General features: G+C 68.0%; 51 protein-coding genes and 1 tRNA gene (1 of these 52 running past the window's edge). 31 read left to right on the top strand and 21 right to left on the bottom strand.

The features are described 5' to 3' along the window. The 4 genes in view from RCH12_RS03335 to RCH12_RS03320 are tightly spaced (at most 46 nt apart) and all read right to left on the bottom strand, a layout consistent with a single transcriptional unit that may run on beyond the window. Positions 1 to 605: the 5' portion of a response regulator gene (locus tag RCH12_RS03335; protein WP_103432697.1), read on the bottom strand. It extends 19 nt beyond the left edge of the window; the window shows 605 of its 624 coding nt (coding positions 1-605); its start codon is at positions 603 to 605; its stop codon lies beyond the left edge, outside the window. Further along, a complete protein-coding gene (locus tag RCH12_RS03330; protein ID WP_327016039.1) occupies positions 602 to 1,846 on the bottom strand; it encodes a sensor histidine kinase in 1,245 nt (414 codons plus the stop codon). Before RCH12_RS03330 ends, RCH12_RS03335 begins: the two co-directional genes overlap by 4 nt. 46 nt (positions 1,847 to 1,892) lie before the next feature. Next, the gene (locus RCH12_RS03325) at positions 1,893 to 2,774 is read right to left on the bottom strand and encodes an ABC transporter permease (protein ID WP_327016038.1); all 882 of its coding nucleotides are present in this window, start codon (positions 2,772 to 2,774) and stop codon (positions 1,893 to 1,895) included. Beyond that, the gene (locus tag RCH12_RS03320) at positions 2,771 to 3,667 is read right to left on the bottom strand and encodes an ABC transporter ATP-binding protein (RefSeq protein ID WP_103432694.1); all 897 of its coding nucleotides are present in this window, start codon (positions 3,665 to 3,667) and stop codon (positions 2,771 to 2,773) included. Before RCH12_RS03320 ends, RCH12_RS03325 begins: the two co-directional genes overlap by 4 nt. Before the next feature lie 121 nt (positions 3,668 to 3,788). Between RCH12_RS03320 and RCH12_RS03315 the strand changes: the two genes are divergently transcribed. Then, positions 3,789 to 4,640 (top strand): hypothetical protein, encoded by an 852-nt coding sequence (locus tag RCH12_RS03315; protein ID WP_103432693.1) that lies wholly within the window; start codon positions 3,789 to 3,791, stop codon positions 4,638 to 4,640. Position 4,641: 1 nt separating this feature from the next. Here the strand turns inward: RCH12_RS03315 and RCH12_RS03310 are convergent, their stop codons facing one another. Beyond that, complete coding sequence (locus RCH12_RS03310) at positions 4,642 to 5,844, bottom strand: pyridoxal phosphate-dependent aminotransferase (RefSeq protein WP_327016037.1); 1,203 nt, start codon at positions 5,842 to 5,844, stop codon at positions 4,642 to 4,644. Positions 5,845 to 5,995: 151 nt separating this feature from the next. Between RCH12_RS03310 and RCH12_RS03305 the strand changes: the two genes are divergently transcribed. The 6 genes from RCH12_RS03305 (at position 5,996) to RCH12_RS03280 (ending at position 9,627) form a co-directional block, all read left to right on the top strand. Beyond that, positions 5,996 to 6,068 (top strand) — tRNA-Trp (locus tag RCH12_RS03305). A gap of 42 nt (positions 6,069 to 6,110) precedes the next feature. Then, positions 6,111 to 6,383, top strand: a complete 273-nt coding sequence (gene secE, locus RCH12_RS03300) for a preprotein translocase subunit SecE (RefSeq protein ID WP_088455015.1) — start codon at positions 6,111 to 6,113, stop codon at positions 6,381 to 6,383. A gap of 120 nt (positions 6,384 to 6,503) precedes the next feature. Then, the gene (gene nusG, locus RCH12_RS03295) at positions 6,504 to 7,436 is read left to right on the top strand and encodes a transcription termination/antitermination protein NusG (RefSeq protein ID WP_103432690.1); all 933 of its coding nucleotides are present in this window, start codon (positions 6,504 to 6,506) and stop codon (positions 7,434 to 7,436) included. A gap of 107 nt (positions 7,437 to 7,543) precedes the next feature. After that, a complete protein-coding gene (rplK, locus tag RCH12_RS03290; protein ID WP_066592266.1) occupies positions 7,544 to 7,975 on the top strand; it encodes a 50S ribosomal protein L11 in 432 nt (143 codons plus the stop codon). 135 nt (positions 7,976 to 8,110) lie between these two features. Next, the gene (rplA, locus tag RCH12_RS03285) at positions 8,111 to 8,800 is read left to right on the top strand and encodes a 50S ribosomal protein L1 (RefSeq protein WP_088455017.1); all 690 of its coding nucleotides are present in this window, start codon (positions 8,111 to 8,113) and stop codon (positions 8,798 to 8,800) included. A 182-nt stretch (positions 8,801 to 8,982) separates the two neighbouring features. After that, complete coding sequence (locus RCH12_RS03280; protein WP_165789151.1) at positions 8,983 to 9,627, top strand: GntR family transcriptional regulator; 645 nt, start codon at positions 8,983 to 8,985, stop codon at positions 9,625 to 9,627. Between the two features lie 33 nt (positions 9,628 to 9,660). On the opposite strand, the gene RCH12_RS03275 is transcribed toward RCH12_RS03280, so the two are convergent. Next, positions 9,661 to 11,331: an ATP-binding cassette domain-containing protein gene (locus RCH12_RS03275; RefSeq protein ID WP_327016036.1), complete on the bottom strand. Its 1,671-nt coding sequence runs from the start codon at positions 11,329 to 11,331 to the stop codon at positions 9,661 to 9,663. Between the two features lie 222 nt (positions 11,332 to 11,553). On the opposite strand from RCH12_RS03275, the gene RCH12_RS03270 reads away from it, so the two are divergent. The 4 genes from RCH12_RS03270 (at position 11,554) to RCH12_RS03255 (ending at position 15,566) form a co-directional block, all read left to right on the top strand. After that, positions 11,554 to 13,245, top strand: coding sequence for a circularly permuted type 2 ATP-grasp protein (locus RCH12_RS03270; RefSeq protein ID WP_327016035.1), 1,692 nt, complete (start codon positions 11,554 to 11,556; stop codon positions 13,243 to 13,245). Beyond that, on the top strand, positions 13,239 to 14,168 hold the full coding sequence (locus RCH12_RS03265; protein WP_103432686.1) for an alpha-E domain-containing protein: 930 nt from the start codon (positions 13,239 to 13,241) through the stop codon (positions 14,166 to 14,168). Before RCH12_RS03270 ends, RCH12_RS03265 begins: the two co-directional genes overlap by 7 nt. Continuing rightward, a complete protein-coding gene (locus tag RCH12_RS03260) occupies positions 14,165 to 15,007 on the top strand; it encodes a transglutaminase family protein (protein ID WP_103432685.1) in 843 nt (280 codons plus the stop codon). The genes RCH12_RS03265 and RCH12_RS03260 overlap by 4 nt, the downstream gene beginning before the upstream one ends. Positions 15,008 to 15,104: 97 nt before the next feature. Next, positions 15,105 to 15,566, top strand: coding sequence for a MarR family winged helix-turn-helix transcriptional regulator (locus tag RCH12_RS03255; protein WP_327016034.1), 462 nt, complete (start codon positions 15,105 to 15,107; stop codon positions 15,564 to 15,566). Positions 15,567 to 15,689: 123 nt separating this feature from the next. Here the strand turns inward: RCH12_RS03255 and RCH12_RS03250 are convergent, their stop codons facing one another. Then, the gene (locus tag RCH12_RS03250; RefSeq protein ID WP_103432683.1) at positions 15,690 to 17,216 is read right to left on the bottom strand and encodes a helix-turn-helix transcriptional regulator; all 1,527 of its coding nucleotides are present in this window, start codon (positions 17,214 to 17,216) and stop codon (positions 15,690 to 15,692) included. 145 nt (positions 17,217 to 17,361) lie between these two features. Here RCH12_RS03250 and aceA point away from each other — a divergent pair, with 145 nt between their 5' ends. From aceA to RCH12_RS03235, 3 genes are all read left to right on the top strand, one after another. Continuing rightward, positions 17,362 to 18,738, top strand: a complete 1,377-nt coding sequence (gene aceA, locus RCH12_RS03245; RefSeq protein WP_327016033.1) for an isocitrate lyase — start codon at positions 17,362 to 17,364, stop codon at positions 18,736 to 18,738. Between the two features lie 46 nt (positions 18,739 to 18,784). Beyond that, positions 18,785 to 20,506 (top strand): malate synthase A, encoded by a 1,722-nt coding sequence (aceB, locus tag RCH12_RS03240; RefSeq protein ID WP_327016032.1) that lies wholly within the window; start codon positions 18,785 to 18,787, stop codon positions 20,504 to 20,506. Between the two features lie 82 nt (positions 20,507 to 20,588). Beyond that, entirely contained in the window at positions 20,589 to 21,182 is a 594-nt protein-coding gene (locus RCH12_RS03235) for a GNAT family N-acetyltransferase (protein ID WP_327016031.1), read from the top strand. A 120-nt stretch (positions 21,183 to 21,302) separates the two neighbouring features. Here the strand turns inward: RCH12_RS03235 and RCH12_RS03230 are convergent, their stop codons facing one another. From RCH12_RS03230 to RCH12_RS03215, 4 genes are all read right to left on the bottom strand, one after another. Next, positions 21,303 to 23,027: an HNH endonuclease signature motif containing protein gene (locus tag RCH12_RS03230; RefSeq protein ID WP_327016030.1), complete on the bottom strand. Its 1,725-nt coding sequence runs from the start codon at positions 23,025 to 23,027 to the stop codon at positions 21,303 to 21,305. Positions 23,028 to 23,111: 84 nt separating this feature from the next. Then, positions 23,112 to 24,554: a cryptochrome/photolyase family protein gene (locus RCH12_RS03225; RefSeq protein ID WP_327016029.1), complete on the bottom strand. Its 1,443-nt coding sequence runs from the start codon at positions 24,552 to 24,554 to the stop codon at positions 23,112 to 23,114. Beyond that, a complete protein-coding gene (locus RCH12_RS03220; protein ID WP_327016028.1) occupies positions 24,551 to 25,549 on the bottom strand; it encodes an NADP-dependent oxidoreductase in 999 nt (332 codons plus the stop codon). Before RCH12_RS03220 ends, RCH12_RS03225 begins: the two co-directional genes overlap by 4 nt. A 42-nt stretch (positions 25,550 to 25,591) precedes the next feature. Beyond that, a complete protein-coding gene (locus RCH12_RS03215) occupies positions 25,592 to 26,254 on the bottom strand; it encodes a YqaJ viral recombinase family protein (protein ID WP_327016094.1) in 663 nt (220 codons plus the stop codon). Positions 26,255 to 26,748: 494 nt separating this feature from the next. On the opposite strand from RCH12_RS03215, the gene RCH12_RS03210 reads away from it, so the two are divergent. Then, positions 26,749 to 27,510 carry an LPXTG cell wall anchor domain-containing protein gene (locus RCH12_RS03210; RefSeq protein ID WP_327016027.1) on the top strand — a complete coding sequence of 254 codons (762 nt, stop codon included), beginning with the start codon at positions 26,749 to 26,751 and terminating at the stop codon, positions 27,508 to 27,510. A gap of 87 nt (positions 27,511 to 27,597) precedes the next feature. Here RCH12_RS03210 and RCH12_RS03205 read toward each other — a convergent pair whose 3' ends face one another. Both RCH12_RS03205 and RCH12_RS03200 read right to left on the bottom strand, forming a co-directional pair. Next, complete coding sequence (locus RCH12_RS03205; RefSeq protein WP_327016026.1) at positions 27,598 to 29,469, bottom strand: glycoside hydrolase family 2 protein; 1,872 nt, start codon at positions 29,467 to 29,469, stop codon at positions 27,598 to 27,600. 78 nt (positions 29,470 to 29,547) lie between these two features. Next, positions 29,548 to 30,573 carry a LacI family DNA-binding transcriptional regulator gene (locus RCH12_RS03200; RefSeq protein ID WP_327016025.1) on the bottom strand — a complete coding sequence of 342 codons (1,026 nt, stop codon included), beginning with the start codon at positions 30,571 to 30,573 and terminating at the stop codon, positions 29,548 to 29,550. 249 nt (positions 30,574 to 30,822) lie between these two features. Here RCH12_RS03200 and RCH12_RS03195 point away from each other — a divergent pair, with 249 nt between their 5' ends. Genes RCH12_RS03195 through RCH12_RS03180 form a run of 4 tightly spaced genes read left to right on the top strand, consistent with a single transcriptional unit; the run spans position 30,823 to position 34,950 of the window. After that, a complete protein-coding gene (locus RCH12_RS03195) occupies positions 30,823 to 32,139 on the top strand; it encodes an ABC transporter substrate-binding protein (RefSeq protein ID WP_327016024.1) in 1,317 nt (438 codons plus the stop codon). Positions 32,140 to 32,164: 25 nt separating this feature from the next. Continuing rightward, on the top strand, positions 32,165 to 33,100 hold the full coding sequence (locus RCH12_RS03190) for a carbohydrate ABC transporter permease (RefSeq protein ID WP_442784554.1): 936 nt from the start codon (positions 32,165 to 32,167) through the stop codon (positions 33,098 to 33,100). A 9-nt stretch (positions 33,101 to 33,109) separates the two neighbouring features. Next, positions 33,110 to 33,964: a carbohydrate ABC transporter permease gene (locus RCH12_RS03185; protein WP_327016022.1), complete on the top strand. Its 855-nt coding sequence runs from the start codon at positions 33,110 to 33,112 to the stop codon at positions 33,962 to 33,964. Next, on the top strand, positions 33,961 to 34,950 hold the full coding sequence (locus RCH12_RS03180; RefSeq protein WP_327016021.1) for a glycoside hydrolase family 43 protein: 990 nt from the start codon (positions 33,961 to 33,963) through the stop codon (positions 34,948 to 34,950). Before RCH12_RS03185 ends, RCH12_RS03180 begins: the two co-directional genes overlap by 4 nt. Before the next feature lie 61 nt (positions 34,951 to 35,011). On the opposite strand, the gene RCH12_RS03175 is transcribed toward RCH12_RS03180, so the two are convergent. Together RCH12_RS03175 and RCH12_RS03170 are read right to left on the bottom strand one after the other, a co-directional pair. Continuing rightward, complete coding sequence (locus RCH12_RS03175; RefSeq protein ID WP_327016020.1) at positions 35,012 to 35,683, bottom strand: ABC transporter ATP-binding protein; 672 nt, start codon at positions 35,681 to 35,683, stop codon at positions 35,012 to 35,014. Positions 35,684 to 35,720: 37 nt separating this feature from the next. Continuing rightward, entirely contained in the window at positions 35,721 to 37,208 is a 1,488-nt protein-coding gene (locus tag RCH12_RS03170) for an ABC transporter permease (protein WP_103432678.1), read from the bottom strand. A gap of 180 nt (positions 37,209 to 37,388) precedes the next feature. Here RCH12_RS03170 and RCH12_RS03165 point away from each other — a divergent pair, with 180 nt between their 5' ends. Both RCH12_RS03165 and RCH12_RS03160 read left to right on the top strand, forming a co-directional pair. Continuing rightward, complete coding sequence (locus tag RCH12_RS03165) at positions 37,389 to 38,135, top strand: response regulator transcription factor (protein ID WP_103432677.1); 747 nt, start codon at positions 37,389 to 37,391, stop codon at positions 38,133 to 38,135. Continuing rightward, entirely contained in the window at positions 38,135 to 39,661 is a 1,527-nt protein-coding gene (locus RCH12_RS03160) for a sensor histidine kinase (protein WP_327016019.1), read from the top strand. Before RCH12_RS03165 ends, RCH12_RS03160 begins: the two co-directional genes overlap by 1 nt. A 1-nt stretch (position 39,662) precedes the next feature. On the opposite strand, the gene RCH12_RS03155 is transcribed toward RCH12_RS03160, so the two are convergent. After that, the gene (locus tag RCH12_RS03155; RefSeq protein ID WP_327016018.1) at positions 39,663 to 40,175 is read right to left on the bottom strand and encodes a MarR family winged helix-turn-helix transcriptional regulator; all 513 of its coding nucleotides are present in this window, start codon (positions 40,173 to 40,175) and stop codon (positions 39,663 to 39,665) included. 10 nt (positions 40,176 to 40,185) lie between these two features. Next, complete coding sequence (locus RCH12_RS03150; protein WP_442784552.1) at positions 40,186 to 41,955, bottom strand: MDR family MFS transporter; 1,770 nt, start codon at positions 41,953 to 41,955, stop codon at positions 40,186 to 40,188. 316 nt (positions 41,956 to 42,271) lie between these two features. Here RCH12_RS03150 and rplJ point away from each other — a divergent pair, with 316 nt between their 5' ends. From rplJ to RCH12_RS03135, 3 genes are all read left to right on the top strand, one after another. Beyond that, positions 42,272 to 42,787 (top strand): 50S ribosomal protein L10, encoded by a 516-nt coding sequence (gene rplJ, locus RCH12_RS03145; protein WP_088455040.1) that lies wholly within the window; start codon positions 42,272 to 42,274, stop codon positions 42,785 to 42,787. A gap of 51 nt (positions 42,788 to 42,838) precedes the next feature. Beyond that, entirely contained in the window at positions 42,839 to 43,222 is a 384-nt protein-coding gene (rplL, locus tag RCH12_RS03140; RefSeq protein ID WP_066592329.1) for a 50S ribosomal protein L7/L12, read from the top strand. Positions 43,223 to 43,384: 162 nt separating this feature from the next. Then, a complete protein-coding gene (locus tag RCH12_RS03135; RefSeq protein WP_327016017.1) occupies positions 43,385 to 43,885 on the top strand; it encodes a MarR family winged helix-turn-helix transcriptional regulator in 501 nt (166 codons plus the stop codon). Between the two features lie 30 nt (positions 43,886 to 43,915). Here the strand turns inward: RCH12_RS03135 and RCH12_RS03130 are convergent, their stop codons facing one another. Further along, positions 43,916 to 44,872 (bottom strand): DNA-3-methyladenine glycosylase family protein, encoded by a 957-nt coding sequence (locus RCH12_RS03130; protein ID WP_327016016.1) that lies wholly within the window; start codon positions 44,870 to 44,872, stop codon positions 43,916 to 43,918. Between the two features lie 124 nt (positions 44,873 to 44,996). After that, a complete protein-coding gene (locus RCH12_RS03125; RefSeq protein ID WP_327016015.1) occupies positions 44,997 to 46,007 on the bottom strand; it encodes a LacI family DNA-binding transcriptional regulator in 1,011 nt (336 codons plus the stop codon). Between the two features lie 300 nt (positions 46,008 to 46,307). Here RCH12_RS03125 and RCH12_RS03120 point away from each other — a divergent pair, with 300 nt between their 5' ends. From RCH12_RS03120 to RCH12_RS03105, 4 genes are all read left to right on the top strand, one after another. Beyond that, positions 46,308 to 47,624 carry an ABC transporter substrate-binding protein gene (locus RCH12_RS03120; RefSeq protein ID WP_327016014.1) on the top strand — a complete coding sequence of 439 codons (1,317 nt, stop codon included), beginning with the start codon at positions 46,308 to 46,310 and terminating at the stop codon, positions 47,622 to 47,624. A gap of 153 nt (positions 47,625 to 47,777) precedes the next feature. Then, positions 47,778 to 48,911, top strand: coding sequence for a carbohydrate ABC transporter permease (locus RCH12_RS03115; protein ID WP_103432669.1), 1,134 nt, complete (start codon positions 47,778 to 47,780; stop codon positions 48,909 to 48,911). After that, complete coding sequence (locus tag RCH12_RS03110) at positions 48,908 to 49,882, top strand: carbohydrate ABC transporter permease (protein WP_103432668.1); 975 nt, start codon at positions 48,908 to 48,910, stop codon at positions 49,880 to 49,882. The genes RCH12_RS03115 and RCH12_RS03110 overlap by 4 nt, the downstream gene beginning before the upstream one ends. 90 nt (positions 49,883 to 49,972) lie before the next feature. Beyond that, positions 49,973 to 51,865, top strand: a complete 1,893-nt coding sequence (locus RCH12_RS03105) for an ABC transporter ATP-binding protein (protein ID WP_103432667.1) — start codon at positions 49,973 to 49,975, stop codon at positions 51,863 to 51,865. A 37-nt stretch (positions 51,866 to 51,902) separates the two neighbouring features. Here the strand turns inward: RCH12_RS03105 and RCH12_RS03100 are convergent, their stop codons facing one another. After that, complete coding sequence (locus tag RCH12_RS03100; protein WP_327016013.1) at positions 51,903 to 52,562, bottom strand: DUF305 domain-containing protein; 660 nt, start codon at positions 52,560 to 52,562, stop codon at positions 51,903 to 51,905. Next, entirely contained in the window at positions 52,543 to 53,229 is a 687-nt protein-coding gene (locus RCH12_RS03095) for a DUF3105 domain-containing protein (RefSeq protein ID WP_103460509.1), read from the bottom strand. Before RCH12_RS03095 ends, RCH12_RS03100 begins: the two co-directional genes overlap by 20 nt. A gap of 274 nt (positions 53,230 to 53,503) precedes the next feature. On the opposite strand from RCH12_RS03095, the gene RCH12_RS03090 reads away from it, so the two are divergent. From RCH12_RS03090 to RCH12_RS03080, 3 genes are all read left to right on the top strand, one after another. Then, positions 53,504 to 54,868, top strand: a complete 1,365-nt coding sequence (locus RCH12_RS03090) for a cystathionine beta-synthase (RefSeq protein WP_327016012.1) — start codon at positions 53,504 to 53,506, stop codon at positions 54,866 to 54,868. Positions 54,869 to 54,881: 13 nt separating this feature from the next. Then, positions 54,882 to 56,042, top strand: a complete 1,161-nt coding sequence (locus RCH12_RS03085) for a cystathionine gamma-synthase (protein ID WP_103432663.1) — start codon at positions 54,882 to 54,884, stop codon at positions 56,040 to 56,042. Positions 56,043 to 56,100: 58 nt separating this feature from the next. Further along, the coding region (locus tag RCH12_RS03080) for a hypothetical protein (protein ID WP_327016011.1) at positions 56,101 to 56,291 on the top strand (191 nt) is incomplete at its 3' end.

Here is a 56,291-nt window from a genome sequence, read left to right as displayed (position 1 = left end):
ATCGCGAGCGTGACCGCCCGGGTGCGGTCGCCCACGCCGAGCTTCTCGAACACGTGCAGCAGGTGCGTCTTCACCGTGGCCTCGCCGATGAACAGCGACCGGGCGATCTGCGGGTTGCTCTCGCCGGCCGCCACCAGGCGGAGCACCTGCAGTTCGCGGGCCGACAGCCGGGGTGCCGGCGCGGCATCCGCCCGCACCCGCTGCACCAGCCTGGCGGCGATCACGGGCGCCAGCACGGTCTGGCCGCCGTATACCGAGCGCACACCCTCGATGATCTCCGCCTGCGGGGCCGCCTTGAGCAGGTAGCCGCTGGCGCCGGCGGCGATCGCGCCGAGGATCTGGTCGTCGGACTCGTACGTGGTGAGGATCAGAACCCGGGTGGCCGGGTTCTGCGCCAGAATCTGCGCGGTGGCGGCGGCGCCGTCCAGGTGCGGCATCCGCAGGTCCATCAGCACCAGGTCGGGCCGCAACTCCCCGGCCAGTCGCACCGCCACGGCTCCGTCGGCGGCCTCGCCGACCACCTCGATGTCGTCGGCGCCGCCGAGCAGGCCCACAATGCCGCCGCGCACGATCGGATGGTCGTCGGCGACCAGCACCCGGATCATCCGCGCCCGCCGGTGCTGGGCGCCGTCGCCAACAGGGGCAGGGTCACCCGCAGCACCGTGCCCGAGCCGTTCGCCGCATCGGTCACCTCGAGCCGGCCGCCCACCAGGCCGACCCTGTCGCGCATACCCGTCAGCCCGAAGCCGTGCTCGGACTCCGGGCGGTAGGCGCCCAGGCCCCGGCCGTTGTCGGTGACGGTGAGGGCGACCTCGTGGGGTGTGCGAGCGATGGTGACGCGTGCGGCGCCGGCGCCGGAGTGCTTGCGCACATTGGCGAGGCCCTCCTGGCCGCAGCGCAGCAGGACCACCTCGAGGGAGCGGTCCAACCCCGCAGACCCGGCCGTGCCCGCCGGGTCGAGGCCGGTGAGGTCGACGGTCACCTGGATCCCGGTCTCCCTCTCGAAGCGTTCCGCGAGCCGGGTCACGGTGTGAGCGAGGTCGCCGTCGGCGGCGCGCACCGGCGACATCGACGCCACCAGGGCACGGGCCTCGGTGAGGGCGTCGCGCCCGGTCGACTCGATCAGGTCGAGACTGTCGGCAACGGCCGACGTGTCGCCGGGAACGGCGGCGAGTTCGGAGCGGGTGCGCTGGGTGAGCATCACCAGGCTGGTGAGGCTCTGCGCGATGGTGTCGTGGATCTCGCGGGCCAACCGCTCACGCTCGGCCGCGCTGCCGGCATCCCGCTGCGCCGCCGCCAGCTCGTCCTGGGCCAGGGTGAGTTCCTCCACCAGCCGGCGCTGGTAGGCGCCGGCCTCGACGATGCGGGAGATCCAGGTGCCCATCGCCAGCGCGAACGCCAGTGAGATTCCTTCGATGGCGGCCGCCTGCACGGCGGCGTCCGCCGTGCGCCCGCCGCTGATCCACAGGCCCAGCCCGGTCACGGTGGCCAGCGTGATGTTGAGCAGCACCGCGCCCCGGTATGTTCTGGCGAGCACCCAGAGAAACGGGAACACCAACGTCTGCAGCGTGGCCATGCTCGGGTCGAACGCCGTCGCGACGCCGCAAGACACGATCACGACCACCCGGAAACCGGTGTCGGCGACCGAGGGCGGGACCTCCGGCCGGTCGGTTGCCCTGGCGATGGCCAAACGGCCCCAGCCGAGGTACGCCACGCCGACGGCCGCGAGGCTGAGGAGCGCCCCGATCCGTGCCGGTGCGCCCCCGCCGGAGCCCTCGATCGCCATGACGGCGAGGACGGCCAGCGCCCCGGCGACCGCCACATCCCACCAGCGCCGTGTGCTCATGCGACAAGCATCCCATGTGCCGCACACCCCGGGCACGGGCGGTGCATCAGGAGTCCTTGCGGATCCAACGGAAGGTGAGCCGACTGCCGACGAGCCCCACCACCAGCCAGATCAGCAGCGCGATCGCCACCAGGCCCAACTCCCAAGCGCCGTTCTGCTCCTGGGCGGCGAAGCTGTCCGGCAGGAACACCGCACGCATGCCCTGCGCCATCCACTTGAGCGGGAACAGGCTGGCGACGTTCTGCATCCAGTCCGGCAGGGCGTTGAACTGCAGGTAGACGCCGGAGATGAACTGCAGCACCAGCACGATCGGGATCACCACTGCCGACGCGCTGCGGCCGGACCTCGGCAGGGCCGAGAGGGCGATGCCCAGGAATGCGCAGGTGATCACGCCGAGCAGGAACACCCAGATGAAGGTGAGCCACTTCTCCGGCTCGGTGGGCAGGGCGATATCGAAGGCGAACCGGGCCACGATCAGCAGCAGTACCGCCTGCAGGATGCCCGTGACGAGCACCTGGCCGATCTTGCCGATGAAGTAGCTCAGCGGCGACAGCGGGGTGCCGCCGAGCCGTTTGAGGGTGCCGTCGCCCTTCTCGCCGGCGATGTCGATCGCGAGGTTCTGCAGGCCGGAGAGCAGCATGCCCGCGGCCAGCATGCCGGGCAGGTAATACGCGCCGACGCTGATGCCTCCGGAGCCGTCCGGGTTGGTGCCGATGTTGCCCTGAGCGCTGAACGCCGCGGTGAAGATGCCCAGCATGATGAACGGGAACAGGAACGTGAAGAAGACGGTGTCGGTGGAGCGGAAATACAGCTTGATCTCGAAGCCGATGCGGGCCAGGCCCAGGCTGAAAAACCCGTGCCGAGTGGTGCGGTGACCGGCCGGTTGGGGCAACTGCGGGGTCGGTTGCGGGGTCAGGGTCGCGCTCATGCGAGTACCTCCGTGCTTGCGGTGTCGCTGGTGCTACCGGCCGCGTGACCGCGCACCAGGCCCAGGTAGATGTCTTCGAGGCTGGGTCGGATGACCTGCAGTTCGGCGGGTTCGCCGCCGAGGTCCCTGGCCAGCTGGGCGACCAGGCCCGCGGGGGTATCGGTGCGCGCTTCCCGCTGCACCCCGTCGGCGTCCCGCCAGCGCACCATCGGGATACGGGCGGCCGGGCCGCCGAGTTCGCCGATCGTGCCGATGTCGATGAGCCGGCCGCCCACGATGATGCCGGCGCGGTCGCTGAGCTCCGCCGCCTCGTCGAGGTTGTGGGTGGTCAGCAGAATGGTGGTGCCCTCACCCTTGAGGGTGCGGATGAGATCCCAGAACTGGTGCCGGGCCTCGGGGTCGAATCCGGTGGTCGGCTCGTCCAGGAAAAGCAGTTCCGGCCGGCCGATGATGCCGAGCGCAACATCCACCCGTCGTTGCTGACCGCCGGAGAGCCGGTGGATGCGGGTCTTCGCCTTCTCCTGGAGCCCGACCGCGGCGAGGACCTCCTCCACCGGTCGGGGGTTGGGGTACAGGCTCGCGAAGTGCCGCAGCTGCTCGAGCACTGTGGCGTTGCCGCTCTCACCGCTGGATTGCAGGACGATGCCGATGCGGGCCTTCCAGTCCAGGCCGGCGTGCTGCGGGTCAACGCCCAGAACCGTGACGTCGCCCTCAGACCGGTCGCGGTAACCCTCAAGGATTTCGATGGTGCTGCTCTTCCCGGCCCCGTTGGGTCCGAGCAGCGCAAAGGTCTCGCCGGGACGGATGTCGAAGCTGATGTCGTTGACGGCATCGAACGCGCCGTACGACTTACTCAGCCGCGAGACGCGCACTGCCGGAGGTGAAGTAGTCATGTACCCACAATCGTCCCAGTGCCGATTCTGGGCAACACCCTCCCGACCGACCTGCCCATCCACCACCCGGTGGATGCCAAAGGTCGATAGGGTTCGGGGAACAAACCGGGGGAGAAATACCATGAACGACGCCAATGAAGCCAACACACACCAGGAGCCCGCGGGAGCGGCGGGGGAGCCGGCAGTGGTCGACGCCCCGGTGAGCGGCGCCCCCGAGAAACGTCGCAGCGCGCTGCGGCCGTGGCTGTGGCTGCCGGTCGCCGGCTTCGCGGTGCTGTCCGTCACGGGCGCGGTGGTCGGCGGTTTCCTGGTCGGCGGCAGCGTGGTCGACGGCGTGAACGCGGGCCGGGCCGGAGTGCTCGCGGTGCCGACGGAGGTCGCCACCGACGTCGCGGAGCCGACGCCGACGTCCTCAGCGGAGTCCACGGAGATCGCGGCGGGCGCCCTGATCCCGCTCGACGAGCACGTCGACGTCGGCTCGACGTTCCCGATCTGGGGCTACCCGATGCAGACCGGCTGGGAGATCCTCACCTTCGACCAGGCCGGCATCAACCAGTCCGAGAACGTCGAACTCGGCTGCCTGTTCACCTCATCGCAGAACAAACAGCCCGCATACGACCTCGACGCGACGGATGACCTCAGCGACACCGTCGCGACCATGGCCACTTTCGAGCAGCAGCAGTTGGACGCCGGCAACCAGGCCACGCTGGTCGGCGACCGCAGCAGCACTGACTTCGGCATCAACCTCCCGGGCGCCGACGAACGCATCGAATTCCTCACCACCCGCATCGACTACCTGGAGCCGGAGATGGGGGTGAGTTACACGAACGAGATCGCCGTCCGGGCCATGCCGTTGGCCGAATCGGCCATGTACATCGTGGTGACGTGCCCGACGGCGCTGGTCGATGCCGGTCAGAGCCCCTTCGAGGAGCTGCGCGCCGGTCTCGCTGTCATCGTCGAACCGGCTTCCTGAGCTAGGAGAACAGCTTCTGCAGGCGCTGGACACCCTCCAGGAGCGCGTCGTCGCCCAGCGCGTAGGACAGCCGCAGGAAGCAGCTGGGACCGAAGGCCTCACCGGGAACCGCGGCCACCTCGGCCTGATCCAGAATCAGGTCGGCCAACTCGAGCGAGGAGGTGGGGGTGACCCCGCCCCAGCTGCGACCGAGCAGCCCGGTCACGTCGGGGTAGACGTAGAACGCGCCCTGCGGGGTGGGTGTGCGGATGCCCGGAATCTTGTTGAGCTCGGCGACGATGAGCTTGCGCCGACGGTCGAACGCGACCCGCATGGCCTCGGCGTCGTCCTGCGGGCCGTTCAGCGCGGCGATACCGGCGCGCTGGGAGATGTTCGACACGTTCGAGGAGAGGTGTGACTGCAGGTTGGCCGCGGCGGTGATCGCATCCTGCGGTCCGACCATCCAGCCCAACCGCCAGCCGGTCATGGCATAGGTCTTGGCGACGCCGTTGACCAGGATGGTGCGGTCGGCCAGCTCCGGGACGACCTCGACGATCGACACCGCTTTGACACCGTCATAGGTGAGGTTCTGGTAGATCTCATCGCTGATGACCCAGAGCCCGTGCTCCTGGGCCCATTCGCCGATGGCGCGGGTCTGCTCCTCGGAGTAGACGGCGCCGGTGGGGTTGGACGGCGAGACGAACAGAAGCACCTTGGTCTTGTCGGTGCGGGCGGCCTCGAGCTGCTCGACGGTGACCAGGTAGCCCTGGTCGCTGCCGGCGAACACGTCGACGGGCACGCCGCCGGCCAGTCGGATCGCCTCGGGGTAGGTGGTCCAGTACGGCGTGGGCAGAAGCACCTCGTCGCCCGGATCGAGCAGGGTGGCGAAGGCCTGGTAGACGGCCTGCTTGCCGCCGTTGGTCACGAGCACCCGGGACGGGGGCACCGCCAGGCCGCTGTCCCGCAGGGTCTTCGCGGCGATGGCCTCGCGCAGGTCCGGCAGCCCGGCCGCCGGGGTGTACCGGTGGTTGCGCGGGTCGGACACGGCGGCCAGAGCGGCCTCGACGATGTGCGGCGGGGTGGGGAAATCGGGCTCGCCCGCGGCGAAGCTGATCACCGGCCGGCCGGCCGCCTGCAGCGCCTTGGCCTTGCCGTCGACCTTGAGGGTCGCGGACTCCGCGATGGAGCCGATTCTGGTGGAAATCCGTTTGATGTCGTGTGCCACGGTACGAGCATACGGGGCGGTCGTGTTCGGGGAACAGGGGGGCTGGCTTTACAGGGCTCTCGCCGTGACCTAGACTTGGTCCGGTAGTTGAAATCTGCCAAGCTTTTTTGCGCCTATTTTGGTCGTTTGAAGCTGGACGGTTTCGCTTCATAGGGTGGTGGCTCAATTGGTAGAGCAGCGGTCTCCAAAACCGCAGGTTGCAGGTTCGAGTCCTGTCCGCCCTGCAAGTCGGTGGTCTTTCCGCCGGCCCACGAAAGGTGTAACAGGTGGCCCGAAAAGTTATCGACGAACCCAGCGAGGAAATCGTCGCCAACGCCAAAGTGGCCCGCGAAACCAAACGCGGACCATTCGCTCGGGTGTCCCTGTTTATCAAGCAGGTCCTGGCCGAACTTCGCAAGGTCGTCACCCCGACCCGCAAGGAACTGCTCAGCTACACCGGAGTGGTTCTGATTTTCGTCGTGATCATGATGGCGCTGGTATCGGCACTCGACTGGGTGTTCGCGCTCGTCGTCACGTACGTATTCGGCACTCCCAGTTGACCGGTGCCGCGAGAGCGGCATCCTGACTGATCATGCACGTGGACCGGTGAGCCAGCACCACAACAGTGAACAGCACTGTGCGGCCTCACGCCCACGCAATAGAAGAAGGATTGATATTTAGTGACTGAGACCAATCGCGACGACGTCGACTGGGCCACCGCCGCCGAGCAGTCCTCCAACGACGATGAGGCGCAGGAGGGCAACACCCTCGCCGCCGACGAGACGTCCGTCGAAGCCGCCGAGCAGGTCGCCCTGCACGTCGAAGACGAAAACGCCGACATCGAAGTCGATCTCGACGCCGCCCTGGACGCTCTCACCGAGTCGACCGACCCGGAAGCCGACGCCATCGTCGAGGACGCCCTCGACATCGACAACGCCGACGAGGCCGAGGCCGCCGTCGAAGCCGTCGAAGACGAAGAAGAGGTCGACGCCGAAGACGAAGACCCCTACGAGGCTTTCCGCAAGGAACTGCGGTTCCAGCCCGGCAAGTGGTTCGTCATCCACTCCTACGCCGGCTTCGAACGCCGCGTGAAGTCGAACATCGAGAACCGCAAGCAGTCGATGGCCATGGAAGATTACATCTACCAGGTCGAGGTTCCGATGGAAGACGTCGTCGAGATCAAGAACGGCCAGCGCAAGATGGTCACCCGTGTTCGCATCCCCGGCTACGTGCTGGTGCGCATGGATCTCAACGAAGACAGCTGGTCCGTCGTGCGTCACACCCCCGGCGTCACCGGCTTCGTGGGCAACGCGCACAACCCCACCCCGCTGCGTTTCGAAGAGGCCTTCGGCATGCTCAAGGGCCTCGTGGAGATCAAGGATGTTCCGGCCACCAAGTCCGGCGCTCCCGGCAAGGCCGCGCAGCGCGTTCTGCCCGCCGAGATCGACTACGAAATCGGCGAGACCATCACGATCAAGGAAGGCTCGTTCGCGGGCCTGCCCGGTTCGATCAGCGAGATCAAGCCCGAGAGCGGCAAGCTCATCGTGCTCGTATCGCTCTTCGAGCGTGAGACCCCGGTCGAGCTCAGCTTCGACCAGGTCACCAAGCTTTAGGCTCCGCCGGCTTTCAGCCAGCAGAGCCCTGAACCACCGGGGCCCATCCGGGCCACCGGGAGAGCGACCTTCGCGGCCGCTCGAACATCAATAACGAAGGAAGAACAATGGCACCGAAGAAGAAGGTTACTGGTCTGATCAAGCTTCAGATCAAGGCCGGCGCCGCCAACCCCGCACCGCCCATCGGGCCGGCGCTGGGACAGCACGGCGTCAACATCATGGAATTCTGCAAGGCATACAACGCCCAGACGGAATCCCAGCGCGGCAACGTCATCCCGGTTGAGATCACCGTTTACGATGACCGTTCGTTCACGTTCATCCTGAAGACCCCGCCGGCAGCGGAGCTCATCAAGAAGGCCGCCGGAGTTGCCAAGGGCAGCGGAACGCCGCACACCGTCAAGGTTGCCAAGCTCACCAAGGCGCAGGTTCGCGAAATCGCCGAGGCCAAGATGGTTGACCTCAACGCCAACGACCTCGACGCTGCGTCGAAGATCATCGCCGGAACCGCTCGCTCCATGGGCATCACGGTCGAGGGCTAATACCCCTTCGTTCGATTCGTCGAACACCAGCCGACGGGCATGATCGATCTCGATCTGCCGACAGGCACCAAGTGGAAGAGCCAGCCAGGCTCACGAAAACCACGCTCTCAGCACATGCATCTACAGGAGATTCAAATGGCACAGAAGTCAAAGGCCTACCGCGCTGCGGTCGAGAAGATCGAAGCCGATAAGTTCTACACCCCCACCGAAGCCGTCACCCTCGCCCGCGAGACCGGTTCCGTCAAGTTCAACTCCACCGTTGAGGTCGCGCTCAAGCTCGGCGTCGACCCCCGCAAGGCAGACCAGATGGTCCGCGGCACCGTGATTCTTCCTCACGGCACCGGCAAGACCGCCCGCGTCATCGTCTTCGCAACGGGCCCCGCGGCCGACGCAGCCATCGCTGCCGGCGCCGACGAGGTCGGTGGCGACGAGCTCATCGAGAAGGTGGCCGCCGGCTACACCTCGTTCGACTCTGCGGTCTCGACCCCCGAGCTCATGGGCAAGGTCGGTCGTCTCGGAAAGGTCCTGGGCCCGCGCGGCCTCATGCCCAACCCGAAGACCGGAACCGTGACGCCCGACGTGGCCAAGGCCGTGAACGACATCAAGGGTGGAAAGATCGCCTTCCGCGTCGACAAGCACTCCAACGTGCACTTCGTCGTGGGCAAGGCCTCCTTCTCCGCCGACCAGCTCAACGAGAACATCGGTGCCGCACTCGAGGAGATCGTCCGCCTCAAGCCGAGCTCTTCCAAGGGCCGCTACATCATGAAGGGCGCCGTGTCGACCACGTTCGGCCCCGGCATCCCGCTCGATGTGAACAGCATCTAAGGATTCCGTCTCGAAAGAAGGGCCCGTCGAAAGACGGGCCCTTTTTTTGCGCCCGGATGACCCCGCTACCCCCAGTACGAGGCGCTCGATCCTGATTTTCCGCCGTATCCCTCTTTTAGGGGCCGCAGTGTGTAAAGCTCGACATGCGGCAGGGGTGTGCCTTTGCCCAGGGGGAGGAACCCGTGGCGTCAACAGGCGGTGAAACGGTGTACCTGACCCTGCGCGCCCGCATCCTGTCAGGCCAGTTGAGCGCCAACACCATGCTGAGAGAACAGGCTCTGGCCGCGGAACTCGGAGTGAGCCGGACCCCGGTGCGGGAAGCTCTGCGCCGACTGGACGAGGCCGGGCTGGTGACCTTCGTGCCCAACCGCGGAGCCACGGTCGTGGCCTGGAGCGTCGAAGAGGTCCGTGAGACGTACATGGTGCGGGCCGGACTCGAGAGCCGCGCCGCCGGGCTCGCGGCCAGCCGCATCACGGCGGAGGAACTGGACAGGCTCGCCGCGCTGATCGACGCCATGGAACCCGTGTTGACAGCGGACGACGACGCCGGCCTCGCCGCGCTGAGCAGCCTCAACGCGGAATTCCACCACATCGTGGTGGCGGCCTCTCGCAGCCCCCAGCTGATGACCCTCACCTCGTCGGTCGCCAGGGTGCCGCTGATGGCGGCCGCCTTCCGCCGGCGCGGTGCCGAGTACCGCGCGCGCAGCAACCACCAGCACCGCGACATCCTCACCGCGCTCCGCACCGGAGACGCGATCTGGGCCGAGGTGGCGATGCGGGGGCACATCCTCGGCGCCCGCAACGCCGTCTCTGGCACCGAGGGCTGATCGGGTCGGCGCCGCGCTGCCGGCACCGTCCGGTCAGCGGCCGATCGGCCGTGGCCCTGATGAGCGGTCGGCGAGAAGCCGCCGACTGTGCGGGTGACGGGGGTCGATGAGCAACTCGGGGACCGAAGCGTGCTCGACGATGGTGTCGTCGCTCATGACCGCGACCCGGTCGCACCTGGCGATGATCTCAGCCCTGGGCGATGCCACGATGAGGGTGAAACCAAGCTGCTTCTGAAGCGCGTGCAGAGAGTCGAGGAAGCTCTCCTCATCGGCCGTGTCGAGGCCCTCGGTCGGATTGTCCGCGACGAGAAGCTGCGGCTCGCGAACGAGGGCACCGGCGAGTAGAACCCGCTGGCTGATCAGCGCCGAGACCTGATGCGGAAACGCCCACAACACGGCCTCGACATTGTCGACGCCGACGGCGGTGAGCAGCGCTGCGGCGCCGGAGCGGGCGTCGGATCGGGAGTGTCCCGGCCGTCCGGCGAGGATCCCGGCGAGTTGATGGCCGATGCGGACGTCGGGGTCGAGGCGATCCGCTGCCGGTGCCGGGAGGAACCCGATCTGCTGCCCGCGCAGGTGCCGGAACTCCGCTTCGGCGAGGCCGACGAGTTCGGTGCCGTCGAAGAGGATCGACCCGGACCGGATCGGACTGTCCAGCGGGAGCAGGCCCGCGATGGCGTGGCAGAGCGACGAGGTGGCGTCACTGCCGCCGCCGACGACCGCCAGCGCCTGACCGCGCGTTGCCGTGAGGCTGATTCCGTGCAGCGTGTCTCGAGGCTCCTGCGCAGCACGGTCGTGCAGGCAGAGGTCCCTGATATCGAGGAGGTCGGTCGAGCGAAACATCGTGGACGGCAGGGCCGGTCTGGCCTGACGGGAGTCCGCCAGAAGCGCGGCGGCGAGTCCGCCGGGCGTGGGCCCGGTCTGCGGCGGACGCGGCGCCGCGGGGCCGAGTGCGGCCGAAGCGACCGTGACGCCGGTCATGATCACTCCGACGACGCACGATAAGCAGGCGCCGAGCACGAACGGAAGGCTATCGGCGGGCAGCAACGGCAGCATCGTCGCGAGGGCCGGAGTGGTGAACACGGCCTGGACCGTCAGGGCGCTGGCGTAGAGCACCAGGAACTCGACGAGCAGGATGGCCAGGATGGTGGGCATCGTACGACGGAACACCCGGAGAATGACCGGCGCGGTGGTGGGAAGGCCGCGGCTGCGGGCGGTCTGCACGTGTCCCTCGATCGCGGCCACCCGAGTCGCAGCGCGAACAGACACCGTGATGGCTGTGGCGGCCCCCAACACGATCACGGTGGCGGGCAACAGCACTGAGCTCAGGGCGCTCGCGCCGGCACGGGCCGTCGGACCGTCCTCCAGTACCGGCATGAGTTCGGCCTGGACGGCGAACCAGAAGACCAGAACGAGCGCCAGCCAGGCCAGGCAGACACCGATGCCGGCCCCCACCAGCGACCGCAACCTCGGGTCGACCCAGCCGCTGCGACGGGCGGCCAACAGGCCCCCGCCCAGGCCCAGCAGACCGGAGAGGATCGGTGCGGCCAGCGTGCCGGCGGTCGCGAGGGGGAGCCGGTCCGACAGTGGATGCAGCAGCGCACCCTCGGCGCCACCGAGCCGCGTCGCCACCAGCACGCCGGCGCCGGCCAGGCAGGCCAGGATCAGCAACCCCCACCGTCTGGGCCCTGCAACTGTGCGCATGAGTGCTCGGATCTGCTTGGTGCGGCCACATCACCGCCTGGCGGAGTGTCAGAATCGGACTTGAGCTAGCTGTATGCAAAAAAGGCGTCGGTGGGCACCATCTGTGCCCATTTCGTCTCGTTTAGCTGGCTGTTCGATGCAAAATGTATGCAACCTCCGTAGTGCGCGGCGGCGTCACGGTCAGGAAACAAACCGGCAACACCGGACGGTTAGCATCCAGACATGGTTGACCTCTTCAGTGGTTATGGCGCTACCTCCGCACCGCCCCGCGAGCGAGGGCAGACGTCGGCCTGGGACGAAATGTTCCCTGACCCGTCGTCGCTCGCCCCCTCGGAGGCGCGGGCCGCCTACAAGGACGTGTACAGCGCTCTGGCCCGGATGACCCAGGAGGAGTTGCGGGGCCGTACGGACGCGCTGGCCAGCTCCTACCTGGCGCAGGGCGTGACCTTCGACTTCGCCGGCGAGGAGCGGCCCTTCCCGCTCGACGCTGTGCCCCGGGTGATCGAGCAGCCGGAGTGGGTGACCGTCGAGGCCGGCATCAAACAGCGGGTCCTCGCACTGGAGGCCTTCCTCGCCGACATCTACGGCCCCCAGGCCGCCGTGCGCGACGGTGTCATCCCGGCCGGCCTGATCACCTCGTCCACACACTTCCACCGCCAGGCGGCCGGAATCGTCTCGGCGAACAACGTGCGCATCCAGGTGTCCGGGATCGACCTCATCCGCGACGAGATGGGGGCCTGGCGGGTGCTCGAAGACAACGTGCGGGTGCCCAGCGGGGTCAGCTACGTCATCTCCAACCGACGTGTCATGGCCCAGACCCTGCCGGAGCTGTTCGTCTCGATGCGGGTGCGCCCGGTGGGCGACTACCCCAACAAGCTGCTGCAGGCCCTGCGTGCCTCGGCCCCGGCCGGCGTCGACGACCCGAACATCGTGGTGCTCACCCCCGGCGTCTTCAATTCGGCCTACTTCGAGCACACTCTGCTCGCCCGGCTGATGGGCGTGGAGCTGGTGGAGGGCCGCGACCTGTTCTGCTCGGGCGGGCGGGTGTGGATGCGCACCACGGCCGGTCCCACCCGGGTCGACGTGATCTACCGCCGGGTCGACGACGAGTTCCTGGACCCGCTGCAGTTCCGCGCCGACTCGCAACTGGGATCACCGGGCATCCTGATGGCCGCGCGGCTGGGCAATGTGACCATCGCCAACGCCGTGGGCAACGGGGTCGCCGACGACAAGCTCGTCTACACCTACCTGCCCGAGCTGATCAAGTACTACCTCGGCGAAGACGCGATCATCCCCAACGTCGACACCTGGCGGCTCGAAGACCCCCTCGCTCTCGAGGAGGTGCTCGACAGGCTCGATGAGGTGGTCGTCAAGCCCGTCGACGGTTCCGGCGGCAAGGGCCTCGTGGTCGGCCCAGCCGCGTCGAAGACCGAGTTGGAGACCCTGCGGAAGCAGTTGCTCCTGGACCCGCGCGGCTGGATCGCCCAACCCGTGGTGCAGTTGTCCACCATCCCGACCCTCGTCGACGACGGCATGCGGCCCCGGCACGCGGACCTGCGCCCGTTCGCGGTGAACGACGGGACGGACGTCTGGGTGCTGCCCGGCGGCCTCACCAGGGTGGCTTTGCCCGAGGGTGAGCTCGTCGTGAACTCCAGCCAGGGCGGCGGTTCCAAGGACACCTGGGTGATCGGTCTCGAGCCCGACTTCCACAGCAGGGGGTCGGCCCGGAACATCCAGGGCCTCGTCAACGACCAGGCCGCGAATACCCAGTCGATCTCCATCATCCCGCCCAGGGTCGCCGACCACTCCCCGCAGGACACCCCGCCGGGCGGCGATCAGGACCAGGAACAACAGGAACAGCAACAGCGCACAGTGGCCGCGGTCACGACCGCAGACGGGACCCTCAAATGCTGAGCCGCATCGCCGAGAGCCTGTTCTGGATCGGCCGTTACATCGAACGCAGCGACGGCACCGCGCGCATCCTGGATGTGCACCTGCAGCTGCTGCTGGAAGACCCGTGGATCGAGGAGAACCTGGCCTGCCGGTCACTGCTGCACCTGATGGGCAGCCCGGTGCCCCCGGACCGCGACCTCACCCGCAAGGATGTACTGGCGACCCTGGCGGCCGACCGCACCAATCCGGCGTCGATCGCGTATTCGCTCGGTGCCGCCAGGGAGAACGCCCGCCGGGCCAGGGAGATCGTCTCCACCGAGCTCTGGGAATGCCTGAACACCACCTACACGAAGATGCCGAAGAACATCGCCAGCGCCAAGACGCACGACTTCTTCGGCTGGGTGCGCGAACGCGCGGCCCTGGCCGTCGGCATCGTCGAGTCCAGCGCCAGCCGGGACGACGCCTGGCACTTCTTCACCCTGGGCCGCAGCCTCGAGCAGGCCGACATGACCGCGCGGCTGCTGGCCACCCGGTCACTGACCGAGAACAGCGGACCGTCCTGGACCACCATCCTGCGCTCCTGCGGGGCATACGAGTCGTATCTGCGCACCTATCGTGGGGTGCCGTCGGCACGGAACGCCGCCGAGTTCCTGCTGCTGGACCGGCTCTTCCCCCGGTCGATCGTGTTCTCGATTTCCCGGGCCGAGCAGTGCCTGCAGGAACTCGAACCCCGCACGGACCGGCTGGGCGTCTCCGAATCGTCGCAGCGGGTGCTCGGCCAGATCCGCAGCCAGCTGGAATACCGACCGATCATGGAGATCCTGAACGACCTGCCTGGGCACATGGACATGGTGCTGGACGCCACCAGCACCGCGTCGGAGTCGATCGGGTCCCGGTACTTCCCGACCAGCGCGGTGCCGACCTGGACTGGAGAAGCCTCGTGAAGCGCCTACGGATTCGCCACACCACCGGCTACAGGTATCAGGGCGAAGTAGCCACCTCCTATAACGAGGCCAGGATGCTGCCGGTCACCTCCCCCGACCAGTTCGTGCTGTATTCCAACCTGGACATCAGCCCGGTCTCCAGCAACCACAACTACGTGGACTACTGGGGTACCAGGGTGTCGTCGTTCGAGGTGCTCACCCCGCACGCCGAACTCACCCTCACGGCCAACAGCCTCGTGGAGGTGTCGCCGCGGGAGCACGAATTGCATCCGATGCCCTGGGCGGACCTGGCGGCGTTGGTGGCCCGCTCGACGGCCTCTGTCGAACAGTCCTGGCAGACCTCGCTCACGGAACCGCCTGCGGACGTGGTGGCCACGGCCGCCGAGATCGCCGGCCGGCTGGACCCGTGTGACGCGGCGCTGGCGATCTGCCGGTTCGTGGGCGAGAACATGGCCTACGTGCAGGGTGTCACCGGGGTCAAGACCAACGCCCGTGAGGCCTGGGCCGACAGGCGCGGCGTCTGTCAGGACATCACCCACGTGGCGCTGGGCGCGCTGCGGTCGGTGGGCATCCCGGCCCGTTACGTGTCCGGCTACCTGCACCCCAGGCCGGATGCCCCGATCGGAGAGACCGTCACCGGCGAATCCCACGCCTGGGTGGAGTGGTTCTGCGGCGAGTGGCGCGGCTACGACCCCACCAACCTGATCGACATCGGCGACCGGCACGTGGGTGTGGGTCGCGGCCGCGACTACAACGACATCGCCCCCTTGCGCGGGGTGTACGCGGGGTCGAGCGGGTCGCAGCTGTTCGTGAAGGTGGAGATCACCCGGGAGTCGTAGCCGGGCGCTGACGCGGCCCGCCTCGCTGCATAGACTGGTAGTTGCAAGCGCGGTGTACTTGCGTCGTTTAGTCGGTCGGGTCGAGGGAGCAAGACGAATGAGCATCGAAGACGACGCCGTCGAGGTTCGGGCGCAGGGCTGGCGCACCCTGGCCGCCCTGCACGGCCGTATCGAAGCCGTGCTGGAGCGGGCCCTGCAGGCCGGCTTCGAGCTGTCGGTGGTGGAGTTCACCGTCCTGGACGCCCTCAGCCGCCAACACGGCTGGCACATGCGGATGCAGCAGCTCGCCAGGGCCGCCGCCCTCTCGAGCAGCGCGACGACCCGCCTGGTGAACCGGCTGGAAGACCGGGCGCTGCTCACCCGCATCCTCTGCGCCGACGACCGCCGCGGCATCTACACCGAGCTCACCGAGGCCGGTAAGGCGCTGCTGGCCCGCGCCCGGCCGGTCTACGACGAGGCTCTGGCCGGTGCCCTCGCCGCGGCCGAAGAGGAACCCGAGCTCGGCCCCCTGGTCGAGGCCCTGCACCGCCTGCCCGACCTGGCCCGCGCCGTCCTCTGACGGACGCGCGCATCCGCACACCGCTCGCCCTGCCGGTCGGCACGGGCTTGCGCACTGTCGCGAGTTGCCGCAAAGTGCCCCTTCGGGCGCCCTGAAGGGGCACTTTCCGGCAAGTCGGCGGATCTAGGCGGGGGCGTGCGCCTCGAGGAACTGGTACACCTCGGTGGGGTCGACGCCGGGGAAGGTGCCCGTCGGCAGGGCGGCAAGCAGGCTGGTGGGGGTGCGGGCGACCGGCCAGGCCTGGCCCTCCCACCGGCCGGAGAGCTCGTCGGGCGCCCGGCGGCAGCAGGATTCGTCCGGGCAGCGCGACACGGCCCGGTTCGGGGTCTCCCGGCCGCGGAACCAGTTGACGTGGGCGAACGGCACGCCGACGCTGACGGAGTAGTCGCCCTCCTTGGCCTTCTCGATGCGGGAGGTGCACCAGAAGGTGCCGGCCGGGGTGTCGGTGTACTGGTACCAGGGGCTGAACCGGTCCGGCACGTCGAAGACCGTGCGCGCCGTCCAGCTGCGGCACACCGTGCTGCCCTCCACGGCGCCGAGCGCGTCGCTGGGGAACTGCACATCGTCGTTCTCGTACGCCTTGATGATGGTGCCGGACTCGTGCACCTTCATGAAGTGCACCGGGATGCCCAACCGCGCGGTGGCGAGGTTGGTGAACCGATGCGCGGCGGTCTCGTAGGACACCGAGAAGGCATCCCGCAGGTCTTCGAGCGAGATACGCCGAGCCGCCTTGGCGTCGTTCAGCAGTCGCAGGGTGTCGGTCTCCGGCAACAGGATGGCGGCGGTCAGGTAATTGGTCTCCACCCGCTGTCGCAGAAAATCGGCGTAATTTCCCGGTTCGACGTGCCCGCAGAGGTGGCTGGCGAAGGCCTGCAGGATCGGTGAGCGGCTGTCACGGGACGCGGCCTGCTCGGTGGGCAGATAAATTCGACCGTTGCGCTTGTCGGTGACCGACCGGGTGGAGTGCGGCAGATCGCCGACGTAGTGCAGCGAGAAGCCGAGGTGTGCGGCCATGTCGGCCACGACCTGATGCGAGACGGGGCCACCGGAGTGCCCGACGGCCGTGAGGAGCTCGAGCGCTTGCGCCTCGAGTTCGGGGAAGTAATTGTCGCGGGCGCGCATCTCGGCGCGCAGTTGGGCGTTGGCCCTCCGCGCCTCCTCAGGGGTGGCCGCGCGTTCCCGGTGCAGCCGTTCGATCTCGTTGTGCAGGGTGAGGATGGTCTGCAGGGTCTCGTCGGGCTGGCCGGGGCCGACCCGGAGCCGGGGCAGCCCGAGCGCCGTGAACACCGGCCCACGCTGGGCGCGTTCGACGGCGATCTCCAACGCCGCCCGGGGAGTGGGCGCATCCGTCCGCAGTAGTTCGTCGACGGTGGTGTTCAGGGCTGCGGCGATCAGACGCAGCATCGACAGGCGCGGTTCCCGTTTGCCGTTTTCGATCATCGAGATCTGCGAGGGCGCCCGGTCCACCGCCGCGGCGAGGGTGTCGAGGGTGAGTCCGAGCCGGTGCCTGCGGTCCCGGATGCGCCGGCCCAGGGTGAGCGCGTCGAGGCCGCCCTCGCCCGGCTCGGCGTCGCCCGGCGCGGGGGACCCGGTGGCTGACGGGCTCGGTGCTGGCGCTGGGGGCGGGAGGGCTGGATCGACGGTGACCATGTGCTCATGCTCACATGCGGCGATTGTTCACACAACCGGAAGAACAGGATTTCTTCTTCGGATTGGGCCCGGGGTCCGGTCGATGGCGCGCAGCAGAGTGGGTGCACGCACCAGTTCCGCAATGACGCTGACCGAGGAGAACACCATGACGAACCCCACCGCACCCGGCCCCACCGCATCCGGCCCCACCGCATCCGGCAGCCCCGCCGCCCGCCCCGGCGACCAGACCCAGACGGCCGCGGAGCTCGCCCTGGAATGGGCGGCCGACCCGCGCTGGGAGGGCGTGCGCCGCGACTACACCGCCGACGACGTGATCGCCCTGCGCGGCGCCGTTCGTGAGGAGCGCACCCTGGCCCGCCGCGGCGCCGAGAAGCTCTGGGAGCTCATTCACCAGAACGGCACCCCGGAGAACCCCGAGTGGGTCCACGCGCTCGGCGCCCTCACCGGCAACCAGGCCGTGCAGCAGGTGCGCGCCGGGCTGAAGGCCATCTACCTGTCCGGCTGGCAGGTCGCCGCCGACGCGAACCTGTCCGGCCAGACCTACCCCGACCAGTCGCTCTACCCGGCCAACTCGGTGCCGGCCGTGGTGCGGCGCATCAACAACGCGCTGCTGCGGGCCGGCCAGATCGAGGGGGCCGAGGCGGCCGCATCCGGTGCCGAGCCCGGCATCGACTGGATGGCGCCCATCGTCGCCGACGCCGAGGCCGGCTTCGGCGGACCCCTCAACGCCTACGAGCTGATGGCCTCGATGATCGAGGCCGGCGCGGCCGGTGTGCACTGGGAGGACCAGCTGGCCAGCGAGAAGAAGTGCGGCCACATGGGCGGCAAGGTGCTCGTGCCCACCGGCCAGCACATCCGCACCCTCAACGCGGCCCGGCTGGCGGCGGATGTCGCGGGCGTGCCCACCATCATCATCGCCCGCACCGACTCGCTCGCCGCCACCCTCATCACCAGCGACATCGACGAGCGTGACCAGGAATTCCTCACCGGCGGTCGCACCGCCGAAGGGTTCTACGACACCGCGAACGGACCCGACGTGGTGATCATGCGCGGCCTGGCCTACGCTCCGTACGCCGACCTGCTCTGGGTGGAGAGCAGCGAGCCCGACCTCGCGCTCGCCCAGCGCTTCGCGAAGGAGATCCACGCGCAGTTCCCCGGCAAGAAGCTCGCCTACAACTGCTCCCCGTCGTTCAACTGGAAATCCCACCTCAACGACGAGCAGATCGCCGCGTTCCAGCGGGAACTCGCGGCCTGCGGGTATGCCTTCCAGTTCATCACGCTGGCCGGCTTCCACGCCCTCAACCACTCCATGTTCACCCTGGCCAAGGACTACTCCGAGCGTCAGATGAGCGCATACGTCGACCTGCAGGAGGCCGAGTTCGCCTCCGAGGCCGACGGCTACACCGCCACCCGCCACCAGCGGGAGGTGGGCACCGGCTACTTCGACCGGATCGCCACCGCGCTCAACCCCACCAGCGCCACCCTCGCGCTGGCCGGTTCCACCGAGGCCGAGCAGTTCTAGCCGGCCCGGCCCAGACACCCGCATCGCTTCGAAGGAGAAAACGATCATGACCACGACAACCCAGGCGACGGCCGAACGGCCGAAACCGCCCACCACCGGGCGGGCCTTCGGTGAGACCAGCACCGGCAGTTTCGCCACCATCCACCCGCACCTCGAGGTGACCGGGTCCCTCGGTGAGCGCTACGACGAGATCCTCACCCCGGCGGCCCTGGAGTTCCTCGCCGAGCTGCATGACCGCTTCGCCGGCACCCGGCACGACCTGCTGGCCGCCCGGCTGCAGACCCGGGTGGATGCCGCCAACGGGCGCGACCCGCGGTTCCTGCCCGAGACCGCGCACATCCGCGATGACCCGACCTGGCGGGTGGCCGGCGCGGGCCCCGGCCTGGAGAACCGCCGGGTGGAGATCACCGGACCGACCGACCGCAAGATGGCCATCAACGCGCTCAACTCCGGCGCGGCCGTGTGGCTGGCCGACCAGGAGGACGCGACCAGCCCCACCTGGGCGAACGTGATCGAGGGCCAGCTCACCCTGTTCGACGCCGTGCGCGGCACGTTGTCGTACGACGGCCCAGACGGCAAGGCGTATCGGGTCACCGGCGCCCCCTCCGACCGGCAGGATGGCGGCACCCCGGGGTCCACCCCGACCATCGTTATGCGGCCGCGCGGCTGGCACCTGGTGGAGAAGAATCTCACCTTCGTCGACCGGGCAAACCGGCGGATGCCGGCCTCCGGCAGCCTGGTGGACTTCGGTCTCTACGCCTTCCACAACGCGCACCGGCTGATCGAGAACGGCAGCGGTCCCTACTTCTACCTGCCCAAGCTCGAGAGCCACCTCGAGGCGCGGCTGTGGAACGACATCTTCAGCCACAGCGAGGACCACCTGAACCTCGGACACGGCACCATCCGCGCCACGGTGCTGATCGAGACCATCCAGGCCGCATTCGAAATGGACGAGATCCTCTACGAGCTGCGCGACCACTGCGCGGGCCTGAACGCCGGGCGCTGGGACTACATCTTCAGCATCATCAAGACCTTCCGCGCCAGGGGCCGCCGGTTCGTGCTGCCCGACCGCAAGGAGATCACCATGACGGTGCCGTTCATGCGGTCGTACACCGAACTGCTGGTGGCCACCTGCCACCGCCGCGGCGCGTACGCCATCGGCGGGATGAGCGCCTTCATCCCGAACCGGCGGGACCCCGCCGTGACCGAACGAGCCCTGGAACAGGTGGCCGCGGACAAGCGCCGCGAGGCCGGTGACGGCTTCGACGGCACCTGGGTGGCGCATCCCGACCTCATCCCCACCGCGAGGGCCGAGTTCGACGCCGTGCTCGGTGACCGGACCAACCAGCTGGAGCGCACCCGCGATGAGGTCCAGGTCACCGCGGCCGACCTTCTGGATGTGGCGTCGGCCGGCGGTCAGATCACCGAGGCCGGGGTGCGCGACAATGTGCGCATCGCCCTGCGATACATCGAGTCCTGGCTGCGCGGCGTCGGCGCCGCGGCGATCGAGAACCTGATGGAGGATGCCGCCACCGCGGAGATCTCCCGCTCGCAGATCTGGCAGTGGATCCACGACAACTCGGCCCTCGCCGACGGTCGCCGGATCGACGCGGACTGGGTGGCCGGGCTGGTCGCCGAGGAGATGGCGGCGCTGCCCCGTACGACCGGGGACAGGTTCGACGACGCCCTCGAGGTGTTCAGGGCCTCGGCGCTCGAACCCGAGTTCCCGACCTTCCTCACCGTCGCCGCCTACGCCCGCTACCTGTAGGCGACAGCGTCAGCGAACGGCCCCGCCGGCACCCCCGGCGGGGCCGTTTGCGCGTCCGGAGCCGGACTGGGAAGCTGGGACGGTGACCGAGACCACACCGACAGACCCTGCTTCGACAGACCCTGCACCGACCCGGCCCGCCGGTGAGGTACGGATTCGCCCGGCCCGTCCGGACGAAGCCGCGGCGCTCGCCGAGCTGGCCGAGGCCACCTTCGCACTGGCCTGCCCGCCGCACACCAGCGCCGACGCCATCGCCGCGTTCCTTGCGGGTGTGCTCGCCCCGGCGAACTTCGAGGCCTTCCTCGCCGACCCGGACCGGCTCCTGCTGGTGGCCGAAACCGGCGCGGGCACCCTCACCGGCTACACGATGCTCGTCTTCGGTGAACCGCACGACGCGGATGCCGCCGGTGCGATCCGGATCCGCCCCACCGCCGAGCTGAGCAAATGCTATCTGCGCGCCGAGGCGCACGGCAGCGGCACGGCCGCCGCACTGATGGCGGCCACCCTCGAGGCCGCCCGGGAGCATGGGGCCGCCGGTTCCTGGCTCGGCGTGAACCAGGAGAACGAGCGAGCCCTGCGCTTCTACGGCAAGCACGGCTTCGAACAGGTGGGTATCAAGCGGTTCCTGGTGGGCGAGCGTTACGAAGACGACTACGTGCTGGAGCGCGCCCTCTAGCGGATACGTGGGCGTCACGAAGCCGTGACGGGCCTACCTGTCGTCCCCATCTCGTTGGTCGAGCCTGTTTACTCGCGCTGAGCCTGACGACGCGGACATCCTGATGCGACTGTGAGTCGCTTAGAACGGCGGGTTGTCGGGCGCCGGTGGGGTCGGCTTCGGGGTCGGCCGCGGCCGGGGCATCAGGTAGCTCTCGTCGGCGGGCCGTTTCCGGGGTTTCGGTCCCACGACTGGTGGTCGGGGTCGTGGTGGTCCCATCGGGTTGGCGGGGTCGGTGCGGTAGCTGCGTTTTCCGGGGGAGGTCCAGAGCAGGATCCCACCCGGTTCCTGGGTCACCCTCCACTGCGAGAGGTGTTTGAGCCGGTGGTGGGGTTCGCAGAGGTGCGCGAGGTTGTCGCAGTCGGTTCTGCCGCCGCCGGCCCAGGGGTCGGTGTGATCCACGTCGCTGGTCACCGCGGGGCGGGAGCAGCCCGGGAACCGGCAGGTTTCATCGCGCACCCGCAGGTACTTTTTCATGGCTTTGGTGTTCTTGTGTTGGGTTTTGCCCAGTGAGAGCACTACCCCGGTTTCCGGGTGGGTGAGTAGCCGGGTGAAGCTTGGTGCGTGTCCGGCGATTTCCCGGGCGGCTTCCGGGGAGATCGGTCCGTAGCCTTCGAGGGTGGCGGGTTCTTCGTCCAGGCCCAGCAGGGTGAGCACGGGAACGGTGATCATCACGGTGCCGCGGATCCCGGCGCCCATCCCGTCGGGGGTGATCCCGTCCAGTAGCAGTGCCCGGGTGATGTCGGCGCGGAGCTGGTCCAGGGTGCGCTTCTGCTGTTCCTCGTCCCCGACCGCGTTCCCGCCAGCGCCCGCTTCAGCGCCGGCAGCGGCACTGGTTCCGGCAGCACCGCCTGCGCCTGCGCCTGCGCCTGCGCCGGTGTTCGTTCGGGTGGGGTCGCCGAGTTTCTTCAGGCTCCCGGCCATGGAGTTGATCCGGTCGAAGGCCGCCTTGGTGTCGTGGGCGGTGCCGTACCAGTGCAACCAGCCCATCCCGTCCGGGGCCGCCTCCCACCGGCTGTGTCGTTCGGTCAGGGCGTTCGTGGTGCGGGTCACGATGGACTCCGGGTGCAGCCGCTCCCGCAATCGGCGGGCCTTGTCCTTGAACCGGCCCACCGGTAGCCGCTTGGCCTCCGGCAACACCTTCTCTTCAAACGTCGCGTGGTCCTCGTCGGGCAGGGTGCGCATCTGGTCGATGAGCACGGTGGCGTGCCGGTAACTGATCTCTCCGTTAGAGAGGGCCTCGAACGTCGCCGGAGCGGACATGACCCAGAGGGCCTCGTCCATGAGGTGTTCCACCGTGCGTTCAGCCAGGTGCAGCAGGCAGGCGGTCTCGCTCACGATGGTGCGCCGGGCCACGTCTCGGTCGTCCCACCGGTTGTAGGCGGCCGCGCGGGCTTGATCGTCGGTCAGGGTGGCCGCATTCACGTCGGCCAGCCGGATGCTCTCCGGGTTGCCGTGCAAACGGGAGGACACTTGCGGGTCCTCACTCCAGCCCTGCAGATCCACGAGCAACTCGACCTGCCGGGCCTGAGCGTGCGCGATGGCGCGGGCCTCGGCCGCGATCAGTTCCGTGCGCCGGGCCAGCTCCGAGCAGACCAACTCGTCCAGGGACGGGTTGGGGACGTATGGCTCGAAAGCGGGTTCCGTCGCGGCAGGTTCGGTCGCGGTGGATTCGGGCGAGCTGGTTTCCGTGGGCCCGGGTTCGGCCGGGTCGGCCGGGGCGGGGGTGCAGCCAGGTGGAGCGGACTCCGGAGAGTGATGGTCATCATCCGGAGCGGGCGGTACTGCCTGGTCGGGGTTACTCATGGTGAGATCGTCTCACCTACCACCGACATTGCAGAAAGCGCCGCGAGCCGTGAGAAAAGCACCAAAATCGCGAGATTCTGGGGCTTAACTCACAGGTCGCGAGTTCTTGACCTGCTCGTAGGCGGCCAGGGCGGCACGGCGGGTTTCGCCGAGGTCGACGATGGGCTGCGGGTAGGCCGCGGTGCCCCACTCGGGCACGTTCTGCCGCACGTACTCGTTAGCGGGATCGAACTTGGCCGCCTGCAGTTCGGGGTTGAAGACCCGGAAGTACGGCGCGGCATCCGCCCCCGACCCGGCCACCCACTGCCAGCCGAACGGGTTGCTGGCCGGGTCGGCGTCGACGAGGGTGTCCCAGAACCACTGCTCGCCCAGCCGCCAGTCGATGAGCAGGTTCTTGATCAGGAACGACGCCGTGACCATGCGCACCCGGTTGTGCATGCTGCCAGTGCGCCACAGCTCACGCATGCCGGCATCCACCAGACGGAAGCCGGTGCGGCCCTTTCGCCAGGCCTGCAGGGCGCGCTCGTCCAGCGGCGGCCAGGGGAAGGCGTCGAAGCCGGGGCGCAGGTTGGCCGTGGCCAGATCGGGTGCGTGGAAGAGCACGTGGTAGGCGAACTCACGCCAGCCGACCTCGGTGAGGAACCGGGTCGCGCTGCTGGCGGCTGCGCCGGTGAGGCCCCGCCGGGCGACGTCGGTGGCGTGCCAGATCTGGTGCGGACTGATTTCGCCCCAGCGCAGGTAGGGCGAGAGCCTCGAGGTGGCCTGTTGCGCCGGCACGTCGCGTTCGGTGCCGTACCGCGGCAGGGAGTCGTCGAGGAAGGCCGCGAGCAGCTGTTGGGCGGCGCCTTCGCCGGGGGTCCAGGCCTCGCGCAGCCCGTCGGCCCAGTCCGGGTGGCGCGGCTCCAGCTCCCACGAGTCGAGGTCGTCGGAGGGCAGGGTGGCGCCGGCTGCGTCGGTGTCACCGGGCAGATCGAGCGATGTCGGTGCGGGGTAGGGCGCCCGTGGCGGTGGGCCGGCGGTGCAGGCTCGCCAGAACGGGGTGAACACCGTGTACGGGGTGCCGCCGCCGGTGCGGATGGTCCACGGTTCGAAGAGCAGGGAGCCGGCGAAGCTGTGCGCCACGACGCCGGCCTCGGTGAGGCTCGTCTTGATCTGGGTGTCCACGTCGCGTTCGGCGGCGCCGTATCGGCGGTTCCAGAACACCGCGCCGGCGCCGAGTTCATCGACGAGTTCGGCGATCACGGTTGCCGCGGCACCACGGCGCAGTATGAGGCGGCCGCCGAGGGCCGCCGTGTCGGCGGCCAGAGAGACCAGGCTCTGGTGCAGCCACCAGCGGGCGGCGCCGCCGAGCGGGCGGATCCCGGGGGAGACCTCGTCGAGAAGATAGATCAGCGTGAGCGGCCGGCCGCGTTCGACCGCGGCTGCGAGGGCTGGATTGTCAGCCAGCCGCAGGTCATCACGCAACCAGACCACCGAGGGGCCGTCCGGTCGAACCGAGGCGGCCGCGGAACCGCCTACGCCGGTCACGCGGCGCTCTCGTCGGCGTCGGAGACCCGCAACACGATCTTGCCGCGGGTGTGGCCGCCCTCGATGGCCCGGTGTGCGGCGGCGCCGTCCTCGAGATCGAAGACCGAATCGATGTTCACCCGCACGCTGCCGTTGTCGATCAGTGGCGTGATGGTGTCGAGCACCCGGGCGTCGGCGGCGACCTTGTAGCCGGTGGCGCGCACTCCCGCGGCGGCGGCGTCGGCCTGCATGGTGGGCCAGCTGCCGGTGGGGGCGTTCACGAGCAGGCCGTCCGGCCGCAGCACCGCGAGCGAGCGAGTGCCGGTGTCATCGTGCACATTGCCGATCAGGTCGATGACACTGTCGAGGTTCGTGAGGTTCTTCTCGAACCGGGTGGTGCTGTAGTCGATCACCTCGTGCGCGCCGAGGCGCTGCAGGAACTCGATCGAGGCCGTGGAGCCCGTCGCGATGACGTGGGCGCCCAGGTGCCTGGCGAACTGCACGGCGAAGTGGCCGACGCCGCCGCTGCCGGCGTGGATGAGTATCCGTTGGCCGGGGCCGGCCTCGGCGAGGTTCACCATGCCCCAGGCGGTCATCGCGGCCAACGGGATGCCGGCGGCCTCGACATGGCTCACCGCGGCGGGCTTGCGGGCGACGGACAGGCTCGACACCACGAGGTATTCGGCGTAGCTGCCCGCGATCCGCGGCGGCCGGGCCATGCCGTATACGGCGTCGCCGGGCTGCAACTCACAGGCGTCGTAGGGGGCGCGCACGACGACCCCGCTGAAGTCATTGCCGAGCACCGTGGGGTAACCGCCGATCGCGGCCGCGGCGCCGGACCCGGCCCTGGTCTTCGCGTCGATGGGGTTGATGCCCGCGGCCACAACGCGCACGAGGAGCTCGTCGCCTACCGCGATGGGCAGCGGCAGCTCGGCCACGTGGAGTTCGTCGGGACCGCCCGTGCGGTCGATGACCAGGGCGCGCATGGAGGTGGGCATAACCGGGGAAAAGGGCATGTGCCTATTCTGCGCCACTATCCTGGCGTCTTCCCGGCCGGCTCAGCGGCCGTAGTCGTAGGGTGGCGGGGCGGCGGCACGCTCGCGCTCGCGCTGGTGGTTGAGCAAATCGATGAGCTTGTCGGCGAAACCCACCAGGATCCTGATCTGGTCGTCGTCCCGGTCGATCCAGCGACACTCCGGCACAGCGTTGCGAGGCACGAAGTTATCGTGCTCCTCCCACACCAGCAGGGTGCGGTCGGCGCCGAGCACGTACTGCTGCCACCAGATCTGCCGCAGGTAGGAGCGGGGGATGCTGCGCCAGGGCTTGCTGGTGGTCTTGATCTCGGCGAGCTCGAAGACCCCGTTGCCCGCCAGGCCGAGGCCGTCGGGAGTGGCCAGGTGGCGGGGTTGACCCGCGGCGTGGAACAGGTTGGTGCTCGGTTCGATGCCGTAGTTCGCCAGCACCCAGGCCGCGATCTCGGGTTCCCGGGCCCGACCGTGGTCGGTGTACGGGTTGCCGCCGAAGCCGCTGCCGTTGATCTTCTCCCTGGCCGCGTTGTGCACGGATTTCTCGGTGGCGAGCTTGGCGACATCCGTGGCGGTGATGCCCTGGCTGCGAGCGCGCAGCCAGGCGACCCTGTCGGTGGAGTCGGCGACGATGCGCAGTAGGTGGGCGCTCACGGGCAGCGCGGTGGGCGCGGCCGGCACGGGCGGTGCGAGCATGTCGCCGGTCTCCTCGCCCAGGTCGAACAGGGCGAGCAAGTCATGGGGCACCTGCCCATTCTGCCGCACGCAGAGCTCGGATTTGTGCGGCCGGGCCGATGCCCGAGGGAACGGATGATGGGTTGGAAATCCCAAGCTGACTCGGACTGGGGGTGCGCACTTCCTAGGGAATACGGGCCGCCTTCCCTAGGCTTGTCCTCATAAAGGGGGACCGGCCGCCAATCCAAAAGGCCGAGAGCGAGTAGGCCCGATCGGCCTTTACACCAGCCACTTAACAGTGGACAGGTGGCCGATAGCAGGCGGTCGTAGTGCACCACGATGTCATCGAGGCGCCCACCCACGCCCACTCGCGTCCATATCACCCGGGGCATCGTCCCGGGCCTCCTTCAGCGCGCCCCGCCGAGCGATTCGGCGCGCGCAATTCGTAGTACTGCCGCGCCTTCACCCGAGTGTGCGCGCATACATATTTCTACTGACCCATGAGGTAAAGAAAAATGACCACGATCCCTACCAAAGCCGCGACAATCTTCGGTTCCGTTCTTCTCGTCGGCGGCCTCGCCGTCGGAGGCGCTGCCGTGCCGGCGTTCGCCCACACTCCGGCCGTGACCGCTGACTGCACGTCGCTGTCGATGAAATTCGAGAGCTACAACGTGATCGCCGCGAAGCCGGCCAGCGGCGGCAAACCGGCCGTTGCGGCCGACGCCACGCCGAATACGGTCACCGTCACCATCGACGGCGTCGCCTCGGCGCCGGTGAAGTTCGGCAAGACCTATTCCTCGACGATCGCACTGGACGGACAGACGTCGCACACCTACTCGGTGGTCCTCGGCACGCACGACGGGTATGACCGCACTTTCGCCGACAAGACTGTCGCCTGCCCGACCCCGACGACGCCGTCCACACCCGTCGTGCCGCCGGTGACTCCGACGCCCACGCCTTCTGTGCCGCCGGTGACGCCGACGCCCACGCCCACGCCTTCTGTGCCGCCGGTGACGCCGACGCCCACGCCCACGCCGATCGTGCCGTCGGTGAGCGAGACGCCCGCACCGATCGTGCCGCCGGCGAACGTCACGCCCACCCCGACAGCGACTGCCGTCACGCCGGCAGCCGCAACGGCGCCCACCCCCGCGGCGTCAACGCGTGAGCTTGCCGAAACCGGCGTCTCGACCTGGAGCGTTCCGGCCATTGCGGCGAGTGTCCTCGCGATGCTCCTTGGTGCCGGCCTGCTGCTGGCCCGCCGGTTCCGCCGCGCATAACCTGGCATAACCCCCAAGAACGCCCCGGACGAGGAATCGTCCGGGGCGTTCTGTCGCACCCGCGCGCACCTGCGGCCAGGAGGCGCGCTAGCCGAGCGGGGGCCCGTCGGGTGCGGTCTGCGTGATGATGGCGCGAAGCAGGTGCATGGGCACCTTGGGCCTGCGGTTGTCGTCGAGCAGTCCGTTGGTCTCCTGGAGGGTGTCGGTCAGTTGGGTGTAGCAGAACCCGGCCAGGAACGAACTGGAGTGGATCGCCGCCACGACGGCGTCAAGACGCTCGAGGAAGTCGTCCGCGGTCTGCGCGCTCGAGTAGCCCCAGGCGTCACTGTCCGCATAGTGGGTGGCGAAGGAGATGCCGCCGAATTCGGTGAGCATGACGGGCCGCTCACCGATCTCCTGGCCGGCGAGAAGGAGACGGCGCCCCGCGGGCCCGAGGTCGCTGAGAAGCCTGCGTTTTGCGTCGTCGTCGCTGTAACGCTCGCGGAGGGTGTCGCCGACGGATTCATAGTCGTGCACCGAGAGGATGTCGGAGTCGATGTGCTCCCAGCCGTCGTTGGAGATCACCGGGCGGGACGGATCCAACGTGCGGGTGAGCGCGACGAGTGCCCGCGCGTAGTTCTGCTGCGCGGGGTCATGGGCGATGTGCTGCACGCCCCAGCTCTCGTTCAGCGGCACCCAGGTCACGAGAGACGGATGCGAGAGGTCCCGTTCCACGACTTCGGTCCACTCCGCCACCATGCGCCGCACGGCCGTGGCGCCGAATTCGAAGGCGCCGGGGGTTTCGCCCCAGACGAGGAGGCCGAGCCGGTCCGTCCAATAGAGGAAACGGGGGTCCTCGATCTTCTGGTGCACACGGGTCGCGTTGAAACCGAGTTCCTTGATGAGCTCGACGTCCCGGCGCAGGGCCTCTGGCGAGGGGCTGGCGAGATGCGACTGGGGCCAGTATCCCTGTTGCAGAACAGACCTCACATAGTAGGGCCGGTCGTTCAGAAGGAACCGGCCGCGAGCGATCGCCGCCGAGCGAAGGCCGAAATAGGAATGTACGACATCCACAGCCGTCCCCTGCGTGTCCGGCGAGGAACCGGTGCGTACCGTCAAAGTGGCATCAATCAGCCGTGGCGACTCCGGGGTCCACAGCAGCTCTTCGTAGGCTTGACCGTTCACCTGAGCCGGGAGCGCGATGGTGAAGACCTGGGTCGTCGCGGTGACGGCTACCGTCGCCTGGGTCAGGGGATCACCGTCGACGCTCAGGCTGAGGGCCACCGTCGTGCCGGGCGTGGGTCGTCGACTGACATCGATCCGAACCCGAACCGTCGCATTCGGCAGGTCCGGTATCCAGTGCACGAGAGTGACGGCCAGGGGGTTCGTCGACTCGAGCCAGACCGGCTGCCAGATGCCGCTGGTGCGGTGATACCAGATTGAGTGCGGTTCGACGCGCCAATCCTGTTTGCCGCGCGGCTGAGTCACGTCGAGGGGATCATCCTCGGCCCTGACCACGATGGAGTGCTCGGCCACACCGGCCACGACCGCGTCGGTGATGTCGAAGGAGAAGGGGGTGTGCCCACCCTCGTGCTCACCGAGAAACGTTCCGTCGACCCAAACGCTGGCGCGATAGTCGACCGCGCCGAAGTGCACGCGCAGACGCCGGCCCGTGACGAAGCCGGCGCGAGCCAGGTCGTTGTCGTCGAAGGACCGCGAATACCAGGCCACCGGGTGGAACCCGGTGTCGTGGATACCCGAGGCGGCGGACTCGAAGGGGAACGGAACCTGGATGGTTCGATCGAACTGCGGGTCGGCGAACCAACGGGCTGCCACACCGATGTCGGCGTCGTCGAAGGCGAAGCCCCAGTCCCCGGACAGTTCGGTCCAAGCGGGGCGGACGAGCTGGGGGCGCGGGTAGCGCCCGTCCTGCTGGCTGGCGCGAAAGACGGCGGGCGCGAGATCGACGGTGCTACTCATGTCCTCCATCATGCACTGAATTTGCAGCGCTGTAAATCCGCACACTGAATTGATGCCGTCGACGTCGGCCCGGACGGTTCAACCGTTGGTTGGTGCTGGCGCGCTTTCCCGAATGACGAGGTCGAAATCCACCAGGCGATGGCGCCCCAGGCCGGTGTAGCCCATGATGCGCTCTTCCAGCATTTCGAGGGCGACGCGGGCCAGTGCGGGCATGTCCGGAGCGATCGTGGTGAGGCTCGGGAAGGTGACGGCCGCGAAGGAAATATCGTCCCAGCCCACGACGGCCACGTCGTCGGGAATCCGGATGCCGCGTTCCTGGAGAGCGCGCAAGGCGCCGATCGCTGCGAGGTCGTCTCGGCAGACCAGGCCGTCAAATCGCAGACCGCGATCCAGTGCTGCTCCGACGGCACGCGCGGCCTCGGCCGGCGCGATGGCCCGGGTGGGGATGAGCAGGGACATATCCAGGACCAGCCCCGATTCCTCGATCCCCTGCTGGTATCCGATCAGTCGCTGCGTGGATGTGGCGGATTGGCCGCTCTCCTCGTGACCCACGAAGGCGATGCGGGTCCGTCCGAGGGCGCTGAGGTGGCGCGTGGCCCGGTTGGCGGCGGCGACGTTGTCGATCATCACGTGGTCGACACCGATCGGCGCCGCGCCCTCGCCCAGCAGCACCATGGGTATGTCGCTGCGGCGCTGGGCCACTTCGGTGGACGTCATCATCGAGGGTTGGAAGAGCATGCCGTCGACGAGGCCCGCCTCACTCGACGAGAGGACGGCCCGCTCACCGTCGATGGTGCCGGATGTCTCCTCCAGGAGCAGTCGGTAGCCGGCGCCCGTTGAGGCGGCTGCCGCTGAGACCAGACTGGCCAGCTCGGAGAAGTAGGCCAGGCGCACATCGGCGAACGCGAGTGCGATGAGGCCCGTGCGTCCGGTGGCCAGGCGTCGGCCGAGGGCGTTCGGTCGGTAGCCCAGATCATCGATGGCGCGTTGAACCCGCTCCCGCATCGCCGCGGAAACGTGGGGATGGTCGTGCACGACGTTCGACACTGTCTTCATCGACACGCCGGCGTGAACGGCGACGTCCTGGAGTCGCACTCCGGCCATTGCTGCTCCTTGAGTCGGCGCTGCGGGGCGCGTGAGGGTTTCATCCATGACTCTAGCCGTCTGCCCGTCTGCGTCGTGATGCGAAGGAAGCTTGACGGATGACTTTCTAGCGCTGTAAATTTGTCCCGTCGCATCATCCGCTTTCTGAAGCCGTGCCGGATTGAACACATCACCCGGTCCGGCACCGGCCGGGCACCTGATCCGACTCATTCATCGCCGCGAGTCGGCGACTACTCAAAGGAGAGCACCATGAAGGAAGGATTCGCGCGTCGCGCGATTGCCGCAACCTTGGCGGTTGGAATGGGGGTTGCCCTCGCCGGTTGCAGCACTGGAGGCACGAGTGCCGGTGGTGGAGCCGTGTCCGGCGCGGACTACACCGGTCCCGACGTGACGATCAGCTTCTGGAATGGGTGGACGGGCGGCGCCGCCCCGGTTCTCGTACCGAAACTCGTCGAAGAGTTCAACTCCGAGCACCCGAACATCGTGGTCAAGAACGTTCCCATGGAGTGGGGAGACATCTCGAAGAAGATGCCGCTGGCCATCAAGGCGGGCAAGGGCCCCGACGTGGCCGTCGCCCACGGTGACGATGTCGCCACCTACGCGGCGCAGGGTCTCCTGCTTGAGGCCGACGCCATCATCGACGATCTCGGCTACTCCGCCGATGATTTCCCCGAGGGTCTGATGGACGCCGGCGCATACTCCGGCAGCCAGTACGGGATTCCCTGGAGCGTGACGCCGCTTGGCCTCTACGTCAACAACGACGTCCTGAAGTCCGCCGGAATCGACCCCGCGACGGTACCCGCCGACAAGGACGGCTACATGGCCGCGCTCGAGACACTCAAGGCGGCCGGCATCCAGGGCGAGTGGGTCGACGGCTACGTCTTCACCGGCACCTTCGAGTTCCAGTCCCTGCTCTGGCAGTTCGGCGGGGACCTGTACAACGAGGATGTGACCAAGGCGACCTTCAACTCCGAGGCCGGCGTGCAGGCCCTCACTCACATGACGGATTTGATCGACCAGGGCTACAGCCCCGCGAATGTGGCCCAGGACGGCAATATCAAGGGCCTGCTCTCCGGGCAGACCGCTTACAACTGGAATGGCGTCTGGCAGACGACCAATGAGGCGTTCGACGCGCTGGACTGGACAGCGGCACCGGTTCCCCAGATCGGAACCGAGAAGGCCGTCTGGTCGAGCTCGACCCACTGGATGTTCCTGAACAACAAGGGCCAGGACGCCAACAAGACCTCCGCGGCAGCGACCTTCGTCAAGTGGATGAACGAGAACTCGAGCGGTTGGGCCGAAACCGGAGAGCTGCCCGCAGCAAACGACGTTCGTAACGACCCCGCCCTGATCGAGGCGTACCCCAACCTCGCGACCTTCATCGACGAGCTTCCCTACGCGCATTACGAGACCAGCGCGCCGGGCATCACCGCCGCGAACGCGCTCATCACCACCGCGCTCAACGAGGCGCTGACCGGCAAGAAATCACCCGCGGATGCTCTCGACGACGCGGCCAAGCAGGCCGACGCGATCCTGAAGCAGAACGAGGCGAAGTACGGTGACTAGTCTGGCACCCCTCCCCCCGACCGCCGTGGCGACCCCGACCCCGACCCCTGCCCCTCGGCGCGCGAGCGCCGGGGGGTCGGGGACCCGCAGGCGAACCTGGACGGCCTATGCCTTCCTGGCTCCGTTCCTCGTTCTCTTCGCTACCTTCGTGGTCGGTCCGGCGGTCTTCGGAGTCTGGATCAGCGTCACCGACTGGAGCCCCTATAAAACCGAGCAGTCGTTCATCGGGCTGCAGAATTACATTGATCTCGTCACGCCGGGTTCGGTCTTCTTCGGCGATTTCTGGCAGAGCCTGGGTGCCACCGGGATCTTCACGGTGGCGAGCGTTCCCTTCCTGCTCGTGATCCCCCTCGGTGTCGCGCTGCTGCTCAACCAGAAGATCAAGGGCGGAACCGCGTTCCGGGCGATCTTCTTCGCGCCGTTCGTTCTGGGTGTCGCGGTGATCGGGGTGATCTGGAAGTACATGCTCGACACGCAGTCGGGCGTGATCAACCACCTCCTCGGCCTGATCGGTCTCCCCTCCGACATCCCCTGGACCGTGGATGTGCCGTGGGCGTGGGTCTCGCTGGTGGGCGTGACCGTCTGGTGGACCCTGGGGTTCAACGCCGTCATCCTGCTCGCCGGTCTCAAGGGCATCAACACCGACCTCTACGAGGCGGCCGCGCTCGATGGTGCGGGGGCGATCCGCAAGTTCTGGAATGTCACCCTGCCGGGACTGCGGCCGGTGATGCTCTTTGTCAGCACCACCACGATCCTGGCGTCCGCGAACATGTTCGGGCAGTCCTACCTGCTCACCAAGGGCGGGCCGGCCAATCAGACCCGCACGGCGATCATGTACATCTCGGACCAAGGGCTCTCGCAGAACAACATGGCGGCAGCGGCGGCCATGAGCTACGTGCTCTTCGCCTTCCTGGCGATCATCAGCGTGATCAACTTCCGCCTTCAGCGGGACAAACCCTAAGGATCATCGATGACTACTCTCACTCCGCGACGGGTGTCGGGACCCGCACGACTTCGGCGTGGTGCCCTGTACGCGGCGTTGACAATTGTCGCCCTCACGATCATCCTTCCCCTGGTCTGGATCGTGATCACCTCATTCAAGACCGACACCGATGTCATCTCGAATCCGTATTCGATCCTTCCGAACCCGTTTTCAGTCGACGCGTACGGGACTCTGGCCAGTGGCCAGCAGCCGATCTTCCGCTGGCTGCTCAATAGCCTCGTCGCGGCCACGCTGCAGACCGTGATCGTGCTGGTGACCGCCTCGATGGGTGCCTACGCGCTCGCGCGGCTGGACTTCACGGGAAAGAAGTTCATCTTCGGGCTCATCATCGGCACCCTCCTGGTGCCGCCGGTGATCTTCCTCATTCCCAATTACCTGATCGTGCAGAACCTCGGTTGGCTCGACACCCTGTGGGCTGTCTCCGTCCCCGGCGCGGCGGGTGCCTTCGGCATCTTCTTCCTGCGCCAGTTCTTCGTCGGGCTGCCGACCGAGATCGAGGAAGCCGCGCGTATCGACGGGGCCGGGGACATCAGGATCTTCCTCCAGATCGTGCTGCCGCTGGCCAAGCCCGCGCTGTCGACGCTGGCCATTCTGACCTTTCTCGGCAATTGGAATGACTTCCTGTGGCCCATCTACGTTCTGCTGAGCCCGGAGAACCTCACCCTGCAGCCCGGCCTGTCCCAACTGCAGGGCGCCTATTCCACCCACTTCAGTATCGTCATGGCCGGCGCGGTCATCGCTTCGGTCCCGGTGCTCGTGCTGTTCTCGCTGGCCCAGAAGCAAATCGTTGAGAGTGTCGCCAGCTCGGGCGTGAAGGGGTGAATCTGCGGCGGGCCGGCGCCACCGTCCTCGCGTGTGCGGCGGTGGCGTTCCTGGGCGGTTGTGGGCCGGCCGGGTCTCTGGATGCCGCCGCAACCGATGTGCCGGCAGCCTTCGCAATCGACCAGGATTTTCCCGACCCGGATGTGCTGCTGGTCGGTGACACCTATTACGCGTACGCCACCAATTCGCTCACCGCGAATGTCCAATTCGCCACCTCCACCGACCTCCGGTCGTGGGAGGTGCAGGACGGCGACGTTCTCCCTGACCTCCCGGACTGGGCCGACACCGGGCGGACCTGGGCGCCGGAGGTGACCTCCGGTCCCGATGGCACCTTCCTGCTCTACTTCACCGCCGCCGACAGGGCCTCCGGACTGCAGTGCATCGGCGTCGCCAGCGCCGCATCGGCCACCGGACCGTTCGTGGCTACTTCGACGCTGCCGTTGATCTGCCCGACCGGCGAGGGCGGCGCGATCGACGCCGGCGCCTTCGTCGATGCGGACGGGAGCAGGTGGCTGCTCTGGAAGAACGACGGCAACTGTTGCTCCCTGGATACCTGGCTGCAGCTGTCGCCGCTCTCGCCAGACGGCCGCACACTGACCGGCGAACCGACCAGGCTCATCAAGCAGTCGGAGGACTGGCACGGCACCGCGGTGGAGGCCCCGATCCTGATCCGCCATGATGACGAGTACGTGCTCTTCTACTCGGCGAACAGTTACGCCGATGACAGTTACGCCATGGGTTTCGCCACGGCGCCGACACTCCAGGGTCCCTACACGAACGGTGCCGAACCGCTCTTCAGTACGGAGAGCTCCGGCGACCGCTATCTCGGCCCTGGCGGTCAGGACGTGGTCTCCCCGGGCCCGGGCCAGCCCGGTGGTGACCGGATCGTGGTGCACTCCTGGGATCCGGCGTACGTCTACCGGGGGATGAGCGTTCTGCAGCTCGACTGGGTCGACGGGCGCCCGACGGTGGTCCCACCGGCCTGACGCCGAGCCGGCGGATTCCAGATGGCATCCGCCGACTCAGCGCGATCGCTCGGCTCGGATCTCAGCCGAGGTCCTTGACCACACCCTGCTTGATCAGGAGACGCCGCTGCGCACGCTTGGCGACAGCCGAATCGTGGGTGACCACGATCAGGGTCAGCCCCTTCGCCCGCCACAGGCCCTCGAGCAGGTCCATGATCTCGTCACGGGTCTGCTCGTCGAGGTTCCCGGTGGGCTCATCGGCCAGCAGCACCGTGGGCTCCTTGACCAGGGCGCGGGCGATCGCGACGCGCTGCTGCTGGCCGCCGGAGAGCTCGGCGGGCAGGTGGCTGCCGCGCTCGCCGAGCCCGACGGAGTCGAGCGCCGCCGCGGCCCGCGAGATGCGCTCCGCCGTGGGAACCCCGAGCGGCGCCAGCGCGGTCTCGACGTTTTCCTGCGCGGTCAGGGTGGGGATCAGGTTGAAACCCTGGAACACGAAGCCGATCTCGCGCGCCCGGATTTCCCCCAACGGCCCCTGGCCGAGCTTGGACAGATCAGAGCTGCCCAACGCGATGGTGCCCTCGGTGGGCCGGTCGAGGGCGCCCAGCATCTGCAGCAGCGTGGACTTGCCGCCGCCGGTCGGCCCCTGGATGGCGACCATCTGCCCATCCGGAATGGACAGGGTGACCTTGTTCAGGGCCGTGACCGAGCGCTTGCCCTGATCGTATTTCTTGGTGACATTGGTCAGTTCATACATGGGAGCTCACTTCTGGTGATGGATTCGACGGTGGGGGTCACGCGATGCTGCGCAGTGCCTCGGAGGGGCTCAGGCGCGAGGCGCGCCAGCCGCCGATCGCGCCGGCGAGCAGACCGCCGAGCACGGCGAGACCGACGGCGATGAGGATGACCGACAGGGTCACCGGCACCTGCAGAACGATGTCGGAGGTGGTGGCTTCCACCATGGCCTGACCGAATCCGCCGCCACTGCCGCCGGGGCCGGCGGGGCCGCCCATGGCGGATGCCGGGTCGGTGGTGGCCGCGCCCGCGGTGAGGGTGGGAGCTGCGAGGTTGATCACCAGGATCCCGGCCAGGCCGACCGCGATACCGACGACGCCGCCGATCAGGCCCTGAACCAGGGATTCACCGGCCACCTGGCGCACGATCCGGCCGTTCGACCAGCCGATCGCCTTGAGGGTGCCGAACTCCCGGGTGCGCCGGGTGACGCCGGAGATCGTGAACAGGATGGCGATCAGGAACGCCGCCGCGAGCACGATGAGCGACAGCCAGAGGCCGAGGTTCTTCACCAGGTCGGCGGCGCTGGAGAGTGACCCTGACACGCTCGAGGCGAGGTCGGACTGGGTCTGCACCGTGGCCTCCGGCAGGGCGGTCTCGACGTCGGCCTGGATCTGCTCGATGTCGGTGGAGGACGCGGCCTGCACGTAGATGTCGGTGACCTGATCGGTCAGGCCGGACAGAGTCTGGGCGACGTCGAGCGGGATGTAGACGTTGGAGGCCGTGGCGGCATCCGCCGAGGAGGCCGTGACCAGGCCGACCACGGTGAAGTCGGTGCCCGCGATGACGACGGTGTCGCCCACGACGAGTTCGGCGGTAGTGGCGTAGTCGGCGTCGAGGACGGCGACGTTGGTGCCGGCGTCGGTGCTCTCCAGGCTGCGTCCGTCCGTGAGGCTCACGGCCGACAGGGGCCCGACGGCCTCAGCGGCCGGGTCCAGGCCCAGCACGGTGAAGGAATCGACGCTGAAGGAGCTGCCGCCGGCACCGTCGGGTCCACCGCTGGGCGCGGTTCCGCCGGCGGCGTCGTCCCCGGTCGGCGGTGTGCCGGCGGAGAAATCGGGCAGGGCTCCATCGAAGGTGGTGTTACTCAGCGACAGGGTCGCGGCGGCGGCGGAAACGTTGTCGATGCCGCCGACGGTGTCCAGCGCCGTGGCGTCGAACGCGGTGGTGCCCCGGTCGACGGAGAGCCTGGACTGGCTGACGGTGGTGGTCCCGTCGGCGGTGGCGCCGGCATCCGCTCCGAAGTCGAAGTTCGCCGGCCCGCCGGCGCCAGCTTCGCCCTCGGTGGGCGCGGCCGGGGTCTGGCTGACGGTGATGTCGGTGCCGACGCCGTAGACCGAGGCCAGCACGGTGGACTGTGCCAGCTGCACTCCGCTCGACACGGCGTTGACGATAATGACCAGGGCGATGGCGAGGGCCATGCCGATGGCGACGATGGCGGTCTGCTTGCGGCGACCCGCCAGCTCTCGTCGCAGATACGTGACAAACATCGATTCTCCAGTCCGGTGGCAGGGAGGTTCCCGCCGTTGCTTCGAAGCTAAGGAGCCCGGTTATGGCCGCACTATGGCCTGCCTATGAATTCGCCCAGAAGGCCGCAGGGTCCCGCTCTCTCAGGATCGTCGTGGGCGGCGCATAGCCGGTTCATAGGAAAGGCGGGGATACTTCGGATCATGAGCACCCGAAGCAACGAGCAGCCGACCCACGGACCGCGCCTTCGCAAGGCCGACGGCTCCCCGATCCGGGTGCTCGTCGTCGACGACGAACCCACTCTCACCGACCTGCTCTCGATGGCCCTCCGTTACGAGGGCTGGGAGGTACGCACGGCCGGGGAGGGCCGGGCCGCGCTCACCCTGGCGCGCGAGTTCCGGCCGGACGCCATCGTGCTCGACATCATGCTGCCCGACATCGATGGTCTGCAGGTGCTCCAGCGGCTGCGGGCGGATGGCTACCAAACGCCGGTGCTCTTTCTCACCGCCAAGGATTCGCTCGACGACCGCATCGCCGGTCTCACCGCCGGCGGCGACGACTACGTCACTAAGCCGTTCAGCCTGGAAGAGGTCGTCGCCAGGCTCCGCGGCCTGATCCGGCGCTCCACGATGGCCGTCTCCGACTCCAGCGACCCCCGCATCACCGTGGGCGACCTCACCCTCGACGAGGACAGCTACGAGGTGTTCCGCGCCGGCGAACAGATCGAGCTGACCGCCACCGAGTTCGAACTGCTGCGCTTCCTGATGCGCAACCCGCGCCGGGTGCTCAGCAAGGCCCAGATCCTCGACAGGGTCTGGAGCTACGACTTCGGCGGCAAGTCGTCGGTGGTGGAGATCTACATCTCCTATCTACGCAAGAAGGTGGACGCCGGTCGCGAGCCGATGATCCATACCGTGCGCGGCGCCGGTTACATGCTGAAGATCGCCTGATGAAACCCGGAGCATCCGTCGGCGACACCCCCATCATCCCGACCCGCAGCGGCCGGGCGCCCTGGACCCTGCGCCGCCGACTGGTTGTGGCCGTCGTGGGCCTGCTCGCCCTCGTCAGCCTGGTCATCGGGGTGGTGAGTGTGGCCATTCTCAGCGCCAACCTGATGGACGGCCTCGACCAGCAGGTGGAGAGTGTGGCCGAGCGCTCCAGCGTGGTCGTCGGCGGTGGACGGCCGACCGGCACCGACTTCAACGCCGGCACGCCCACGGCCAGCGAGGTCCTCAACGGGCCCTCTCAACCGCCGAGCACCCTCGCCCTGGTCTACGACGGCAGCGCCGTCACGGCGGGCTACACCGACGACACCGGTGCCGTCGTGGCTCTGAACAACGACCAGATCACCCAATTGCTCACCGAACTCGACGCCGCGGTGCAGGAGGGGCGCACGTCCGTCCCGTTCAGTGTGGACCTCGGCGGCGACGTGGGCGAGTACCGGGTCCTCGCGCAGGCCGCGCGCACCGGCGCCCTCTACCTGGTCGGTCTGCCCGTGTCCTCGGTGACCGGCACCGCCACCCAGCTGGCGCTCATCATCGCCGTCGTGTCGCTGGCCGGCCTCGTGCTGGCGGCGTTCCTCGCCACCGCGATCGTGCGTCTGGCCCTGCGTCCGCTGCAGCGGGTGACGGCCACGGCTACCCGGGTCTCCGAACTGCCGCTGGACCGCGGCGAGGTGTTGCTCGTCGACAGGGTTCCGGCCGCGGACACCGATCCGCGCACCGAGGTCGGCCGGGTGGGCTCAGCGCTGAACCGGATGCTCGACCACGTCGACATCGCCCTGGAAACCCGGCAGGCCAGCGAGAACAAGGTGCGCCAGTTCGTGGCGGATGCCAGCCACGAACTGCGCACCCCGCTCGCGTCGATCCGCGGCTACTCTGAGCTCACCCGACGCAGCGGCCAGGAACTGCCGCCCGACGCCATCCACGCTCTCGGGCGCATCGAGTCGGAGTCGGTGCGGATGACCGGTCTCGTCGAAGACCTGCTGCTGCTCGCCCGCCTGGACGAGGGCCGCGAGCTGGAACGGGAACCCGTTGACCTCACCATGCTGCTCGTCGACGTGGTCAGCGACGCCCATGCGGCCGGCCGGGACCACAGCTGGGACCTCGACCTGCCCGAAGAGCCCGTGCTGGCGGCAGGCGACGGGCCGCGCCTGCACCAGGTTTTCGCTAACCTGCTGGCCAACGCCCGCGTGCATACCGACGCGGGCACCCGGGTGCAGGTGGCGCTCGGCGTCGAGGGGCCAGACGCCGTGGTCACCGTGACCGACGACGGTCCCGGCATCCCGGAGAACCTGCAGGAGACCCTGTTCGAGAGGTTCGCCCGCGGCGACAGCTCCAGGTTCCGCGGCACCGGCGGCAGTACCGGTCTCGGCTTGGCCATCGTGCAGGCCGTGGTTCTGGCCCACGACGGCGAGGTCACGGTGCACAGTCGGCCGGGGCGCACCAGCTTCCGCGTGGCGCTGCCCCTGGCCTGACCTACGCTGTGCCGTCGGGGGAGTTCAGCCGTTTCAGCAGCAGGGCGAACTGCTGCAGGTCGGCTTCGGGCCACGCGGCCAGCCGGCCGTGCAGCAGGCTCTTGTCGCCTCCCGGCACGGCCGCCATCTTCTCCATCGCCAACGGGGTTGCCGCGAGGAACCTGGCGCGCCCGTCGGCCGGGTCCGCGGCCAGCTCGAGCAGGCCGAGGTCCTCGAGCAGCCGGGCCTGACGGCTGATCACACTGCGGTCCACCTCGAGCGACTCGGCCAGGGCGCTGGCGTGCGTGGGTCCGCAGCGTCGCAGGGTGCGCAGGATCTTGAGGCCGAACGGTTGCAGCGCCGGGTCGATGCGCAGGGCCGAGTCGCGCAGGGCGCCGCGCACGTAGGCCGCCAGTTGCATCATCTGCTCCTCGACGTCGGCCAAGGCCTCGGCGGCCTCGGTCGCGGTGTCGGGGGACAGGGCGGCCGTGACGCCGGGCTCGGCGACCGGGGGAAGCTCGCCGTGGTCGGTCATGACCATCACACTAGCGACCGGTGCTCGGGTTTTCCGACGGGTCGGCGCCGGGCTGCACGCGGATCGAGCCGGTCGGGTGGGCCAGGCCCACCGGGGTGAGGCCGGCGGCGGCAGCGCCCACTTCGATCAGCATGTCCTCGGCGTCTTCGAGTTCGCGCAGGTCGTTGTCCTCGAGGTTCTCGGGTGCTTTCTTCGCCGCCTGGGCCTTGGTCAGGGCGATGGCGGTCTGGGTGCCGAGCGACGCGTTGGGCATCAGCGCGACCATCACCAGGGTGATCACGGCCAGCGGCACACCGAGCAGGAAGACCGTACCGACGCCGGTGCCGTAGGCCGACTCGACGACGACGCGGATGGCGTCAGGCAGGGTGTTGACGTGCGGGATGACGCCGGAGCCCAGCGTCTTCACCGCGATGGCCTGGTCGGCCGGCGCGAGGGTGCCGATGCCGTCCTTGATGTTCTGGGCCACGACGGTGCCGAGCACCGAACCGAGAACCGAGACACCGATGGTGCCGCCGAGGCTGCGGAAGAACGTGACGGCGCTGGTGGCCACCCCCAGGTTGGTGACCTCGATCGAGTTCTGAACGACCAGGACCAGGTTCTGCATGACCATGCCCAGGCCCGCGCCGAGCACGAACATGAAGATGCCCACCAGGATCAGGTTGGTGTCGTACTGCAGGGTGCCGAGCAGCAGGAGTCCGGCGACGACGAGGACCGAACCGGAGACCATGACGGCCTTCCACTTGCCGGTGCGGCTGATCAGGGTGCCGAACAGCGTCGACGAGATGAGCAGGCCGCCCATCATCGGGATGGTGAGCAGGCCGGACTGGGTGGGCGTGGCCCCGCGGGCCAGCTGCATGTACTGGCTGAGGAAGACGGAGGTGCCGAACATCGACACGCCCACCGAGATGCTGGCGACGGTGGCGAGGGTGAAGGTGCGGTTCTTGAACAGCGTCAGTGGGATGATCGGCTCCGGCACCGTGAACTCGACGATCACGGCAGCGACGAGCAGCAGCGCGGCGGCGGCGACCATGACGAACGAGGTGACGGATGCCCACTCGAAGTTGTTGCCGGCCAGGGTGACCCAGATCATCAGCAGCGAGACGCCGCCGGCGATCAGCACGGCACCGAGGTAGTCGATCTTCACCACGCGCTTGACCCGCGGGGGCAGGTGCAGGGTGCGCTGCAGGAGCACGATGGCCACGATGGCGACGGGCAGGGCGATGAAGAAGTTCCAGCGCCAGCCGAAGGCATCCGTCACCACGCCGCCGAGCAGCGGGCCGCCGACGGTGCCGAGGGCCATGACGCCGCCGAACAGGCCGGCGTACTTGCCGCGGTCCCGGGGGCTGATGATGTCGGCCATGATGATCTGGCTGAGCGCGGCGAGTCCGCCGGCGCCGAGGCCCTGCAGCACGCGAAAGCCGATGAGGGTTCCGGTGTCCTGCGAGAAGCCGGCCAGTGCCGAGCCGATCACGAAGGTGGCCAGGGCCAGCTGGATGAGCAGCTTGCGGTTGAAGAGGTCGGCGAACTTGCCCCAGATGGGCGTGGACACCGTGGTGGCGAGCAGGGTGGCGGTGATGACCCAGGTATACGCGGACTGGTCACCCTTCAGGTCGGAGATGATGATCGGCAGCGAGGTGCTGACCACGGTTCCGGCGAGGATCGACACGAACATGCCCAGCAGCAGGCCGGACAGGGCCTCGAGGACCTGGCGCTTGGTCATGGAACCGTCGGCCGTGATGGCCCGGTTCGGGGGAGTGGTGGTGCGAGAACGGCGTGACATGGATCTCCAGCTAGATAATTGACAGATGTCAACTATAAATACATAGTGGACCTTTGTCAACTAGTTTGCGAAGCCGGGTGGACGTCGGCCCGATTTGCGCACCGCCTGGGAAATCCCGTATGGTGGGGAACAGCCAAAGACCGCCGGTTGTCGCTGCCCAGAAATGGAAAAGCGATCGAAGGTTCATTCACGTGAACGGCCCGCGCAGGTGTTCGAAGTTAGCCAGTCAAACTGGTCTCAGCTCCGGCGCTTGCGCTGGAGTTTTTTTCATGTCTGCGCCCCGGGCTACCGGCACATGAATATTTAGAGGAGCGCCATGGCGAACAAGGAAGCAACGGTCGCCGAGCTGCAGGAGAAATTCCAGAGCTCGACCGCCGTTCTGCTCACCGAGTACCGCGGACTCACTGTTGCGAAGCTCAAGGAGCTGCGCACGTCCATCAGTGAGGACGCCACGTACGCCGTGGTAAAGAACACGCTCACCAAGATCGCGGCCAACAACGCCGGCATCACGTCTTTCGACGAGGAGCTCGTTGGTCCGTCCGCTATCGCTTTCGTACACGGTGACCCTGTCGCCGTCGCGAAGAAGCTGCGTGCCTTTACCAAGGCAAACCCTCTCCTGGTTGTCAAGGGCGGTTACTTCGACGGTAACCCCCTGACCGCCGCAGAGGTAGGCAAGCTCGCCGACCTCGAGTCCCGTGAAGTTCTGCTCGGCAAGCTTGCCGGCGCCTTCAAGGCCTCGCTGTTCGGAGCCGCATATCTGTTCAACGCACCGCTGTCGAAGGCTGTTCGCACCATCGAAGCGCTGCGTGAAAAGCAGGAGTCCGCGAACTAGGCATCTGCCTGTACCGCGGTGAGTAACTAAGAAACTAATAGGAGAAAAATCATGGCAAAGCTTTCCACTGAAGAGCTGCTCGAGCAGTTCAAGGGCCTCACCCTCATCGAGCTCTCCGAGTTCGTCAAGGCATTCGAGGAGACCTTCGAGGTCACCGCGGCTGCACCCGTCGCCGTCGCCGGAGCCGCTGGCCCCGCCGCCGCTGCCGAAGAGGTCGAAGAGCAGAGCGCGTTCGACGTCATCCTCGACGCCGTTGGCGACAAGAAGATCCAGGTCATCAAGGTTGTGCGCGAGCTCACCAGCCTGGGCCTCGGCGAGGCCAAGGCCGTTGTCGATGGCGCGCCGAAGGCCGTCCTCGAGGGCGTTGCGAAGGAAGCTGCCGAGAAGGCAAAGGCTTCCCTCGAGGCCGCTGGCGCCACCGTCACCCTCAAGTAATCTCGCCCCGCAAGGGGTTAGTTGCTCGCACGGGCGTCGCATCCATTGGATGCGGCGCCCGCTGCCGTTAACCCGCGAACTGTGAGAAAAGCACCAAAACCCTCGAGTTTCTGGGGCTTTTCTCACGGGTCGCGGGCGATTCGGCCTGTATATGGTGGGGGGATGCCCGCAGCACTTCCTGACATCCTCGGGGACCTCGTGTCCGTCAACCACCGGCTCACCCGCGTCGCGGCCCGCGCCGCGCGCGGCACGGAATCGCCCGCTCTGTGGCGCACCCTCAGCGTGCTGCTCTCCAGCGGCCCGATCCGCCTGGGCGACCTGGCCGAGCGCAGTCGGGTCTCGCAGCCCACCGCCACCAAGCTGGTGGGCAGCCTCGTCGACCGAGGCTGGGTCGAACGCGCCGGCGACCCCGACGATGCCAGGGCCAGCCTCATCGCCAGCACCCCGGCTGGTGTCGCGGCTCTGATCGCCTGGCGCACCGAGCTGGTCGCCGCCCTGCTGCCCTACTTCGCCGACCTGCCCGGCGACGATGTCGACACCCTCGAACGCGCCGTCGCCATCCTGCGCGACAGGGTCGAGGTCAGCGAGCGGATGGCCGCACCGCACCGCGTAACGCCGCCGGACCGGATGGCGGCGCCGGGCCCGGCCTCCGAGCCCCGGTGACCGCCCATTCAGCGTGTGCGGCCGGCCCGGTTAGTGCGAGCGGTGGTCCTGGATGGTCATGCGCGGGCCGCGGCGCCCGGCGCGGTAGCCGCTGCCCAGGATGAGGCGCACCACACGCTGACGGTGTCCCGCGAAGGGTTCGAGCAGCTCGAGCATGCCGTCGTCGTCGACGGGGGATCCGGTCAGGGCCCAGCCCACCTGGGCGGCCAGGTGATAGTCGCCCACGCTCACCGAATCGGGGTCACCGTGCGAGCGTTGGGTCACCTCCGCGGCGGTCCAACGGCCGACGCCGGGCAGAGACTGCAGCCGTCGTGAGGCCGTGACGGCGTCGACGGGCCGGTCGAGGGATGCCGCCACGGCCGCAACAGAAACGGCCGTGCGTGAGCGGCGCGGATCGACGCCGGCCCGGTGCCAGTCCCACGACGGCACCAGGCGCCAGCGTTCCGGTCCGGGGGAGACCATCATCCCCGCTGGTGCGGGGCCCGGGGCCGCGTCGCCGTGCTGGCGGATGAGCCCGTACCAGGCCCGGTGGGCCTCGAGAGTGGTGACCTTCTGCTCGATGATGGCCGGGATCAGCGCCTCGAAGACCAGCCCGGAGCTGCCCAGCCAGACGCCGGGGTTGCGGCGGCGGACCTCGGCCAGAGCGCTGTGGCCGCCGAGGTCGAGTCCGGTCCAGTCGTCGTCGTCGCCCAGTAGGGCGGGCACCTGGGCGATGCACCACTCGGCGCCCGGTCCCCAGGCCTTGGCGTCGACGCCGCCGTCGGCGGCCTGCCGAAGCAGCAGGGTCGCCGGTCCGAGCGGGGTTCGTTGGGTGCGCCAGAGTCCGGCGGCATCGGTGCGGGCGGTGGGGTCGCCGCGGCCGCGACTGTGCGGGGCCATGGTGGCCGCCAGGTCGAACGGGCGCCGGGGTGCGTACCGGGTGGATGCCCGGGGCGCGGCATCCCGGTCCGTGCCGGCGCCGGCGTCGCCTGAGGGGTCGGAAATCATCCCCTCGAGGCTAACCCGTGCCGCTGACGGTCTGGGGTGACCACCCCAACTGTTGCCGCTGCGGACACTTGCGCCCGGCGTGCCGGCCGCAAATGTCCGAACGGGCAACAGTTGATGAGCCGGGTCACCGGGGTGCGCTGGTGCTGGAGCGCATGACCAGGTTGGTCGGCGCCCTGGTGAGCCCGGGTGTGACCGGCGCCGACGGCTGCTCGAGCGCACCCAGCAGGGACTCCACGGCCATCCTGGCCTGGTTCCGCGGATGCTGTTCGATGGTGGTGAGCCGGAACATCTCGGCGTACGGATGGCCGTCGATACCGATCACCGAGAGCTCGGACGGGATCAGGATGCCGAGCTCCCTGGCCGCGACGATGAGACCGAACGCGATCTCGTCGCTCGCTGCGAAGACCGCCGTCGGCCGCCGGTGCGGATTGCCGAACAGTGCCAGACCGGTCTCGTACCCCCCGGGAACCGTGAAGGCGCAGGGGGCGAAGCGGCCATCCGTGGACAGGCCGGCGGCGTGCATGGCCGTGTTGAAACCGGTGAGCCGTTTGGTGTGCACGGCGAAGTCCATCTGGTCAACCTGATCACCGCCGACATGACGGATGTCGGTGTGCCCGAGGCTGATCAGGTGTTCGGTGGCCAGGCGCGCGGCCGCGATGTCGTCGATCGCGATGGTGTGCACGCCGGGGATCTCACCGCCGATGCCCACCAGAGGACGGCCCAGCCGGTGCAGGAGCTCCACCTCGGCATCGCTGAGCTCGACGCCCACCGAGATGACACCGTCGAACCGCTTGCGGGCGAGGAAGAAATCGAAGACCCGCTCCCGTTCGGCCGAATGGGCGGGGAGGTTGTATAGCGTCATGTCGTAGCCCTCGGCGAGCAGGGACTGCTCGAGGCTCTCCAGGATCTCGGAGAAAAACCAGCGACTGATGAACGGAATGATCACGCCGATGCTCTTGGTCCGGCCGGTCACCAGGCTGGCCGCATTGGGCGAGGCGACGTAGCCGATCAGGGTGGCGGCGTCCACGACCTTCTGACGCGTTTCGTCCGACACGTAGCCCCGGCCGCTGAGCGCCCGGGAGGCCGTGGCCTTGGCGACGCCGGCCAGGCGTGCTACATCCGCGATTGCGCTCATGCCAGCCTCCCCGTCGTTGGAACCGCTCTGGCCACCATATCTCCTCGGCGGCCGGGCTGGAATCGGTTCCAGAAATTCGACACCGAAGTGTGACCGGTGTGAAGCGCCGTTGGCATGAGAGCGCGATCTTTGTCAATCTGTGACCATTTTGGGCTTGTGTCGAACGAATCTGTGCCGTACTTTGTGGTGTGGAACCGGTTCCTTGTGCAACCGTTTCCAGCACGACGAGCAGTTCCTGCAGCACCTTGGTGTTTGTCCGGGGGATCCCGGCACACCGCAACCACTCAACGAGGAGGAAGAATGCGGTCATTCCACCGCCGAATCACAGCACCCATCGCCATGGTCGCGATCGCCGGGCTGACATTGGCCGGCTGTTCCGGTGGTCCCGGCAGCACGAGCGCCGAAGCCGGAGCCGAGGGTGACGGTGTCGTCACCGTCTACGGCACCATCGCTGACACCGAGGCCGAGCTTCTCGAAGAGTCGTGGAAGGCTTGGGAAGAAGAGAACGACATCGACATCCAGTACGAGGCGTCGAAGGAATTCGAAGCTCAGATTGCCATCCGTGCTCAGGGCGGCAGCGCTCCCGACCTCGCGATCTTCCCGCAGCCCGGCCTTATGGCCGACCTCGCCAGTCGCGACTTCCTCAAGCCGGCCCCCTCGTCCGTTGAAGACAACGTCGACGAGTTCTGGTCTTCCGACTGGAAGGCGTACGGCACCGTCGGCGACACGTTCTACGGCGCTCCACTGATGGCCAGCGTCAAGGGCTTCGTCTGGTACTCCCCGGCCAAGTTCACCGAGTGGGGTGTCGAAGTTCCCGAGACCTGGGACGAGCTCCTCGCCGTGACGAAGACCATCCAGGAGAAGACCGGCACCGCCCCGTGGTGCGCCGGATTCGGCTCTGGCGACGCAACCGGCTGGCCGGGCACGGACTGGGTCGAGGACCTCGTTCTGCGTGAGGCCGGCGCTGAGACCTACGACAAGTGGGTTGCCAACGAGATTCCCTTCACGGACCCGGCGATCGCATCCGCTTTCGACTCCGTCGGCGAGATCCTGCTGAACCCGTCCTACGTCAACGCCACCTTCGGCGACGTGAGCTCGATCAACAGCATCGCGTTCGGTGACGTGGCCACGCCGCTCGCCGAGGGCACCTGCGCCCTGCACCACCAGGCATCCTTCTTCGACGGCTTCATCACGGATGCCGGCGGCGAGGTCGGTCCCGACGGTGACGTGTGGGCCTTCATCACCCCGGCCCAGGAGGCCGGCAGCCAGGCTGTCACCGGTGGTGGCGAGATTGTCGGAGCGTTCTCCGACGACGCAGACACCCAGGCCGTGCAGACGTACCTCTCGAGCGATGACTGGGCGAACAGCCGCGTCAGCCTCGGCGGGGTCATCAGCGCCAACTCGGGTCTCGACCCGGCCAACGCGCAGAGCCCGATCCTGCAGGAAGCCATCAAGATCCTCCAGGACTCGGAAACCACTTTCCGCTTTGACGCCTCCGACCTGATGCCCGGCTCCGTTGGCGCCGGCACCTTCTGGAAGGGAATGGTCAACTGGATCAATGGAGCACCGACGGCTGAGGTGCTCACGAGCATCGAAGCCGGCTGGCCCTCCAACTAGTCCGGTTCGACAACCGGCTCGTCTAACAGCCCAACCGTGCGGGTCGTCCTCTGAGGAGGGCGACCCGCACCCCCTACTGGTGTACGCGGCGGTGGTTTTTCCGCCCCACCAGCAAAACACTGTGAGTCCGCAGTCGTACTCGAGAGGTTTCACATGTCGGCATTCCTTGCCTGGCTGGCTGACTTGCCGCCCCTGGTTCAAGTCCCCATCATCATTCTCGCGTTCGCGGCCCTGGTGGCCGCGATCCTGTTCTTCGTCGAAATAGCCCCGCGCACGGGCACCGTCTACACCGTCATCCGTCTCGCCGTCTGCATCGCCGCACCCCTGCTGATCCTGGTCGCTGCCGGATCGTACTGGTGGGCCATCGCCGCGGCCGCCGTCCTCGGTGGGGTCTTCTTCATCGTCGACTACCGCTCGCGCTCCGGCGCCGGCTACCTCTTCCAACTCTTCGGCTTTCTCGCGCCGGCCATCCTGCTCCTGATCGTCGGCCTCGTCATTCCGACCATCCAGACCACGGTGCAGGCGTTCATGAACTCGCGGGGAACCGAGTTCATCGGCTTCGACAACTTCATCTGGGTGTTCACGCAACCCGAGGCCATCCGAACCGTACTCAACACGATCGTCTGGGTGCTCATCACCCCGCTCGTATCGACGATCGCCGGCCTGGCCTACGCGGTCTTCATCGACAAGAGCCGCGGCGAGAAGTACTTCAAGATCATGGTCTTCATGCCCATGGCCATCTCCTTCGTCGGGGCGTCAATCATCTGGCGCTTCATCTACACGGCGCGTCCGGCCGACCAGAATCAGATCGGCCTGCTCAACCAGATCGTGGTGTGGCTCGGCGGCAACCCCGTCGACTTCCTCGCCGTCGCACCCTGGAACACGGTCTTCCTGATCGTCGTGCTGATCTGGGTGCAAACCGGATTCGCCATGGTGGTGCTCTCCGCGGCCATCAAGGGTGTGCCGGCCGAGCAGCTGGAGGCCGCCGAACTCGACGGCACCAACGCGTGGCAGAAGTTCACCAACGTCACGGTCCCCGGCATCCGCAGCGCCCTCATCGTTGTCCTGACAACGATCTCCATCGCCTCCCTCAAGGTCTTCGACATCGTCCGGACCATGACGGCAGGCTCCAACGACACGAGCGTCATCGCGAACGAGATGTACACGCAGTTCAAGAACTTCGAGCAGGGCCGGTCCGCCGCCTTCGCCGTGATCCTGTTCCTGCTCGTCCTTCCGATCGTCGTCTACAACGCCCGCCAGATTCAGAAGCAGAGGGAAATCCGATGAGCGCGATTCTTCCGGTGGAGCTCCCCGTCGACAAGAACACCAGGAACCAGCTCCGCCGCGGCGAACGCCGCGGGGAGTTCACCGCGGCCAAGCGCACCAAGAAGCGGTTGACCAGCCGGGGCGCCACCATCGCGGCGCTCGTGATCGCTGTGCTCTGGACGGTGCCCACCTTCGGTCTCTTCGTCTCCTCGTTCCGCCCGGCCCAGGAGGTGCGCACCACCGGATGGTGGACGCTCTTCTCGAACTGGGGCCTCACCCTGGACAACTACAGCGAGGTGCTCCAGGCCGGCAACAGCCAGCTGAACCTGGCCGGCGCGTTCATCAACTCGATCGCGATCACCCTGCCGGCCACGCTGCTGCCCCTGATCATCGCCAGCCTCGCCGCCTACGCGTTCGCCTGGATCAACTTCCGCGGCAAGAACGTGCTGTTCATCGCGGTTTTCGCGCTGCAGATCGTTCCGCTGCAGATGGCCCTGGTGCCGCTTCTGCAGTTCTTCTCGCGGGGTGAGATCTTCGGCTTCCCGGTGGTCTCCTCGATCAGTGACGCCGGCGGCTATTCGCAGGTGTGGATCGCACACACGATGTTCGCTCTGCCGCTGGCCATCTATCTGCTGCACAACTTCGTGTCTGAGATCCCCGCCGACGTCATCGAGGCGGCGCGGGTCGACGGCGCCGGTCACGGGCAGATCTTCTTCCGGATCGTGCTGCCGCTGACCATGCCGGCGATCGCATCCTTCGCCATTTTCCAGTTCCTCTGGGTCTGGAACGACCTGCTCGTGGCGCTGATCTTCGCGGATGGCGCGGTGGCGCCGATGACCAAGCTGCTGGCCGAGATCACCGGTAGCCGGGGCCAGGACTGGCACCTGCTCACGGCGGGCGCTTTCATCTCGATCCTGGTTCCACTGATCGTCTTCTTCAGCCTGCAGCGCTACTTCGTGCGTGGCCTGCTGGCAGGTTCCACGAAGGGCTAGCCTCCGCACGTGGCCGGGCCGGCACTGGACTCGGCTGCGACGGACCGGTCCCGGATTTCCGGGGCCGGTCCGCTGTCTTAGAGTGAGACCATGAGCGGATCGCACGGCGGGGGCGGACGTCCCCCTGAAGAGTTTCGGGGGCGCCGCAACCGCGTGAGCGGTGACGACCCGGCCGCCCAGAAGGCGCAGAACGCCGAAGCGCCCGAGATTCCCAACCTGTTCGGCCGCATCCGGGCCCTGTTCGCCCCGCACGCCCGGAAACTCACCGTCACCGTCATCCTGGTGCTGATCTCCGCGGCACTGTCGGTGCTGCCGCCGCTGCTGATCCAGCGCGCGTTCGACGAGGGCCTGTTCCCGCCCTCCGGCGGCCCGGACCTACAGCGGCTGACCGTGCTGGTGGCGCTGATGATCGCGGCCTATCTCACCACCGCGCTGCTGGGCGTCTGGCAGACCTGGCTCACCGCCACGGTGGGCAACTCGGTGATGGGTGAACTGCGAGTGCGGCTGTTCACCCACCTGCAGGCGATGGAGCTGAGCTTCTTCACCCGCACCAAGACCGGCGTGATCCAGTCCAGGCTGCAGAACGATGTCGGCGGAGTGGCGAGCGTGCTCACCAACACCGTCTCCAGCGTGCTCGGCAACGCCGTCACGGTGATCGCCGCGTTCGTGGCGATGCTGCTGCTCAACTGGCAGCTGACGATCGTGGCCCTGATCCTGATGCCGATCCTGGTCTTCGCACAGCGCCGGGTGGGCCGGGTCCGGGCCCGCATCGCGGGCAAGACCCAGGAGTCCCTCTCCGACATGACCGCGATCACCCAGGAGACCCTGAGCGTGTCGGGCATCCTGCTGTCCAAGAGCTTCACCCGGCAGAAGGCCGAGATCGCCCGGTACGCGCACGAGAACGACAACCAGGTGCACCTGCAGGTCAGCCAGCAGATGAGCGGCCAGTGGTTCTTCGCCATGGTCAGCATCTTCCTGTCCAGCATCCCGGCCATCGTCTACCTGGTCGCCGGCCTGTTGCTCACGAACGGTGCCACCGACATCACCGCGGGCACCGTCGTGGCCTTCACCACGGTGCAGGCGCGGCTGCTCTTCCCTTTGCTGGGGCTGATGCGGGTGGCCCTGGACCTGCAGACCTCCAGCGCACTCTTCGCGCGCATCTTCCAGTACCTCGACCTCACCCCCGCCATCAGCGACGCTCCCGGTGCCCGACCGGTACCCGCGGTCACCGGTCGGGTGCAGTTCGACGCCGTCACCTTCGCCTACCCGGATGCCGCCGCCGACGCCCGGCCGACCCTCGACGCGGTCTCGTTCACGATCGAACCCGGCGCGTTCGCCGCCTTCGTCGGGCCCAGCGGCGCGGGCAAGACCACGGTGTCGTACCTGATCCCGCGCTTCTACGAGGCGACGGGCGGCCGGGTGCTGTTCTCCGGGGTCGACGTGCGTGACCTCGAGCAGGAGTCGCTGGTCTCCCACATCGGCATCGTCAGCCAGGAAACCTACCTCTTCCACGCGACCATCGCCGAGAACCTCCGGTACGCCAAACCCGAGGCCACGGATGCCGAGCTCGAGATCGCCGCCCGGGCCGCGAACATCCACAACACCATCGCGTCGTTCCCGGACGGCTATGACACCGTCGTCGGTGAGCGGGGCTACCGGCTCTCCGGCGGCGAAAAACAGCGGGTCGCGATCGCCCGGGTGCTGCTGAAGGACCCCGAGGTGTTGATCCTCGACGAGGCGACCAGCGCGCTGGACGCGATCTCCGAGCGGGTGGTGCAGGCCGCCCTCGATACCGCTTCGCGTGGGCGCACGACCATCGCGATCGCCCACCGCTTGTCGACGATTGTGACCGCCGACGTGATCTTCGTCATCGACCACGGTCGGGTCGTCGAGGCCGGCACCCACCAGGAGTTGCTCGCCGAGGGCGGCACCTACGCATCCCTCTACGCCGAGCAGACCCCCGTGCAGGCTCGCGAGCTGTGAGATAAGCCCCGAAAAACTCGAGTTTCTGGTGCTGAGGTCACGGGTCGCGGTCGGCGAGCATGGACTCCATGAGGGTGATTTCGGCCTCCTGGGAGATGATCACCGAGTTCGCAAAACCGAGCACCGAGGTGTTGTCGGCACGATCTTGCACCGACTCGGCCATTTCGACGGCGCCCAGGTGGTGGGCGATCATCAGGGTGAGGAACCGACGCTCGGCGTCGACTCCCGTCGCCGCGGTGAGGTCGGCGATCTGCTCGTCGGTGGCGAGCCCGGGCATCGGGGCGCCCGGGGTGTGGGTTCCCTCGGTGTGCGCGTGAGAGGTGTCCGACCGGCCGGGCCGGGTCATCCAGGTCATCGAGGGTTCGGGGCCGGCCTGGGACAGGTCCCACTCGGTGAGCCAGCCGTAGAGCTGGCCGGCCTGCTGCGCCTGGGTCGTGGCGATGTCGTAGCCGAGCAGGCGCACATCCGCCGCCTCGGTGCGGTCGCGGATGATCATGGCCAGTTCGACCCCCTGCAGGTGGTGCACCTGCATGTCGCGCGCAAAACCGGCCTCGGCGCTGGTCGATGTGGGCGTGGGATTGTCGATGGTGCTCAGCCGGCCGACGGAGAAGCCGACCAGGCCGATCGCGACGCCCGCAATCGCGGCCGTGACGACCAGCGCGGCACGCCGGGCCGAGCTACGCCTTTCCGGGGGCATCGTAGGCGCCGGTGCAGAGCGCGCCGGGTTCGGGAACGTTGTTGCTCTTCCAGTGCTCTTCGAAGAACGCGGCGATGCGCTCATCGTCGGCCGAGTCGACCTGCAGCTGCACGTTCCAGCCGCTCACCACGATGGGGGCGGGCAGGCCGTCGAACGGCGAGAGGATCACGTAGGTGGACGGGAGCGCCTGCTTGAGCGTGGCCAGCTCGTCATCGGAGATGGCGGGGTCGTAGGTCACCCAGAGGGCACCGTGCTCGAGGGAGTGCACGGCGTTCTCGTTCGGCACGGGTTCGGTGTAGACGCCGCAGTTCAGCCAGGTGGGATTGTGGTCGCCGCCGGCGGGCGGGGTCTGCGGGTACGAGACGGGGGTCTCCACGTGCAACGAGGCGTTCTCGAACGTTTCCACACCGTCGATGTCGGCTCCGTCGCCACCGGCGGAGTAGCTCGCGCTCTGCGGGGTGAGCACGATCGAGGTGATCAGCAGGCCGATGACCGCGACGGCGACGGTGATCCCGCTGATCAGGCCGATGCGCCGGTTGCGGGCGCTGCGTTTCTGATCGCGGTGGTACTGCTCGAGCTTCTGGGCGCGCTGCGCCGCCCGTTGCTGCTTGACGCCGGGCTTCGGCGACGACGATCCGGATGTGCCGGTGGGCGGGGCAGGGGTCACGAGGGGCCTCTTTCGTTTTGCTGTGCACTTATTCGAACGCATGCACCGGTGCGTGGGCTTCCTCGGTTTGTGATCTCACAGATGCTTCACAGGCTGGCCGCGCCTCCCGGGCGGCGACTAGAGTGAAGGAGTGATCACCCTGACGTCGTGTCCCTGTTGCTGCTTTCGCTAGCCGACCCGCACACTCACACTCTCGGTACCAGGACCGCCCACCCAGGCCGGCGGCCACGCCTGCATCGTCCCGCGACACGTCGATCGACGTAAGGATCCCATCATGAAAATCGCTGACACCATTCTCGACCTCATCGGCAACACGCCGCTGGTCAAGCTGCACAAGGTCACGGAGGGCGTGTCCGCCACCGTGCTGGTCAAGCTCGAATACCTCAACCCCGGCGGGTCCGCGAAGGACCGCATCGCGACCCGCATCATCGACGCCGCCGAGCGCGACGGGCAACTGCTGCCGGGCGGCACCATCGTCGAGCCGACCTCCGGCAACACCGGCGTCGGCCTGGCCCTGGTGGCCCAGCAACGCGGCTACAAGTGCGTCTTCGTGCTGCCGGACAAGGTGGGCGAGGACAAGCGCAATGTTCTCACCGCCTACGGCGCCGAGATCGTCGTGACACCGACATCCGTCGCCCCCGACGACCCCGAGTCCTACTACAGCGTGTCGGACCGCCTCGCCCGCGAGATCCCCGGCGCCTTCAAGCCCAACCAGTACGCCAACCCGAACGGACCGCTCAGCCACTACGAGTCCACCGGACCGGAGATCTGGCGCGACACCGACGGAACGGTCACCCACTTCGTCGCCGGCGTCGGCACCGGCGGCACCATCACCGGAACCGGCCGCTACCTGCGGGAGGTGTCGAACGACGCCGTGCGCATCATCGGCGCCGACCCCGAGGGATCGGTCTACTCCGGCGGCACCGGTCGGCCCTACCTCGTCGAGGGCGTCGGCGAGGACTTCTGGCCGGGTGCGTACGACCCGGCCGTTCCGCACGAGATCATCGCGGTCTCCGACGTCGACTCCTTCGCCATGACCCGCCGTCTCGCCCTCGAAGAGGGCATCCTGGTCGGCGGCTCGAGCGGCATGGCGGTCGTCGCCGCGCTGCGGGCCGCCAAGGACCTGCCCGCCGAAGCCGTCGTGGTCGTGCTGTTGCCCGACGGCGGCCGCGGCTACCTGGGCAAGATCTTCAACGACGGCTGGATGCGGAGTTACGGCTTCTCGAATGCGCCCGCCGGTCACACCGTCGCCGACCTGCTGCACTCCAAGACCGGCACCCTCCCGGCGTTCGTCTATGTGCACCCGAACGACACCGTGCGCGACGCCATCGAGACCATGACCTCGGCGAGCGTGTCACAGCTGCTCGTCCTGACGGCCAAGCCGCCCGTCGTGATGGGCGAGGTTGTCGGTGCGCTCGACGAGCGCAGCCTGATGGGCCGGGTGTTCTCCGGCGAAGCCCAGCTCACCGACAAGGTCGGCTCGATCGTGGGCGACGCCCTGCAATTGATCGGCGTGAACGAGCCCGTCGGTTCGGCGCGCGCCGCGTTCGCCGAACACGATGCGCTGCTCGTCACCGACGGCGGCAAGCCGCTCGGCGTGATCACCCGGCACGACCTCCTCACCTACCTCAGCGTCTGAAAGCGATAACACCATGAGCCAGTCCGAGAACCAGAAGTTCAACACGATCGCCATCCACGCCGGTCAGGAGTTCGACCCGACCACCGGCGCCGTCATCCCGCCGATCTACCAGACCTCCACCTACGTGCAGGACGGCATCGGGGGACTGCGCGGCGGCTACGAGTACAGCCGCGGCGGCAACCCCACCCGCACGTCACTGGAAACCATGCTCGCCGCACTCGAGGGCGGCCGGCATGGCCTGTCGTTCGCCAGCGGCCTCGCCGCCGAGGACAGCCTGCTGCGCGCGGTCCTTGTTCCGGGTGATCACGTGGTGCTCGGCAATGACGTCTACGGCGGCACGCACCGGCTGATCAACCGGGTGCACGGCGCCTGGGGTGTGCGCAACACGACGGTGGAGATGAGCGACCTGGCCGCTGTCGAGGCCGCGATCCTCCCCGGCGAAACGAAGATCCTCTGGGTGGAGACGCCGAGCAACCCGCTGATGAAGATCAGCGACATCGCCGGCCTCGTCGAGATCGGTCACCGGCACGGCGTGCTCGTGGTCGTGGACAACACCTTCGCGTCCCCCGCCCTGCAGCAGCCCCTCGCCCTCGGCGCCGACGTCGTCGTGCACTCCACCACCAAGTACCTCGGCGGACACTCCGACGTCATCGGCGGCGGCCTGGTCATCAACGACGACGAGCTCGCTGAGAAGGTCAAGTTCATCCAGTTCGCGGCCGGCCCGGTGTCCGCCCCGCTGGACGCCTGGCTCACCGTGCGCGGCATCAAGACCCTCGCAGTGCGGATGGACCGGCACAGCAGCAACGCACTCACCATCGCCCGGTACCTCCAGACCCACCCGGCAATCGAGAAGGTCTACTACCCGGGCCTGGAAAGCCACCCCGGCCACGAGCTGGCCAAGGCGCAGATGCGTGCCTTCGGCGGCATGCTCTCCCTGGCGTTCCGCGGCGGAGAGGCAGCGGCCCGGCGGTTCGCCGAGTCGATGCACCTGTTCCAGCTGGCCGAGTCGCTCGGTGGCGTGGAATCGCTGGTGAACTACCCGTCCGAGATGACCCACGCCTCGGTGCGCGGCACCGAGCTCGAGGTGGCCACCAACATCGTGCGCCTGTCGGTGGGCATCGAGGACATCGACGACCTGCTGGCCGACCTCGCGCAGGCCCTGCCGAGCGCCTGAGGGTTTCGCCGGGCGGCGCCGAGGCGGTACGCGGTCACCCCGGGGTGGCGGGAAGTCGATGAACCATGTCAGTTCTGCCATTGGCGGGGCTGCGCGCATCGGGCACACTGGGGCCACGGGAGCGGTTTTTGCTCCCATCCAGGCCTTCTTCCCCGGCAAAGTCAAGTGGTGGATGCAACGGGTCGGGTTTCTAGGCTGCGGTGAGCAGTTCGGCGAGGCGTTGGGTTGGGGTAGCCATGTTGAGCGTGG

Source organism: Cryobacterium sp. MP_3.1 (assembly GCF_035984795.1).
Taxonomy (GTDB): Bacteria; Actinomycetota; Actinomycetes; order Actinomycetales; family Microbacteriaceae; genus Cryobacterium; species Cryobacterium zongtaii.
Note: the sequence above shows the minus strand (reverse complement) of the source record. Positions and strands in the feature narration are given on the sequence as shown.

What these genes read in the sequence shown, in the direction of transcription:
- RCH12_RS03330 (WP_327016039.1), bottom strand. Translation starts at nt 1,846, where the DNA reads ATGAGCACACGGCGCTGGTGGGATGTGGCGGTCGCCGGGGCGCTGGCC.
- RCH12_RS03325 (WP_327016038.1), bottom strand. Translation starts at nt 2,774, where the DNA reads ATGAGCGCGACCCTGACCCCGCAACCGACCCCGCAGTTGCCCCAACCG.
- RCH12_RS03320 (WP_103432694.1), bottom strand. Translation starts at nt 3,667, where the DNA reads ATGACTACTTCACCTCCGGCAGTGCGCGTCTCGCGGCTGAGTAAGTCG.
- RCH12_RS03315 (WP_103432693.1), top strand. Translation starts at nt 3,789, where the DNA reads ATGAACGACGCCAATGAAGCCAACACACACCAGGAGCCCGCGGGAGCG.
- rplK (WP_066592266.1), top strand. Translation starts at nt 7,544, where the DNA reads ATGGCACCGAAGAAGAAGGTTACTGGTCTGATCAAGCTTCAGATCAAG.
- rplA (WP_088455017.1), top strand. Translation starts at nt 8,111, where the DNA reads ATGGCACAGAAGTCAAAGGCCTACCGCGCTGCGGTCGAGAAGATCGAA.
- RCH12_RS03275 (WP_327016036.1), bottom strand. Translation starts at nt 11,331, where the DNA reads ATGCGCACAGTTGCAGGGCCCAGACGGTGGGGGTTGCTGATCCTGGCC.
- RCH12_RS03270 (WP_327016035.1), top strand. Translation starts at nt 11,554, where the DNA reads ATGGTTGACCTCTTCAGTGGTTATGGCGCTACCTCCGCACCGCCCCGC.
- RCH12_RS03265 (WP_103432686.1), top strand. Translation starts at nt 13,239, where the DNA reads ATGCTGAGCCGCATCGCCGAGAGCCTGTTCTGGATCGGCCGTTACATC.
- RCH12_RS03255 (WP_327016034.1), top strand. Translation starts at nt 15,105, where the DNA reads ATGAGCATCGAAGACGACGCCGTCGAGGTTCGGGCGCAGGGCTGGCGC.
- RCH12_RS03250 (WP_103432683.1), bottom strand. Translation starts at nt 17,216, where the DNA reads ATGGTCACCGTCGATCCAGCCCTCCCGCCCCCAGCGCCAGCACCGAGC.
- aceA (WP_327016033.1), top strand. Translation starts at nt 17,362, where the DNA reads ATGACGAACCCCACCGCACCCGGCCCCACCGCATCCGGCCCCACCGCA.
- aceB (WP_327016032.1), top strand. Translation starts at nt 18,785, where the DNA reads ATGACCACGACAACCCAGGCGACGGCCGAACGGCCGAAACCGCCCACC.
- RCH12_RS03230 (WP_327016030.1), bottom strand. Translation starts at nt 23,027, where the DNA reads ATGAGTAACCCCGACCAGGCAGTACCGCCCGCTCCGGATGATGACCAT.
- RCH12_RS03220 (WP_327016028.1), bottom strand. Translation starts at nt 25,549, where the DNA reads ATGCCCTTTTCCCCGGTTATGCCCACCTCCATGCGCGCCCTGGTCATC.
- RCH12_RS03215 (WP_327016094.1), bottom strand. Translation starts at nt 26,254, where the DNA reads ATGCTCGCACCGCCCGTGCCGGCCGCGCCCACCGCGCTGCCCGTGAGC.
- RCH12_RS03210 (WP_327016027.1), top strand. Translation starts at nt 26,749, where the DNA reads ATGACCACGATCCCTACCAAAGCCGCGACAATCTTCGGTTCCGTTCTT.
- RCH12_RS03205 (WP_327016026.1), bottom strand. Translation starts at nt 29,469, where the DNA reads ATGAGTAGCACCGTCGATCTCGCGCCCGCCGTCTTTCGCGCCAGCCAG.
- RCH12_RS03200 (WP_327016025.1), bottom strand. Translation starts at nt 30,573, where the DNA reads ATGGCCGGAGTGCGACTCCAGGACGTCGCCGTTCACGCCGGCGTGTCG.
- RCH12_RS03195 (WP_327016024.1), top strand. Translation starts at nt 30,823, where the DNA reads ATGAAGGAAGGATTCGCGCGTCGCGCGATTGCCGCAACCTTGGCGGTT.
- RCH12_RS03185 (WP_327016022.1), top strand. Translation starts at nt 33,110, where the DNA reads ATGACTACTCTCACTCCGCGACGGGTGTCGGGACCCGCACGACTTCGG.
- RCH12_RS03175 (WP_327016020.1), bottom strand. Translation starts at nt 35,683, where the DNA reads ATGTATGAACTGACCAATGTCACCAAGAAATACGATCAGGGCAAGCGC.
- RCH12_RS03170 (WP_103432678.1), bottom strand. Translation starts at nt 37,208, where the DNA reads ATGTTTGTCACGTATCTGCGACGAGAGCTGGCGGGTCGCCGCAAGCAG.
- RCH12_RS03165 (WP_103432677.1), top strand. Translation starts at nt 37,389, where the DNA reads ATGAGCACCCGAAGCAACGAGCAGCCGACCCACGGACCGCGCCTTCGC.
- RCH12_RS03160 (WP_327016019.1), top strand. Translation starts at nt 38,135, where the DNA reads ATGAAACCCGGAGCATCCGTCGGCGACACCCCCATCATCCCGACCCGC.
- RCH12_RS03155 (WP_327016018.1), bottom strand. Translation starts at nt 40,175, where the DNA reads ATGACCGACCACGGCGAGCTTCCCCCGGTCGCCGAGCCCGGCGTCACG.
- RCH12_RS03150 (WP_442784552.1), bottom strand. Translation starts at nt 41,955, where the DNA reads ATGTCACGCCGTTCTCGCACCACCACTCCCCCGAACCGGGCCATCACG.
- rplJ (WP_088455040.1), top strand. Translation starts at nt 42,272, where the DNA reads ATGGCGAACAAGGAAGCAACGGTCGCCGAGCTGCAGGAGAAATTCCAG.
- rplL (WP_066592329.1), top strand. Translation starts at nt 42,839, where the DNA reads ATGGCAAAGCTTTCCACTGAAGAGCTGCTCGAGCAGTTCAAGGGCCTC.
- RCH12_RS03135 (WP_327016017.1), top strand. Translation starts at nt 43,385, where the DNA reads ATGCCCGCAGCACTTCCTGACATCCTCGGGGACCTCGTGTCCGTCAAC.
- RCH12_RS03130 (WP_327016016.1), bottom strand. Translation starts at nt 44,872, where the DNA reads ATGATTTCCGACCCCTCAGGCGACGCCGGCGCCGGCACGGACCGGGAT.
- RCH12_RS03125 (WP_327016015.1), bottom strand. Translation starts at nt 46,007, where the DNA reads ATGAGCGCAATCGCGGATGTAGCACGCCTGGCCGGCGTCGCCAAGGCC.
- RCH12_RS03120 (WP_327016014.1), top strand. Translation starts at nt 46,308, where the DNA reads ATGCGGTCATTCCACCGCCGAATCACAGCACCCATCGCCATGGTCGCG.
- RCH12_RS03115 (WP_103432669.1), top strand. Translation starts at nt 47,778, where the DNA reads ATGTCGGCATTCCTTGCCTGGCTGGCTGACTTGCCGCCCCTGGTTCAA.
- RCH12_RS03110 (WP_103432668.1), top strand. Translation starts at nt 48,908, where the DNA reads ATGAGCGCGATTCTTCCGGTGGAGCTCCCCGTCGACAAGAACACCAGG.
- RCH12_RS03105 (WP_103432667.1), top strand. Translation starts at nt 49,973, where the DNA reads ATGAGCGGATCGCACGGCGGGGGCGGACGTCCCCCTGAAGAGTTTCGG.
- RCH12_RS03100 (WP_327016013.1), bottom strand. Translation starts at nt 52,562, where the DNA reads ATGCCCCCGGAAAGGCGTAGCTCGGCCCGGCGTGCCGCGCTGGTCGTC.
- RCH12_RS03090 (WP_327016012.1), top strand. Translation starts at nt 53,504, where the DNA reads ATGAAAATCGCTGACACCATTCTCGACCTCATCGGCAACACGCCGCTG.
- RCH12_RS03085 (WP_103432663.1), top strand. Translation starts at nt 54,882, where the DNA reads ATGAGCCAGTCCGAGAACCAGAAGTTCAACACGATCGCCATCCACGCC.